Genomic DNA, 54885 nt, shown 5'->3' on the forward strand with positions numbered 1-54885 from the left:
ATGCCCTGGTCTCAGGGCGAGGCGATGCCCTGGTCTCAGGGCAAGGCGATGTCCCGGCCTCAGGGCAAGGCGATGCCCTGGTCTCAGGGCGAGGCGATGCCCTGGTCTCAGGGCAAGGCGATGTCCCGGCCTCAGGGCAAGGCGATGCCCTGGTCTCAGGGCGAGGCGATCGAGGCGATGACGCCGATGATCACGGTGATGGCGATCATCGTGCCGAAGATGAGCAGGAGCTTCTTCTGGCTGTTCGGGGGGTTCGGGTCGAGCACAGGCATGGGGTCAGTGTCGCATCCCGGCTTCGTCCTCGACCGTGCGGTCCCGCCCGGCCAGGATGCCGACCGCCATCTGCGGCAGCATCAGCCCGGCCATCAGCGCGAGCGGCAGTTCCCAGCCACCGCTGTGCTGGTAGAGCACGCCCACCAGCAGCGGCCCGGGGATGGAGATCAGATAGCCGGTGCTCTGCGCGAACGCGGAGAGCCGTACGACGCCGGCGCCGGTGCGGGAACGCATGCCGATCATGGTCAGCGCGAGCGGGAAGGCGCAGTTGGAGATGCCGAGCAGCAGCGCCCAGGCCCAGGCGCCGGCGGCCGGGGCCAGGAACAGGCCCGCGTAGCCCGTCAGTCCGCACAGGCCGAGGGCGACGACGATCGGGCCCTGCGTCTTCAGCCGGGTGGCCAGCCGGGGGATCACGAAGGCGAGCGGAACGCCCATGACCATGGTCACGGCGAGCAGCACACCTGCCGTGCCGGCCGGGACTCCGGCGTCGCGGAAGATCTTCGGCATCCAGCCCATGGTGATGTACGCGCCGGTGGCCTGGAGGCCGAAGAAGCAGGCGAGGGCCCAGGCGGTACGGCTGCGGGTGATGCGCGGGGCGGGTGCCTGCCCGGTCCGCCCGCCCGCGGACGCGCCGAGCCGCGCGGAGGCCGTGCCCGTACTCGTGCCCGTGCCTGTACCCGGACCTGCGCTCGTGCCCGTACCCCTGCCCCTGCCCCTGCCCCGGTCGCGGTCGCGGTCGCGCACCAGCAGGATCCACGGCAGGACGGCGACTGCGGCGAGCCCGGCCCAGACGACGAGACCGGTGCGCCAACTGCCGCCCAGCGCCTCCGTCATGGGCACGGTCGCGGCCGCTGCGAGCGCGGTGCCCAGCGACAGGGCCATCGAGTAGAGCCCGGTGACGCTGCCGACACGATCCGGGAAGTACCGCTTGACGATCACCGGCATCAGGACGTTGCTCACGGCGATGCCCACGAGGGCGAGCGCGCTGGCGGCGAGGAATCCGACGGTGCCGCCCGCGAAGGGACGTATCAGCAGTCCCGCGGTGATGGCGGTCATTCCGGCGCAGACGATGGCGGCGGGGCCGAAGCGACGGGCGAGCCGGGGCGCGGTGATGCCGAAGACCGCGAAGCAGAGCGGCGGTACGGACGTGAGGACTCCGGCGACGCTGCCGCTCATGTGGAGTCCGCTCTGCACCTCTGCGAGGAGGGCGCCGAGGCTGGTGATGGCGGGGCGGAGGTTGAGCGCGGCGAGGACGAGACCGACGACGACGAGCCGCGCGAGCCACGCCTGGGACTTCGGCGCGGGAGAATCGACCCGTGTACGGGGTGCCGTGGTCGCGGGGCTCAGGGTGCGGGTCTGGGTCTCGTCGGACATGGAGCCATCATAGAATCATGGGATGATTGGTTGTCCAATCCCGTACGACTCTGGCGTACGCCTGTGCGTACGGCTCCCCATCAACTTTCCGTACGGCTTTCATCCGACAGACTTCTGTATGACGTCGCTTACCGATCCCGCGGACAAGGAGCACCATGGCGCTGACCTCTCCCCGGCGTTCCGCCCTCTCGGACCAGGTGATCACCGAGCTGCGGAACCAGATCACCTCGGGTGAGTGGCCGGTGGGCTCGCGGATTCCGACCGAACCCGAACTGGTCGAGCAGCTGGGCGTGGCTCGCAACACCGTCCGCGAGGCGGTCCGCGCGCTCGCCCACAACGGGCTCCTGGACATCCGGCAGGGCTCGGGCACCTATGTCGTCGCGACGAGCGAGCTGGCCGGGGTCATGCACCGCCGGTTCGCCGACGCCGACCCGCGGCACATCGCCGAGCTGCGCTCCACCCTCGAGTCCTCCGCGGCCCGGCTGGCCGCCGAGCGCCGTACGGAGCGGGAGCTGAAGCAGCTGGACACGCTGTTGGCGCGCCGCGAAGAGGCATGGGAGTCGGGCGACGCCGAGGTGTTCGTCGCGGCCGACGCCACATTCCACCTGGCGGTCGTCGCAGCGTCCCACAACGACGTGCTGACCGCGCTCTACGCCGACCTGGGTGATCTGCTGCGCGACTGGCTGCGCGACGACGTGGGGCAGGAGCTGCGCCCGGAGAACCACATGGACCATGCGCGGCTGGTCGAGGCGATCCGCGCGTGCGACGGGGACACGGCGGCGTCGGAGGCCGCGAGCTACCCCTTCATGTGTCTGCGCAACGGCGTGTGAGCCGCACGGTCGCGATCGTCACGAACCGCACGGTCGCGATCGTCACGAGGGCCGGCGCAGATGGCTCACCCAGACGGTGCGTATCTCCTTCCAGCAGCGCTCGCTCAGTTCGGCGCGGCCGGTCGGGCCGAGGTCGACGGGCTTGCTGTCGGCGTCGACGTCCCACCACCGCTCGCACTCGACGTGGAGCTGGACCCGGTCGGTGTCCAGGTAGGGGTTGTGGCAGTACGCCGTGGCCCGGGAGCCTTCGACGTAGACGCTGCAGTCGGCCCCGAAGGGCCGGGGAGCGGACTCCCCGCGCGTCTGGGAAGCCGCTGGGGGTACCGGCCACAGAAGGGCCACCAGTACCCCCAGCGCGGACGCTGAACGCCAGGACGTACGCACAAGCAGACCTCCTCGGCCGTACTGCGGCGAACGCCGCTGCTGCACCACAAGGGAGGGATTGCCTCTCCAGGGTCACCCGGCCGGGGGGCTGTCCGCCCGTTCCATTGACCCGAACGGGCGATGCCCCGGCCCCCCGCACACAGCGGGTGACCGGGGCATCGCAGGCGTCCGGGCGACGCCCTGACATTCGTTACGCTGCGTTACGCACCCATCATGTGCACGCCACCGTCGACGTGGATGATCTCGCCCGTGGTCTTCGGGAACCAGTCGGACAGAAGCGCGACGACACCGCGGCCGGCCGGCTCCGGGTCGGCCATGTCCCACTCCAGCGGGGAACGGTGGTTCCACACGTCCGCGAGCTCCGTGAAGCCGGGGATGGACTTGGCAGCCATGGAGCCGATGGGGCCGGCCGAGATGAGGTTGCAGCGGACGTGCTGCTTGCCCAGGTCACGGGCGAGGTAGCGGGAGGTGGCCTCCAGCGCGGCCTTCGCCGGGCCCATCCAGTCGTACTGCGGCCAGGCGAACTGGGCGTCGAAGGTCAGGCCGACCACCGAGGCGCCCTCCTGCGGGATCAGCGGCAGGCAGGCCATGGTGAGCGACTTCAGCGAGAACGCGGAGACGTGCATCGCGGTCGCCACGGACTCGAACGGCGTGTTCAGGAAGTTGCCGCCGAGCGCGTCCTGCGGGGCGAAGCCGATGGAGTGGACGATGCCGTCCAGACCACCGAGCTCCTCGCGCACGGCGTCCTCGAGGCGGCCGAGGTGCTCGTCGTTGGTGACGTCGAGCTCGATGACCTTGGTGGGCTTGGGGAGCTTCCTGGCGATCCGCTCGGTCAGGGTGGGCCGCGGGAAGGCCGTCAGGATGATCTCCGCGCCCTGCTCCTGGGCCAGCTTGGCGGTGTGGAAGGCGATGGAGGACTCCATCAGCACACCGGTGATGAGGATGCGCTTGCCGGCGAGGATTCCACTCATGTGATCAGTGACCCATGCCCAATCCGCCGTCAACGGGGATGACGGCTCCAGTGATGTACGAGGCGTCGTCGGAGGCGAGGAACTTCACCGCGGCGGCGATCTCCTCCGGCTGCGCGTAACGGCCGAGCGGCACCTGCGAGACGATGCCCGCGCGCTGCTCGTCGCTGAGCACCTTGGTCATGTCGGTGTCGACAAAACCGGGCGCGACGACGTTGAACGTGATGTTCCGCGACCCGAGTTCGCGGGCGAGGGAACGGGCGAAGCCGACCAGGCCGGCCTTGGAGGCGGCGTAGTTGGCCTGACCCGCGGAGCCGAGCAGGCCGACCACGGAGGAGATCAGGACGACACGGCCCTTCTTGGCCCGCAGCATGCCGCGGTTGGCCCGCTTCACGACACGGAAGGTGCCGGTGAGGTTGGTGTCGAGAACGGAGACGAAGTCCTCCTCGGACATCCGCATCAGCAGCTGGTCCTTGGTGACGCCGGCGTTGGCGACGAGCACCTCCACGGGACCGTGCTTGTCCTCGATCTCCTTGTAGGCCTGCTCCACCTGTTCGGCGTCGGTGATGTCACACCTGACGGCCAGGCAGCCGAGCTGGGTCAGGGCCTCCGGCGGCTCCCCCGACCGGTATGTGATCGCGACCTTGTCACCGGCTTCGGCGAACGCGCGGGCGATGGCGAGGCCGATGCCCCGGTTTCCTCCGGTGACGAGAACCGAGCGGCTCAACGGATCACCCTTTCGATAGCGGTCTGGTACTGCGAAAACCTATCGGTACCGCCCCTTCTGCAAGGGATCGACCCCTGACAGTGGCGTACCGGATGCACTGTCGGGTCCCTACAGAAGGCCGCCCGGCGGGGCGGTCCCGAGCCCGGGCCCCTGGCCAGGACCGGTCCTGGCGTGTCGTTTCCCGACGTCGCCGGCTCGTTCCCCGGCATGCCCCGCCGTCGCAGACGGCAAAGCGATGGCCGTCGTGACTGTCGGCACTGCATGATTCACTGCGAGTCGTAATCGGTTGGGTCGAGAAGGGGAGGGCCGCTGTGCCCCATGACATCGATCAGTCTTTCCTGGCGCTGCCGCTGCGGGCGCTCGCCGACGCGGCGCTCGCGCGGGCCCGCGCGCTCGGCGCCGAGCATGCCGACTTCCGGCTGGAGCGGGTGCGCAGCGCGGCGTGGCGGCTGAGGGACGCGAAGCCCGCCGGTTCCTCCGACACCACCGATCTCGGGTACGCGGTGCGGGTCGTGCACGGCGGGGCATGGGGTTTCGCGTCCGGGGTCGATCTGACCATGGACGCGGCAGCGCGGGTCGCGAGCCAGGCCGTGGCAATGGCCAAGCTGTCCGCGCAGGTGATCGCGGCGGCCGGGTCCGACGAGCGGGTGGAGCTCGCGCAGGAGCCGGTGCACGCGGACCGTACGTGGGTCTCGTCGTACGAGATCGATCCGTTCACGGTCGCCGACGAGGAGAAGTCCGCGCTGCTGACGGACTGGAGCACGCGGCTGCTGCAGGCGGTTGGTGTGGCGCACGTGGACGCCTCGCTGCTCACCGTGCACGAGAACAAGTTCTACGCGGACACGGCGGGCACCGTCACCACGCAGCAGCGGGTGCGGCTGCATCCGCAGCTCACGGCGGTCGCTGTGGACGAGACGACCGGTGAGTTCGACTCGATGCGGACGATCGCGCCGCCGGTCGGCCGAGGCTGGGAGTATCTGACGGGGACGGGCTGGGACTGGGACTCCGAGCTGGAACAGATCCCGGAGCTGCTCGCCGAGAAGATGCGCGCGCCGAGCGTCGAGGCGGGGGCGTACGACCTGGTCGTGGACCCGTCCAACCTGTGGCTGACGATCCACGAGTCGATCGGCCACGCCACCGAGCTGGACCGGGCGCTCGGCTACGAGGCGGCGTACGCCGGCACGTCCTTCGCCACCTTCGACCAGCTGAACAAGCTGCGCTACGGCTCGTCGGTGATGAATGTGACCGGTGACAGGACGGCGGAGCACGGTCTCGCCACGGTCGGGTACGACGACGAGGGCGTCGAGGCGCAGAGCTGGGACCTCGTCAAGGACGGCACGCTCGTCGGCTACCAGCTGGACCGGCGCATCGCGCGACTGACGGGTCTCGGCCGCTCCAACGGCTGCGCGTTCGCGGACTCGCCCGGGCATGTTCCCGTGCAGCGGATGGCGAACGTGTCGTTGCAGCCGGAGCCGGGCGGTCTTTCGACGGAGGATCTGATCGGAGGCGTGGAGCGCGGCATCTACGTGGTCGGCGACCGGTCCTGGTCGATCGACATGCAGCGCTACAACTTCCAGTTCACCGGGCAGCGTTTCTACCGGATCGAGAACGGCCGGCTGGCCGGTCAGCTGCGGGACGTCGCCTACCAGGCGACGACGACGGACTTCTGGGGCTCGATGGAGAAGGTCGGCGGCCCGCAGACGTACGTCCTCGGCGGCGCCTTCAACTGCGGCAAGGCCCAGCCGGGCCAGGTCGCGGCGGTCTCCCACGGCTGCCCGTCCGCGCTGTTCCGCGGCGTCAACATCCTCAACACGACTCAGGAGGCCGGTCGATGAGCGGTCACCACGGAATCGGCCGGGGGTCCGGGGGACGACACCCGGGAAAGCACAGTCTCAACACGACTCAGGAGGCCGGTCGATGAGCCCTGTCAGCAAGCCGCACGAGATCGTCGAGCGTGCCCTCGAACTGTCCACCGCCGACGGGTGTGTGGTCATCGCAGACGAGCATTCGTCGGCCAATCTGCGCTGGGCGGGGAACGCGCTGACCACGAACGGGGTGACCCGGGGCCGTACCCTCACCGTGATCGCCACGGTCGACGGGACTCAGGGCACCGCGTCCGGTGTGGTGTCGCGGTCGGCGGTGACCGCTGACGACCTGGAGCCGCTGGTGCGGGCCGCCGAGGCCGCCGCCCGGGCCGCGGGTCCCGCGGAGGACGCGCAGCCGCTGGTGTCCGGCGTCCCGGTGGCCGGGGACTTCACGGACGCCCCGGCCGAGACGTCCTCGGCCGTCTTCGCGGACTTCGCGCCCGCGCTCGGCGAGGCCTTCGCCCGGGCCCGGTCCGGCGGACGTGAGCTGTACGGCTTCGCCAACCACGAGCTGACCTCGACGTATCTCGGTACGTCGGCGGGCGTACGGCTCCGCCACGACCAGCCGAACGGCACGCTGGAGCTGAACGCGAAGTCGCCCGACCGCAGCCGCTCGGCGTGGGCGGGCCGCTCGACGCGGGACTTCAAGGACGTGGACCCGGCGGCGCTCGACGGGGAGCTGGCGATCCGGCTGGGCTGGGCGGAGCGCCGTATCGAGCTGCCCGCGGGCCGGTACGAGACGCTGCTGCCGCCGACGGCGGTGGCGGATCTGCTGATCTACCAGCTGTGGTCGTCCTCGGGCCGGGACGCCGTGGAGGGCCGTACGGTCTTCTCGAAGCCCGGCGGCGGCACCCGCATCGGCGAGTCCCTCTCCGAGCTGCCGCTCACACTGCGCAGCGATCCGAACGAGCCGGGTCTTGAGTCCGCGCCGTTCGTGATCGCGCACTCCTCCGGTGACGACGCCTCGGTGTTCGACAACGGTCTGCCGCTGTCGGCGACGGAGTGGGTACGGGAGGGCACGCTGGACCGGCTTATCACCACCCGGCACAGCGCGGGCCTGACCGGGCTGCCGGTCGCTCCCGGCGCCGGCAATCTGATCCTGGAGGGCGGCGGCGAGCGGTCCCTGGAGGAGATGGTCGCCTCGACCGAGCGGGGGCTGCTGCTGACCTGCCTCTGGTACATCCGCGAGGTCGACCCGGCGACGCTGCTGCTGACCGGGCTGACCCGGGACGGCGTCTATCTCGTCGAGAACGGGGAGGTCACCGGCGAGGTGAACAACTTCCGGTTCAACGAGTCGCCGGTCGACCTGCTGTCGCGGGCCGCTGAGGCCGGGCGTACGGAGAAGACGCTGCCGCGTGAGTGGAGCGACTGGTTCACCCGGGCCGCGATGCCCGCGCTGCGCATCCCGGACTTCAACATGAGCTCGGTCAGCCAGGGCGTATGAGCCCGGCGGCGAGCCCATAGACTGCTGAAGCAGCAGACTGCGAAAGCAACCATCGCAGTCATCGCAGCCATCATCGTTTTCACCCTTGTTCGAGGAGATACAGGACCGTGACGGACATCGTCGACGAGCTGAAGTGGCGCGGGCTTTTCGCCCTGTCCACTGACGAGGACGCTTTGCGCAAGGCGCTCGCGGACGGTCCCGTCACGTTCTATTGCGGCTTCGACCCGACGGCGCCCAGCCTGCACGTGGGGCATCTGGTGCAGGCGCTCACCATGCGCCGGCTCCAGCGTGCGGGCCACCGCCCACTGGCGCTGGTGGGCGGGGCGACGGGTCAGATCGGTGACCCGAAGCCGACGGCGGAGCGCACGCTGAACGATCCGGAGACCGTCGCGGCCTGGGTGGAGCGGGTGCGTGCCCAGATCGAGCCGTTCCTGTCCTTCGAGGGCGAGAACGCCGCGGTGATGGTGAACAACCTGGACTGGACGGCGGGCATGTCCGCCATCGAGTTCCTGCGGGACATCGGCAAGCACTTCCGCGTCAACAAGATGCTGACCAAGGACTCGGTCGCCCGCCGGCTGGAGTCCGACCAGGGCATCAGCTACACCGAGTTCAGCTACCAGCTGCTGCAGGGCATGGACTTCCTGGAGCTGTACCGACGCTACGGCTGCGCGCTGCAGCAGGGCGGCAGCGACCAGTGGGGCAACCTGACCGCGGGCCTGGACCTGATCCACCGCCTGGAGCCGCACGCGAACGTGCACGCGCTCGCGACGCCGCTGATGACCAAGGCGGACGGCACCAAGTTCGGCAAGACCGAGGGCGGGGCGGTCTGGCTGGACCCGGAGATGACGACGCCGTACGCGTTCTACCAGTTCTGGCTGAACGTGGACGACCGGGACGTCTCCACGTACATGCGGATCCTCAGCTTCAAGAGCCGTGAGGAGCTCGAGGAGCTGGAGAAGCTCACCGAGGAGCGGCCGCAGGCGCGTGCCGCACAGCGTGCTCTCGCCGAGGAGCTGACGACGCTGGTGCACGGCGCCGACCAGTGCGCGGCCGTCATCGCCGCGTCGAAGGCGCTCTTCGGTCAGGGCGAGCTGAAGGAGCTGGACGAGAGGACGCTGAGCGCGGCGCTCTCCGAGCTGCCGCACGCGCGGGTGGCCGAGCCGGCCGCGGTGGCGGATCTCTTCGCCGAGGTCGGTCTGGTCGCGAGCAAGTCGGCGGCCCGCCGCACCATCAAGGAGGGCGGTGCCTACGTGAACAACGTGAAGGTGACCGCCGAGGACGCGGTGCCCGCCGCCGACGATCTGCTGCACGGACGCTGGCTCGTGCTGCGCCGCGGAAAGAAGAACCTGGCCGCGGTGGAGGTCACGGCCGGCTGATCCGGCACATGGCACACGACGGCGGCCGGGCGGGGCGATCAGGATCGAGCCCCACCCGGCCGCTGTCGTACACGGAGGCCCTCTGACCGCTGTCGTACGTGGGCGCCGCCAGGCCACAGTCGTACGCCCGGCGCCGTCAGGCCGCCTGCTTCTTGCCCCGCACCGACATGTAGAGCATGTCGCCGACACCGACGACGATCAGGGCGGCGACGATCTGCAGGGCGTGGCGGCCCCAGTCGATGCCCGGGGTCTCCGCGATCCCGAAGGCTCCCGCGAGGGCGTTGCCGGCGATCCCGCCGATGATGCCGAAGATCGTGATCAGCCAGAGCGGGCTGTGCTGCTTCCCCGGCAGGATCGCCTTGGCCAGCAGTCCCAGCACAAACCCGACAATGATCGCCCACAACCAGCCCATGGCTGCCTCCTGGTCGGATCGACGTGAGCAGTTACGGACAGTCTCAACGTATCGGCCATACGACGCATGTCGAACAGCTTCGTACACAGTACGCAGAGGTACCGTCCACCGAGGTGAAGCGGCCCCGGTCTCGAATGCGTCGGAGCGGCGGCGTACCGTTGAAGCAGGTCCGGACCTGGGGAGAGTCCGGCGTGGCAGCCGGGCGGTGGAACGACATGCGGAAGCACAGCACGACCGAGGTCTTCCGGATCACCGGAGCCCGTCAGGGACTGGCCGAAGATGTGCGCGGCCGGCAGCGCCGCTATGTGATCTCGATGTCGATCCGGACCCTGGCGGTGATCCTGGCCGCGACGCTCTGGAACGTCGAACGGCATGTGGCGATCGTGGCGCTGGTGCTGGGCGCGACGCTGCCGTACATCGCCGTGGTGATCGCCAACGCGGGCCGCGAGAGCGCTCCGAAGCTGCCCCCCACCTTCATCCCGGCCCCCACGCGTCCGGTGCTCGGCGCCGGACCTTCCGAACCGGAATCCGCCGCATCCGACCGGAAGGCCCAGGCGGAGGGGCAGGCGGAGGACGAGGCGGAACGGACGACCCGGCAGGGCTGACCGGCGACGCCGGGCATACCTGCCCGTGAAGCTCAAGAAAAGCTCAGATCAATCATGAAGTTCCTGTGCACCACAGCCCGTTCCGCGTGACATACTGCGTGTGCGCTCCGCATCCCCCGTCGGAGCGACGGACCGACGCCGGGCAGCTCCCCCCGTGGCTGCTCGGCGTCGCCACGTTGGGGACAATGATCCGGTGAGTGACGAGACCCCGATCTGTTCCGCGAAGGGCTGCCGGGCAGCCGCCGTCTGGGTACTGGCCTGGAACAACCCGAAGCTGCATACGCCCGAGCGCCGCAAGACCTGGCTCGCCTGCGACGAGCACCGCGAGCATCTGTCCCAGTTCCTCGGTGTCCGCGGTTTCCTGAAGGACGTCGTGACGCTCGACGCGTGGGAGCGGGATTCAGCCGCCGATGGCTGACATGGGGCGCTGGGGCTGGAGGAACGCCGGGTCGTCCAGACCGGATCCGGCCTTCTTCCCCCACATCGCGAGCTTCCAGATCCGGGCGATCTCCTCGTCCGGCGCGGCGGAGCGCAGAGCGCCTCGCAGATCGGTCTCCTCCTGCGCGAACAGGCAGGTGCGGACCTGTCCGTCGGCGGTCAGCCGGGTGCGGTCGCAGGCGCTGCAGAAGGGGCGGGTGACGGAGGCGATGACTCCGACCCGGTGCGGTCCGCCGTCCACGAGCCAGCGCTCGGCGGGCGCGGAGCCGCGTGCCTCGTCGCCCTCGGGCGTGAGACTGAAGCGCGTGCGCAACGACTGAAGGATGTCGCCCGCGGTGATCATCCCGTCACGCTTCCAGCCGTGCTGGGCGTCCAGCGGCATCTGCTCGATGAAACGCAGCTCGTAGTCGTGCTCGACGGCCCAGGCGAGGAGGTCGGGCGCCTCGTCGTCGTTGAGCCCCGGCATCAGGACCGTATTGACCTTGACCGGGGTCAGTCCGGCGTCGCGGGCGGCCTGGAGACCCTCCAGCACATCGTGGTGGCGGTCGCGGCGGGTGAGGGTCTTGAAGACGTCCGGGCGGAGCGTGTCGAGCGAGACATTGACCCGGTCCAGGCCGGCGGCCTTGAGGGCGGTCGCGGTGCGCTTGAGGCCGATACCGTTGGTCGTCAGCGACATCTTGGGGCGGGGCGCCAGCGCGGCGCAGCGCTCGACGATGCCGACGAGGCCGGGCCTCAGCAGCGGCTCGCCGCCGGTGAAGCGGACCTCGGTGATCCCCAGCTGGGTCACGGCGATACGGATGAGCCGGACGATCTCGTCGTCGGTGAGGAGGTCGGGCTTTGCGAGCCACTGCAGGCCTTCTTCGGGCATGCAGTAGGCACATCGCAGATTGCACCGGTCCGTGAGCGAAACCCGCAGGTCAGTGGCCACACGGCCGTAGGTGTCGATGAGCACTGTGGGCCCCCTCCCCATGTCCGGAAGTCGTACGGGAAAACATCAAGGTCGTACAAGAACTCGTATGGAAGCGAGCCTACGCGAGACCTCTGACAACGACAGGGGCCGTTTGCCACGAGGTGCGCCGCGGCCGCGTCGTAGAACCCTACGACGCGGCCGTGGTCATGCGTATGAAGGATTCCTCCTCAGTGGGCGCCGATGCCTGTGAGGGACTTGACCTCCAGCTCGGCGTACTTGCCCGCGTCCGGCTTCTCCTTGGAGAGCAGGGAGCCGATCCAGCCGAGCAGGAAGCCCAGCGGGATGGAGACGAGCCCGGGGTTCTCCAGCGGGAACCAGGCGAAGTCCGCCGAGGGGAACATCGACGTCGGCTTTCCGGAGACGACCGGGGAGAACAGCACCAGGACCACCGACGAGACCAGGCCGCCGTAGATCGACCACAGGGCGCCCTGCGTGGTGAACCTCTTCCAGAACAGGCTGTAGAGGATCGTCGGCAGGTTCGCGGAGGCGGCGACCGCGAAGGCGAGCGCGACCAGACCGGCCACGTTCAGATCGCGGGCCATCGCACCGAGGGCGATGGAGACGATGCCGATGAAGACGGTCGCCCAGCGGGCCGCGCGGACCTCCTCCTTCTCGCTGGCCTGTCCCCTGCGGATGACGTTGGCGTAGATGTCGTGCGCGAAGGACGACGAGGACGCCAGGGTGAGGCCGGCGACGACGGCGAGGATGGTGGCGAAGGCCACCGCGGAGATCACCGCGAGCAGGATCGCGCCGCCCGCCGAGTCGACGCCGCCGATGTGCAGGGCGAGCAGAGGCGCGGCGGTGTTGCCCGCCTTGTTGGAAGCCTTGATCTCCTCCGGGCCGACGAGCGCGGCCGCACCGAAGCCCAGCGCGATGGTCATCAGATAGAACCCGCCGATGATGCCGATGGCCCAGATGACCGACTTACGGGCGGCCTTGGCCGTGGGCACGGTGTAGAAGCGGATCAGGATGTGCGGCAGGCCCGCGGTCCCGAGCACCAGGGCGATACCGAGCGAGATGAAGTCCAGCTTGGAGGTGCCGGTCGCGCCGTACTTGAGGCCGGGCTCCAGGAAGGCCGCGCCCTTGCCGCTCTGCTCGGCGGCCTTGCCGAGCAGGTCGGAGACGTTGAAGTTGAACTTCCACAGCACCAGGAAGGTGATGAGCAGGGTGCCCGCGATGAGCAGGACGGCCTTGACCATCTGCACCCAGGTGGTGCCCTTCATGCCGCCGATGGTGACGTAGAGGATCATCAGAACGCCGACCAGGCAGACGATCGCGACCTTGCCCGCGTCGCTGGTGATGCCGAGCAGCAGTGAGACGAGGACGCCGGCACCCGCCATCTGCGCGAGCAGATAGAAGATCGAGACCACGATGGTGGAGGTTCCGGCGGCGGTACGGACCGGGCGCTGGCGCATGCGATAGGCGAGGACGTCGCCCATGGTGAAGCGGCCGGAGTTGCGCAGCGGTTCGGCCACGAGCAGCAGGGCGACCAGCCAGGCGACCAGGAAGCCGACGGAGTAGAGGAAGCCGTCGTACCCGAAGAGGGCGATCGCACCGGCGATACCGAGGAAGGACGCAGCGGACATGTAGTCGCCGGAGATGGCGAGGCCGTTCTGGAAACCGGTGAACTGGCGGCCGCCGGCGTAGAAGTCGGCGGCGTCCTTGGTCTGCCGGCCTGCCCAGACGGTGATGAACAGCGTCGCGACGACGAAGGCCGCGAAGAGCGTGATGATCAGCGGCCGGTGCTCGGTGGTGGCGCTCGATGCCGCGAGCTGCGCGTACTGGAGGGTGGTGCCGCTCATGCGCCGGCCTCCATCCCGGACTTGATCGCTTCCGCCTTGGGGTCGAGCTCGTCGGCCGCGTGCCGCGCGTAGAACCAGGCGATGAGGAACGTGGTGGCGAACTGGGCGAGCCCGAGGACAAGGGCCACGTTGATGTTGCCGAAGAGCTTGGTGCCCATGAAGCCGCCCGCGTAGTTGGACAGCAGGACGTAGAGCAGGTACCAGGTGATGAAGGCGATGGTCAGGGGGAAGGCGAAGGAGCGGTAGGTGCGGCGCAGTTCGCCGAATTCCGCACTCTCCTGCACCTCGACGAACGACTCTGTCGTGAGCTGGACGGGACTGGTGTCCGTGCCGCCGGGCGGCGGCGGTGCATCGGTAGCCACGGAATCTCCTCGCGACGCGGGTGCGGTAGGTGGACGGTTGGGACCTCTGCATGTGCCCGGGGGGGGAGCGGTGATGTCGCTCCTCCCCCTGACAACGGCACGGAAGGCGCCCCGAAGCGGTTCACCTTCGGCCTTTTCCTGTCGGGAGTTTCCGGCGAACTTCCGTCCGAAGCCTTGAAGTCGTTGATATGTGCCGATGATCGGCGATAGCTTCGCTCGTCATGTACCCGCCCAGTCACACGCCGTGGCTGGGCGGCTCGCCCGGATGATGTGGAGACCCCATGGCTCATCTGCCCGCCAGACGCAAGCGCGCAATAGCTCTGCCCGCCGGTCTGGCGCTCACGGCGTCGCTCGGATTCCTGCCCGCGGGCCCGGCGACGGCCGCACCCGCCGACGACACGCCCACTGCCGTCACGGCGAGCGGCCCGACTCTGTCGTACGTCGTCAACACCTCTGGCGGTCACTCCACCGCCACGTCGGTGAAGCGGGCGATCGAGAGGGCCGGCGGCACGGTGGTGATCGCCTACGACCGGATCGGCGTCATCGTCGTCCACTCGCAGAACCCCGACTTCGCGCGGCAGATCCGTACGGTGCGGGGTGTCGTCTCGGCGGGTGCCACCCGTACCAGCCCGCTGGCCGCGCAGAACGACCACGCCATCGACGCGGAGCAGCCGCTCACCTCCGCGGAGATGAAGGCGGCCGCGACGAACGCGACCGACGAACAGGATCCGCTGGAGCCGCTGCAGTGGGACCTGCCCGCCATCAAGGCGGACAAGGCGCACCAGCGGACGCTGGGCAGCAGCAACGTCACGGTCGCCGTCCTCGACTCGGGCGTCGACGACACCCACCCGGACATCGCGCCGAACTTCGACAGTGCGGGATCGGCCAACTGTGTGAGCGGCGTGCCGGTCACCAAGGACAAGGCATGGCGGCCGACGGCCACCGAGAGCGACCACGGCATGCATGTGGCGGGCACCATCGCCGCCGCCAAGAACGGCTTCGGCGTCACCGGTGTCGCTCCGGGCGTGAAGGTCTCCAGCCTCAAGGTGGCCAACCCGGACGGGTTCTACTACACCGAGGCGGTCCTCTGCGGCTTCATGTGGGCTGCCGACCACGGGGCCGATGTGACCAACAGCAGCTTCTACACCGACCCGTGGCTCTACAACTGCAAGACCGACGAGGACCAGAAGGCCCTGGTCGAGACGCTCACCCGGGCCACCCGGTACGCGGAGCGCAAGGGCGCGGTGAACGTCGCCTCGGCCGGCAACTCCCGTACGGACCTCGCCGCCGACGAGGTCACCGACACGACCAGCCCGAACGACACCACCCCGGTGTCTCGGGTCGTCGATCTGCGCGAGTGCCTGGACATCCCGGCCATGCTGCCGGATGTCGTCACGGTCTCGGCGACCGGCGCCAAGGGCCTGAAGTCGTCGTACTCGAACTACGGTCTCGGGGTCGTCGACATCGCGGCGCCGGGCGGTGACTCCACGGTGTACCAGCCGCCGGAGGCTCCGGCCACCAATGGCCGGATCCTTTCGACGACGTTCAAGGGCGGCCACACCTGGACCTACAAGGCCGGCACCTCCATGGCGTCCCCGCATGTCGCGGGTGTCGTCGCGCTCATCAAGTCGAAGCACCCGTACATCTCGGCGGCCGGGGTGAAGGCGCTGCTGTACGCGCAGGCCGACGACCACGACTGCGCCAACCCGTACGACATCGACGGCGACGGCAAGGTCGACGCGGTGTGCGAGGGCGGGAAGAGCGAGAACGGCTTCTACGGGGCCGGGATGACGGACGCACTGGACGCGGTGCGCTGGTAAGGCGGTTGGGGGAGGGCCCGGGCGTGAACGGTCACGCCCGGGCCCTTTCCATGTCCGGTCCTGGCACCGGGTGCCATAGTGCGGGGATGACTGACACTCCTTCACGCGGCGGGCGCGGTGGGCACGGTGGGCCCAGGGGGTCCGGCAGGTCCGGCAGGTCCCTGACTCCAGGCAGGTCCGGCGGCACGGAGCGGCTGTGGGCGGCGCTCGGCGGTGACCCCGCACTCACCGGGCGGGGCTCGTACGGCGGCCCGTCGGGGCTGCTCGCGGCCCGACTGCCGGTCATGGAGCTGGCCCGCGCCACGGTGGCGGTGTGCTCGCTCGCGGCGGCGGAGCACGCCGCGCGCCGCGCCGGCGGGAACTGGGGCTCCTGCCCCAGACCCCTGATTCGGGGGCTCTACCCCCGAACCCCCGCTCCTCGATCGCCGGAGCGGCTCCTATGGAGCCCGTCTGGGGTCTCCCCCAGCGAAGCTCCGGGGGAGATTGAGGACACGGCCGAAGGGCGTACGGGGGTCTGGGGGCCTGCGGCCACGCGGCGGAGCCGCACATCGAGCACAGCCGGGAAGGGGCGGGGAGGGGGGAGGCGGAAGCCGCACGCGCCCTACGGCTTGACGAGGACCTTCAGCGCGGTGCGCTCGTCCATGGCCCGGTAGCCGTCGGGGACACCGTCCAGGCCGACCGTCACGTCGAAGACCGGGGACGGGTCGACCGTGCCGTCCAGGACGTCCGGGAGCAGCTCGGGTATGTACGCACGGACCGGTGCGACGCCCCCGCGCAGTGCGATGTTGCGGTCGAACATGACGCCGAGGTCGAGACCGGTGCCGCTGCCGTGCGGGACGCCGACGTAGCCGATGGCGCCGCCGTCGCGGGTGATCCCGACCGCGGTGCGCATGGACTGCTCGGTGCCGACGGCCTCGATGACGGCGTGTGCGCCCTGGCCGCCGGTCAGTTCGCGCACGGCCGCGACGGCCTCGTCGCCGCGCGCCGCGACGACGTCCGTGGCGCCGAAGGTCCGCGCGATGTCGGTACGGACCTGATGCCGGCCGAGCGCGATGATCCGTTCGGCGCCGAGCCGCCTGGCGGCGAGCACCCCGCACAGGCCGACTGCTCCGTCACCGACGACGGCGACCGTGCTTCCCTTCGTGACGCCGGCACCGACGGCGGCGTGGTGGCCGGTACCCAGCACGTCTGAGAGCGCGAGGAGCGCGGTCAGCAGCCGGTCGTCGGAGGCGGCGGCCGCGGGGAGCTTGACGAGGGTGCCGTCGGCGAAGGGCACGCGCACGGCCTCGCCCTGGCCGCCGTCGCTGCCGGGCGAGCCCCAGAAGCCGCCCCGCGGGCAGGACGTGTGCAGCCCCTCCGCGCAGTACTCACAGGTGCCGTCGGACCACACGAACGGCGCGACGACGAGATCGCCGGGCACAAACCCGCTCACCCCGGCGCCCGCCTCCTCGACGACGCCCAGGAACTCGTGGCCGATCCGCTGCCCGGGCTGCCGTTCCGACTCGCCGCGGTACGCCCACAGGTCGCTGCCGCATATACAGGCCCGCAGGACCCGCACCACGACGTCGCCCGGCTCCTGCAGCCTCGGGTCGGGCACGTCCTCCACGCGCATGTCGAACGGGGCGTGGATCGTGGTGGCGCGCATGTCGGACGGGTCCTTGCTGTTCAGACGGCAGTACGCGCCTCACGGTACGCCCGGTCGGGTACGGGCGCGCACCCGAGTGTGCCCAGGGCACCCCGCGTCAGCAGATACTGCGCCCCCGCGTACGTGAGCGTGATCCAGAAGTCGGGCGCGGGAAGCTGCGGCCATTCGGCGATCCCGGTCGCCAGGAGCAGGTCGGAGAGCAGGAACAGCGCTCCGCCCGCCGCGGCGGTGCGCCCGAGGGCGCCAGACCGGTAGGCCATGGCGGTCAGCAGCAGCGAGTACCCGGCGACGGGGATCCGCAACTCCGCCGGCAGGTCGGCCCAGAGCAGCCCGATGGCACCGGCGAGGACCGCGCCGTACGCGATGCCCAGGGCCGGGCTCGTGCGCCTCCTGCCGAAGAGCACGAGGTAGCAGACGTGCCCTGCGGCGAAGAGCCCCATCCCGACAAGGAACGCCCAGTCGGCGTCGGCCATCAGGAACACGTCCCCGCCCCAGCCGCAGAGCAGCGCCGCGACGAGCAGCCGGGGCGCGCCCCGGGTCGCCGCGTATGCCGCGAGCAGCGCCATCAGCAGCGGCTTGGCGATCAGATGCCCGGTGTCCTGGCCGGCGAGCAGCGCGCTCAGGTCGGCGGCGAGTGCCATCCAGAACGCGCCCGGCAGCACGCGGGCCAGGCGCTCCCGGTTCATGAGGAACGCTCCTGCCCGGCGGCCGCGGCCACGCCCCCCTCGGCGGGCTGCCATCCCGGCCCCCGGAACAGCCGCCCGGCGCGCTCGTGCCAGTTGCCCGCCGCCCGTACGTCCCGGGCGATGGCGACGTACTCGTGCGTGGCGACGCGCAGCGGGTTGTACGTCGCGATGTTCTTGGTGAGCCCGTACACGGGCCGCTCGGTCTCGGCCGCGAACGACCGGAAGACCCGGTCCCAGATGATCAGGATCCCGCCGAAGTTCCGGTCCAGATAGCCGCCTTGGGAAGCGTGGTGCACCCGGTGGTGGGAGGGGGTGTTCAGTACGTACTCGAAGGGCCGCGGCAGTTTGTCGATCCGCTCGGTGTGGATCCAGAACTGGTACACGAGGTTCGCGGAGGAGCAGAACGCGAGGGCGGCCGGGTGGACGCCGCAGGCGATCACCGGCAGGTAGAACGGCCAGGAGGTGAACCCGGTCCACGGCTGGCGCAGCGCGGTGCTGAGGTTGAACTTCCGGCTGGAGTGGTGGACGACGTGGCAGGCCCACAGGATCCGGATGACGTGATGACCGCGGTGGGACCAGTAGTAGAAGAAGTCCTGCGCGAGCAGCATCAGCAGGACCGTCCACCAGAGGACGGGGACGCGGAGCGGGGTGAGCTCGTACACCGCGGTGTAGATCGCGACGACCGGGATCTTCCACAGGAGGTCGAAGCCGAGGCTGCCGAGACCCATGCTGATGCTGGTGGCGGCGTCCTTGGTCTCGTAGCCGGCGGCGTCCTCGTCGGGATGGAGCCGGTAGCTCACCATCTCCACGACGGTGAGCAGGACGAAGGCGGGTATCGACCACAGCACGGCGTCGGGCAGGTTGGGCGGCATGCGGGCACCGTAGAGGCGGGTCCGGTGGCTCGGCCAGATGGTGTTACCGACAAGTTTGTGAGACGACTTGTCAGCAGGTTTTGGTGACTTCTGCCAAGGCGGCGGCCGTAGTCTTCTGTGTCCGGGGGACGAGAGACGGGACACGTACGGGGGAACTGTCGTGCAGGGACTGGAAGTCGCGTTGGTCCGGCTCGCGGGGACGGTGCTCGGCGCCATGGCCAAGTCCCTCCTCGCGCCGCGGCCAGGGGCCGGCCTGGTGAAGGCGCCGGTGCGCCCCTTCCCGCGCCCGGCGGGCGCGGACCGGCTGGCGAAGGTGCTGGGCGGGCGGCTCACGGACGCGTACGCCGGGCTGCCGGAGCACGAGCGGCTGGCGGCGGTCGACGCGGTACGGGACACCTTCGCGACGGCTGGGGCCATCGACCCCGACCGGCTCTTCGCGGTGGACCTCGACCCCGCGCGGTTACGAGCCGAGCTACGGGCACCGGCCGGCGCTGGGCTGAGCTCTCGTGCGGCCGAGTTGTACGAGGAGCTGCTGGGCCTGTGTTGCGAGCATGTGGTGGAGCAGGCGACCGCCCATCCGTCGTTCGCGGCGCGGGCTGCCGTGGAGCACGTACGGATGGCGGGACGGACCCGGGACGCCGTGGAGACGCTGACCGGGCGCAGCCCGGACGCGGTGGCCCTGGAGTTCGAGCAGCGTTACGCGGACTACGTGGCGGCGACGCACGGGCGGCTGGAGCTGTTCGGGCTGACGCTGGGGCGATCGGCGCGGGAGTGGCCGTTGGACACGGCGTACATCAGCCTCACGGTCAGTGCGGACGCCGGGAAACGGGACGGCTTCGATCTCCCCCGCACGGGCCAGGTGGCCGTCAGGGCCGAGCAGATCCTGACCACCACCGACCGGCTGCTGCTGCGCGGGCCCGCGGGCTCCGGCAAGAGCACGCTGGTGCAGTGGCTGGCGCTGAACGCGGCCCGGCGCAGCTTCCGGGGCGAGCCGGGGGACTGGAACTTGTGCGTCCCTTTCGTGCTACGGCTGCGTGCCTTCACCTCGACAGCCGATCTGCCCACCCCCGAGGACTTCCTGCGGGCGACCGGGATCCCGATGAGCGCGCCCGCGGGATGGACCGAGCGCATGCTCACCGAGGGCCGGGCGCTGATTCTCGTCGACGGCGTGGACGAGGTCCCGATGCGCCTGCGGACCCGTACCGAGGCATGGCTGAAGTCCCTGATCGCGGCCTATCCGGACGCCCGCTACGTGGTGACGACCCGCCCGTCGGCGGTGCCGGAGGACTGGCTCGCGCGGCTCGGCTTCACGGCGCACTCGCTGCTTCCCATGGACCGCGACGACATCCGCTCGTTCATCGGCCACTGGCACGACGCGGCCCGCCTGGAAGGCCTCTCCGACAGTGAGCACGGTGAACTGGAGGCATACGAGGCGTCTTTGCGCCAAGCCGTCGCCACCCGCCGGGATCTGGGCCGGCTCGCCACCAATCCACTGATGTGCGCACTGCTGTGTGCGCTGAACCGCGACCGCCGGATGCAGTTGCCCCGGGCCCGCAAGGAGCTGTACGACGCGGCCTTGGACATGCTGCTCGTACGCCGTGACACGGAGCGGGAGATCACCGGCGTCGAGGGCGTCGACCTCACGCGGGAGGAGCAGACGGCACTGCTGCAGCGGCTCGCGTACTGGCTCATCCGCAACGGGCAGGTGGAGGCCGACCGGCCCGAGGTCGTGGAGATGCTGGCCGAGTGGCTGGCCGCGATGCCACAGGTGCGGGGCACGGACGAGCAGGTGCTCGCGCACCTGCTCATCCGCAGCGGGCTGCTTCGCGAACCCGCGCCGGGCGCCGTGGACTTCGTGCACCGGACCTTCCAGGACTATCTGGGGGCCAAGGCGGCGGTGGAGTCCCGGGACATCGGGATGCTGGTGCGCAACGCGCACGACGACCAGTGGGACGACGTCGTGCAGATGGCGGTCGGGCACGCACGGCCGGCGGAACGAGCCCGGCTGCTGAAGCAGTTGTTGCGACGGGCCGACCGGGCACCGAAGATGCGACACCGGCTGGTGCTGCTGGCGGCGGCGTGCCTGGAGCATGCGCCGGAGCTGGACCCGTCCGTTCGGGCCGACGTCCAGGCCCGTACTGAGGAGCTGCTGCCGCCGCGGAGCCTGGAGAAGGCAGAGGAGCTCGCGAAGGTCGGCGAGCTGGTGCTGGAGCTGCTGCCGGGGCCGGAGGGGCTGGACGAGGATGCGGCGGCGGCCGTGGTGCGGACGGCGGCGCTGGTGGGGGGTGACGCGGGGATGGGGGTGATCGCGCGGTTCGCCGAGGATGTTCGCTTCCCGGTCGCCTACCAGGTTTCGTACAGCTGGGGCGCCTTCGACGCTGCGGAGTATGCCGAGACGGTGCTGGCGCACGCCACGCTGCCCGACACGTATCTCAAGGTCCGCACGGCGGAACAGGTCGCGGCGCTCGCACGGCTGCGCCACCTCACGTGGATCCGCCTCGAAGGCGACCACGGAATCCCGTCGGAGATCACGCAGCACACAAGGGTGGAGTCGCTGTTCCTCAATCAGGACCAGGGCCTGAACGATCTGTCCCCATTGGCCGCGCTGCCCCGGCTGAATCTGCTCGGCATCGACGCCTGTCCCGCGCTCACGGATCTCGGCTCCCTGCGCGGACTGCCTCTTCGGAAGCTGTGGCTCTACAACCTCACGGACGGCCTTTCCCTCGCGCCGGTCGATGACCTGACCGCACTCCAGCTGTTGGCGCTCGATTTCGCAGCGGGCGTGTCCAGCGTCGGGGAGATTCCCGCCCCGCGCGGGCTCACGCGTCTCGGTCTTTTCGATGAGGCCCGAGGCATCAGCCTCGACGGGCTCGAGCGCTGGCCCGGCCTGGAGTGGCTGACGGTCTCGGGTGACGCACAGGCCGGAGAACTGGCCCGCCATCCACACGACTTTCCGCTCCACACCCTGCAGATCATCGACCAGTCGTCGCTCGATCTCGCCACCGTTTTGCGTCATCGAGGACTGATCGAACTGTACGTGGGTCGCAGCCGACTCGCCTCCGGCCTCGGACCGTTGCGGGAGCTGCCCAGGCTGACCCGCCTGTCACTCGGCGACTGCGGCCCCGTCGACATCTCGCCGCTGGCCGGCAAGGAGCAGCTCACGATCGTCGCCCACAACGGGACGCAGCTCATCGGTGCAGAGCTGTTCCCGCCCGAGCGCATCAACCGCACGCGCTAAACCCCCGCCGCCCCCAGCAACGACCCCGCCGCGTACGTCACCCCCATCGCCAGCGCTCCCCCGCCCACGTTCCGCACCACCGCCCGCCCCACCGGCGCCGCTCCCAGCCGCGCACTCCACCAGCCGGTGAAGCTCAGCGCGACGAGCACCGACACCACGGTCACCCACAGCCGCACGGTCGCGGGCGGGAGCACGATGGCCAGCAGCGGCAGCAGCGCGCCCACCGTGAACGCGAGGAAGCTCGCGCCCGCTGCGTGCCAGGGGTTGGCCAGCTCGTCGGGGTTGATGCCCAGCTCGACCCGCGCATGCGCGCGCAGGGCGTCGCGTTCGGTGAGCTGGACCGCGGCCTCGCGGGCCACCTCGCGCGAGAGGCCGCGGTCCTCCAACAGGTCCGTGAGCTCGTCGAGTTCGGCCTCCGGCTGCTCCCGCAGTTCTCGCTTCTCGACGGCCAGCGCCGCCTTCTCGGAGTCGCGCTGGGTGGAGACCGAGACGTACTCGCCGGCCGCCATGGACATGGAGCCGGCGAGCAGTCCGGCGAGGCCGGCGGTGAGCAGGGCCGCTCGGTCGCTGGTCGCGCCCGCGACGCCGACGACGAGGCCGGCCGTGGAGACGATGCCGTCGTTGGCGCCGAGTACCGCGGCGCGGAGCCAGTTGAGGCGGGTGCCAAGGGGTTCGCCGTGGGGCTCGTGGTGCGCTGGTTCGGTCACCCGGGGAGGGTCTCATCCCGGGCGGTCACCAGACGCGTACCGACCCGCCCGGGGCGAAGGCGGGACTGGTGGCGTCGGCCGGGACCTCCTTCAGGGGTTCGGCGATTTCCGAGACCGTGGGGCCGGCTTGCGCCGCGATGCCGTCCAGCAGATCGAGGTCGAAGCCGTACACCCGGGCCGCGTTCCCGCCCGCCATCGCCGCGACCTCCTCGCGCGGCAGGCCCGCGTAGGCGATGCGGAGGCCTTCGCGGGAGTACGGGGTCGTGCCCTCGTCGTGCGGGTAGTCGCTCCCCCACATGATCTTGTCGAGGCCGATCCGGTCGCGCAGCGGCACCTCGTGGGGGCGCATGAAGCTCGCGCCGACGAAGCAGTTGTCGCGCCAGACCTCGCTCGGGCCCTTGCCCATGGAGGCGGCGAGACCGGCACCGAACTTGGACTCCGCGGTGGAGGCCCGGGAGGCCGCGGCGACGAGCCGCCCGTGGTAGTAGTCGAGCATCTCGACGACCGCCGGGATCCAGCCCGAGCCCTGTTCGGTCAGCACCAGTTTCAGCCCGGGGTGGCGGCGGAAGGCACCGCCGAAGATCAGGTGCCAGAGCGCCCGGTGGGAGAACCACGTCGTCTCCACCATGAAGACGGCCCGCGCGGCCGGTTCGTCGCCGAGCGGCGGGGAGGCGGACCCGCCGTGGTGATTGACCGGTACGTCGAGCTCATCGCAGACCGCCCACAGCGGGTCGTACGTCGCCGAGTACAGCTCCGGGACGCCGGACCCGGGCGGGGCGCCGGGCAGCAGGATCCCCCCGGTGAGACCTGCCTCCTTGCTGCGGCGGACCTCGGCGACCGCCTCGTCCACGTCGTTCAGCAGGATCTGCGCGACACCCGCCCGGCGGCCGGGGACGAGGGAGCAGAAGTCGGCGAGCCAGCGGTTGTGGGCGCGCAGCCCGGCCCAGCGCTGCTCGTACTCCTCGCGTGTCGGCGCCGGAGCCATCAGCGATGCGGAGGGGAAGAACGGCGGGATGGTGTTGGGGAAGACGACTTCGGCGACGATGCCGTCGGCCTCCAGTTCGGCGACCCTGCGGTCCGAGTTCCAGTTGCGGTCGGCGGTGTCGGCGAGGAGGTCCTCGTACGGATTGACGTATGTCGCCGCCCATGCGTCGAAGTCGTCGTGGTGGCGCTTCTCCAGATACGGCTTGTAGTCGAGGAGATCGGCGCCCGCGTGACAGTCGGCGGAGATGACCGTGTAGCGGTCCTCACTCATGACGACACCCCCAGGGACGGGAAGTCGTGGTCGGTCAGCCAGTGGCGGCCGACCTCGCGCGACCTGGCCCATGACGCCTCGACGGCCGGCTGGTCGTCGGACTGGCCGAGATCGGCCGGGGTCGGGCCGATACGGCGGGCGATCGGGGCCAGCTTGTCGGTGTCGAAGCCGAAGACCTCGGCGGCCGCGAGGCCCAGGATGCGACGGGTCTCCGCGACGGGGATGTCGTGGAAGGTGTTCTTCAGCCAGGCACGGGTGTTGGGCCAGGTGCCCTCCGGGTGGGGGAAGTCGGAGCCCCAGAGGATGTTGTCGATGCCGATCTCGTACCGCTGGGCGAGTTCGCGCCGTTTCGTGTTGGTGGCGCAGATGAAGATCTGCCGGTCCAGATACTCGCTGGGCGGCCGCTTCAGCTCGGCGAAGGGCGAGAGCTTCTTGCCGCCGTGCGCGCCGAGGTAGAGCCGGTCCATGAACCACAACAGGTTGGGCAGCCACCAGCAGCCCGACTCGGCGACGCCGAACTTCAGTCCGGGGTGGCGCTCGAAGACCCCGGACCAGAGCAGGAACCAGAGCGGTCTGGCCGGCCACCAGGTGACCTCGGAGACGTAGATGCCCAGGTGGTCTCCGTACTCGTGGCGGGGCGCGGCGCCGGAGTGGGTGACCAGCGGCATGGCGGTCTCGGCGGCGGCCGCCCAGACGGGGTCGTAACGCCGGTCGTGGTACGGGGCCTTGTCCACCCACATGGAAGGGATCATGAGCGCGCCGAGACCGGATTCCCTGGCCCGGTGGATCTCGGCGACGACACGGTCGACGTCACCGGTGACGGGGAGGAGGGCGACCCCGCAGTGCCGCTCGGGACTCTCGGAGACGAACTCGGCGAGCCAGCGGTTGTGCGCCTGCGCACCCGCCATGCCGAGCTCGGGGTCCTGGTCGCCGGAGAGACCGAGTCCGACGCCGAAGGGGGCGGCGGTCTGGCTGTCGACGGCGTCCGCGTCGGGGAAGACCACCTCGGCGGCCACCCCGTCGCCGTCGAGTTCCTTGAGCCGCTGCGCGGTGTCCCAGCCGCCGCGCAGGCCTTCCTCGTTGTCGCTGAACCACTTGCTCGCGAAGGCCTCGTTGCGTACGCCGAGGCGGGTCATCTCCTCGCGGCGGCGGTCGCGCCCGGCGAGGAACTCGTCGAAGTCAGGGTGGAAGCGGGAGTCGAGGTAGGGCCGGTACTGCTCGGTGGGCAGGCCGGCGTGGCAGTCGGAGGAAATGATCAGATACGGGTCGTTCGGCTCTGTCAACGCGCTCACCTCGATCGGGATCGCTGCGGGATGGCTGCGAAATGGCCGCGGTCTCGCCGCGGATCGCCGCGGATCGCTGCGGATCGCTGCGAAATCACCGCCGGTTCGCGGGCGGATTCGCCGCGGATTCGCCGCGGACGTGCTCGACGCTCAGTCGAGAATGAAGCTCTCCAAGTAGTCAGGCGCGGAGCGGCTCAGCATCGACTGCGAGCGCGCCCGGATCTGCCGGTCGCTGTGCTCGCTCGCCGGGAGCATCCAGAAGCGGTCGGCCCTGATCCCGTCCACGACATGCGCGGCGACCTCGTCCACCGGTGTGAATGTCACCTCGTGCCCGGCGGCCCTCATCGCCGCCTCCCACTGGTCGAGGCTGCGGTACGGGGTCTTCCGCGGCCGCTCCTTGGCGTAGCGCGACGGCCGGTTGCGGTGCGATTCCCACAGGCCGGTGCGGAGCATGTGCGGGCCGGGAAAGAGGACCGACGCCCCCACCCGCGCGCCCTCCGCCTTCAGATGCGCGTACAGCGACTCGGTCATCGTCACGACCGCCGCCTTGGTGACGGCGTACACGGACGCGGTGGGCAGCGGGGCGATACCGCCGTCCCCCGATGAGGTGTTCACCACGTGGCCGGGCTCACCGCCGGCGATCATCCGGGGGACGAAGGCCTGGATGCCGTGGAAGACACCCCACACGTTCACGGCGAACGCCCACTTCCAGTCGTTCGGCTCGTGCTCCCACATCCGGCCCTCGGCGCCGGAGCCGACGCCCGCGTTGTTGCACAGCACATGCACGGCGCCGAAGGACTCGTAGGCCGCGTCGGCGAGGCGCTGTACGGAGTCCCGGTCCGAGACGTCCACGACCTGTGCGAGGACGTCCGCGCCGCCCGCGACGAGATCGTCCACGGCCTTGCGCAGCCCGCCTTCCTCGACGTCCGCGAGAACGACCCTCAGGCCCTCCTCCGCGAACCTCCGCGCCATCGCCAGTCCGATGCCGCTCGCCGCGCCGGTGACGACGGCGACCTGTCCGCGTGCCAGCCTCATCGGACGCTCCCCTCCGGCGGTCCGTCGAGGATCTGCTGCGGGTCGTCGTAGCGCTGGTGGATGTACGGCAGGAGCGCCTGTGCGCTGACCCGTTCCGCCACGCGCCCCTTCTGGTCGGTGGTCTTCTCGCCGATGGTGAGCTCCACCAGCTTCCGTACAGGCAGGTCGGCGACCGGGTCGTACATCGACTCGCGCAGCACGACGTCGCCGGTGAGCTGCTCCAGCTTGCGGATCTTCTCGTTGCGCACGCAGTGGACGAGGACCGGCTCGGCGTCGAAGCCGGAGCCGGCCCCGTCCACGGCCGGAAGGAACTTGAAGTAGAAGTCCACCTTCTCGGTGGGCTCGGGCAGTGGCAGCGGGCCGCTCACCGCGCCCCGCACCTCCACGAAAGCGATCCCGTGCCGGGCAAGGGCCGCCCGGACGAGCAGGCCTTCGCGGTCGACGGTCACCTCGCCCAGCTTCTTCGGCTCGCCGAAGACCTCACGGCCGCCGATGAGGGCCCGCTCATGGGTCATCGGCATGACGAGCGGATACCAGCCCTGCTGGTCGCCGTGGGCGGCGGCGACGGCGACCGAGCCCGCGCCTGGGGGTACCTCCCGTGCCGAAGGCCTCGGGGGAGGATAGCCGGGCAGATCGACCTTGCTGATGTTGGCTCGTACGAGGGGGCGTTCGGCGGGTTTGAGCGGCGGCGGCAGAACGGCCGCGACCACGTCCGGGTCGGTCTCCCACACCGCCACGACGCCCGTGGACCAGATGTCGGGGAGTTCGGCGCCGGCTGCGCGGGCGGCCGCGATCTCGACCTCGGTGCGCGCGCCGTACCGTACGCGTGCCATGTCGTACCACCCTTCGTCGGGGGCGCGTTCCCTGATGCGGGCTGCACAGTTACATGCGCTGGGCAAAGGGTCCAGAGACGTGCGCATCCGATTTCGGCACGCCTCGTTCGGGTGAACGCATGGGAGAATCGGTCGGCTTGAGGCAAGAAGCTCGTACTGTTGTACATGCGCATCGCAGTTCACCCGCGGCGTCGAGTGGCACCGCCCCCGTACCACCGGAGGATGGTGCGGGGCATCGGACCAGTCAGGCCCGGCCGGACTCGTTGCGCAACAGGGACTCCGCCCGCCGCGAACTGGATCACACGCAGGACGTGTGCCGCCGCCGCGGTGCGTACGCGGGGAACCAGGTCACCCAAGACCGTTCGGGGTGACCCGCTGCACAAGAGCCGGCCCCGCCTCGCAGCGCCCAGGAACGGTAAAGAGCCGTGCACGCCCCGGAGCAGGGGGCGCCGACCTCGAATCTGGTCGGGCCTGTGAAGGGCCGTGCCGAGCCACACGGTTCCAGATCGTCGGCTTCGTCCTGGTGGAGCGGAACCGGGAGCGCGCGCCCCTGCAGTCACCCGGCGAGGAGGAGCTGTGGGGCACCGAGAGCGCGGAGGACGACCCCGCCCTGGCCCGCGCGCTGGCCCGTCCGACCGACCCGGAGAAGCTGTTCGCCACGTCCGTGAAGGCGCTGGTGAAGGCGCTGGTGAAGGCGCTGCTCGCATGACTCGCCGGAGCTCGCCGTAAGTTCCGCTCCTGTCGCATCACCCGATGCGGTGGCAGCGCGCGCCCGAGATCCCTCACCCGTACGGGCAGGGTCAGGGCAGCCCCCAGGGCCGCCCCCAGGTGGCTCAGGGGCCGTCATGTGCCGTGCGAACGGAAGCTGTTCTTCTGACCGGCTGCCGCCGGGTTCCCGGACGGGCCGGGACAGCGCTGTCAGTGGGGGCCCGTAAGCTCTGTGACCATGCTCGACGACCGTACGACAGCAGCAGCGTGGCCGACCGCGTACCCACAGGGGTATGCGGTCGTCGACGTGGAGACCACCGGACTCGCCCGCGACGACCGGATAGTGTCGGCTGCCGTCTATCGACTGGACGCCCTGGGCAATGTCGAGGACCACTGGTACACGCTGGTGAATCCCGAGCGGGATCCGGGTCCGGTGTGGATCCACGGCCTGACGAGCGATGTGCTGGAGGGCGCACCCCTCTTCAGTGATATCGCCCGTGAGTTCGCGGACCGGCTGGACGGCCGGGTGCTCGTCGCGCACAACGCGATCTTCGACTGGTCGATGATCGCCAGGGAGTACGCACGGGCGGAGCGCGTCGCGCCCGTACGGCAGCGCCTGTGCACCATCGCGCTCTCCAAGGAGCTGGCGCTCCCGCTGCCCAACCACAAGCTGGAGTCGCTCGCGGCGCACTTCGGCGTCGTGCAGCGGCGCGCGCACAACGCGCTGGACGACGCGCGGGTGCTGGCCGAGGCGTTCCGGCCGAGTCTGCACACGGCGGCGGAGCGCAATGCGCGGCTGCCGCTGCTGGAGTGCCGGCCCCTGACCGAGTGGTCCTCGGCCCCTCCCGCGCCGCGCATCGGCCACCAGACGTCGTACCGGCAGAACAGCTGGCGTCCCGCACGTAGGCGGCCCGCGTGCCCGTACCCCAACCCCGGGCGTTACGAAACAGATAAACCACTCAAGCAGGGCATGAGGGTGGCGTTCTCCGGAGATACGTCCATCGAGCGGGAGCTGCTGGAGGACCGCGCGATCGAGGCGGGCCTCCATGTCGCGACGAGCGTCTCCCGGCTGACGAGTCTGCTCGTCACGAACGATCCGGACGCGGCGACGTCGAAGACGGTGCGGGCCAGGTCGTTCGGCACGCCGATCGTCGACGAGGCCGCGTTCACGCAGTTGCTGAGGGACGTCGCTCCCGCGGAGGCCTGACGGCGCGATGCCGCCGAAGGTCCGCTGCGCCGGTCGGGTGCAGCCTCGCCGACCCGCCCGTCCGGATCTTGCTCCGGTCTCCCGCGCTCCGGAGCATGCGGCGCATGGCACGTTGCGAGGTCTGCGGAAACGACTACAGCATGTCCTTCGAGGTGCACGCGCAGGGCGCGGTGCACGTCTTCGACTGCTTCTCCTGCGCCATCCACCGGATGGCGCCCATCTGTGAGCACTGCCGGGTCCAGATCATCGGCCAGGGCGTCGAGGTGGAGGGCCACTGGTACTGCGGCGGTCACTGCGCCCGCGCGGAGGGAAAGGCGGGCATCGTCGACAAAGTGTGAGCCCGCCCCCCGGCAGGCCGCCGCCCCGGGCCACTCCCCGGAACGCGTCCCCGACCAGTCCCCCGGACCGGGTCCGGGGCTGCCCCGCCCCGTCCCCGGACCCTCCCTCCGAGCACCCCACGACCGAGTTGTACGGTCGTGGGGTGTACCGCTTCCTGTTGTCCCGGCAGTGGGTGATCCTCACCCTCGTCTTCCTCGTCCTCATTCCCGTGATGGTCGAGCTGGGCTTCTGGCAGCTGCACCGGCACGAACACCGGGTCGCCCAGAACAAGCTGATCTCGGACAACCTCACCGCGCGGCCGGTCCCCGTCACCGAACTGACCGCCCCCGGTCACACCGTGCCGCGCGCCGACTACTGGCGGCGGGTCACCGCGAAGGGGACGTACGACACCGCGCACGAGGTCGTCGTACGCCGACGCACCAACAGCGACGAACGGGTCGGCGTCCATGTGCTGACCCCGCTGGTCCTCGCCGACGGCCGCGCCGTCCTGGTCAACCGTGGCTGGGTGCCCGCCGCGGCCGACCAGACGGCGTTCCCCGTCGTGCCGCCCGCGCCCAAGGGCGAGGTCACCGTCACCGGCCGGCTGATGGCCGACGAGACGACGGATGCCAGCGGCATCAAGGACCTGCGCGGACTGCCGCCCCGTCAGATCATGCTGATCAACAGTGAGCAGCAGGCGAAGGGCCTCGGCAGGCCCGTGCTCGGCGGCTATCTGCAGCAGACCGCGCCCGAGCCGCCCGGAAGCACGCCCGAGCTGATCCCCGCCCCGGACCACGACTCCATCGGCCCCCACATGGCGTACGCCGTCCAGTGGTGGCTGTTCGCGGCCGGTGTGCCCGTCGGCTGGGTCGTCCTCGTACGCCGCGAGAGGCGGGACCGGGCGGCTGCGGCCGCGCAGCCCGCAACCGGACCCACGTCCGCAACCGATCCCGCGTCCGCGTCCGGGCCGGCGGCCCCGGCCGCGCCGGCGTCGGCGTCCACTTCTGCGCAGGGCCCTTCCTAGGGAAGCGCGCCGCGGGAACACTCGGGGCGCGTCGGCAGACGGGTTGCCGGACAGACGGGCTGCCTGGCTGCCGGGTTGCCGGGCTCTGACGGAACGTCCTCGGCCATATCGGACTGTTGGGATCCGGCCTCGCCCAGGCCGCGTACGAGACGGCAGGATAGGGCCATGGATCTTGGACTGAAGGACCGTGTCTACGTCGTCACCGGAGCCACCCGGGGCCTGGGGAACGCCGCGGCCCGGGCGCTGGCCGCCGACGGCGCGAAGGTGATCGTCACCGGGCGGGACGAGAAGGCAGCCGCGGACGCGGCGGCCGCGATCGGCCCGGACGCCGTGGGCATCGGAGCGGACAACGCCGACCCGGCGGCCGCCGGGAACCTGATCGCCGCGGCGCGCGAGCACTTCGGCCGCTTCGACGGCGTTCTGATCAGTGTCGGCGGACCGGCGCCCGGGTTCGTCGCGGACAACACGGACGAGCAGTGGCAGTCGGCGTTCGAATCGGTCTTCCTGGGCGCGGTGCGGCTGGCACGCGAGGCCGCGGCGGCGCTGAGCGACGGAGGGGTCATCGCCTTCGTCCTGTCCGCCTCGGTCCACGAACCGATCCCGGGGCTGACGATCTCGAACGGCCTCCGCCCCGGCCTGGCCGGCTTCGCCAAGTCCCTCGCCGACGAGCTGGGCCCGCGCGGCATCCGCGTCGTGGGCCTCCTCCCGTCCCGCATCGACACGGACCGCGTCCGCGAACTCGACGCCCTCTCGGGCGACGCGGACGCGGCTCGCACCGCCAACGAATCCCGCATCCCGCTGCGGCGCTACGGCACCCCGGAGGAGTTCGGGCGTACGGCGGCGTTCCTTCTGTCCCCCGCGGCGTCGTACCTCACGGGCGTGATGCTTCCGGTCGACGGCGGCGCCCGGCGCGGCTTCTGACGGGCCGGCTGCTCGGGCAGCCGCTGCTCGGCTCGTTTCGTGCGTACGGCGCCGTCGGCTGCGTGAGGGGAATCCGCGCCCCGTACGACGCCCGGCCGGTGCCGCTCGCGTCCGGATCGTCGCGAGCGGCACCGGCCGATGACTGACTGGGGCTGGGGTCACTCCATGGGGTAAATGTCCCCCGAACCCATGGCACTCTCCTGCTCGCTCTGCTCCTTCAGCTTGCGGGCCTTGTCCTTGAGCCGCTGACGCTCCTCAGGGTCGCTCACCCTCTCCGCGGCCTGGTCCAGTTCCTCCGCCTTCTGACGCATCTGCCGGATGCGTCCGCGGGATTCGTCTGAAGCGCTCATGGTCACTCCTCGGGCGTCTGTATGAGCGGGCACCATCAGCGAACCAGCGCCTTCACGGCCTCGCATCCCGAGCGCTCGCCGACCTCGATCTCCGCAGGTCGAAGCGGTCCGCAGGGACCACGACACGACGCGACCACGCCACGAAGAACCGGCCCCGCCGGCCCCGAACCCGACCGCCCCCATGGTCGGGAGATGCCCGTACGCGGTGCACGCAGCCGGCGCCCCAGGCCCCCGTCACGTCACGCCGCCGCTCCAGGCCTCCGTCACGTCACGCGTTGCGCACGGTGTTTCTCGGCGCGGAGGCGGACCTCCGAGGGAAGCGTCGCCAGGCCCGCCGACTCGCGGGCGTGGGTCAGCGCCTCCGACGAGAGCCGTTCCAGGGTTTCGCACGGGGAGGCGTGGGGCTCCAGGAGGAGACGTACCCGGGCCTCCGGGGCCGTGCGGCGGCCGTGGAGGGCGACCTGGGCGCGGGCCACGCCTTCCAGATGCTCCGCTTCACCGGCGAGGACGGACTCCAGGGCTCGGCCCCGCAGCAGCGCGCCTTCTCCGTCACCGCTCTCGACCAGGACTTCGGCCAGCCGGGAGCGGCGGAACTGTGCGAAGAGCCACCAGAGCGCGAGTACCACGACGATCACGAGCGCCGCGACGACCGCGGGCCACCACCAGACCTCGTCCCGCCACCGCCCCCGGTCGCTGCCGCTGAGCAGGACGTCGTCGGGCCCGTTCCAGGGCCACCAGGACGGCACCCCCAGGCCGAGGCCGGCGGCCAGCGCCGCACCCCCGGCCGCCACCAGCACCAGCCCGGCGAGCCCCAGCAGTACGCGGTTGACCACCCCGAGCATCCTGCTCACCCCTTCTTCGGAGGCCGTCGCACATGCACGGACAGAGCCGGCGCGTGCACCAGCCCCAGCTCGCGGATCCCGACGGCGAGCACGGTGTCCAAGTCGCCGCGCACGTCGTCGAGTTCACGGAAATGGGACACCGCACGGACCGTGACCCGGGAGCGCCGCATCCGTACCCGCACCGTCTGCACGCCGGACACGTCCATCGCCCGGTCGCGCAGTACCAGCGCCGCCGCCTCCCGGTACAGCCCGGCCCGGACACCCGAGCCGGCCGCGTCGCGGCGCATCGTCAGCAGCCGCCGCAGCCCTGGCGTCGTGGCGAGCACGATCAGCCACACCCCCAGCGCCACGGCGACGCCCGCGCCCACCAGCACCCAGATGTCGTCCAACGGGCGCTGCTCCAACTGACCGGCGAGGGAACGCCGCCACTCCATCCCGGGCCGGTCGGCCCGTACCGAAGCCACGTCGAACAGCAGCAGCCCCGCGCCGCCTGTCAGCACCACCGCGAGCAGCGCGGCCGGGATCCGCCGTTTGGACCAGAACCGTCCGGGACGGCCGCCGTCGTCCTGTCCGGCCACCGGCACCGACCGGTACGCGGCGGCGGAGGCCGACTGGTCCAGTTCCCTTTCCTTGACCGGTCCGCTCTCCTCGACCCGTCCGCTCTCCTTGACCGGTTCGCTCATCGGAGCCTCCCCTGGGCCGCCCGACGCGTATGGACGGAGTGCAGCCGCTCGACCTCCACCGCGACTTCGGGCACCTCCATCCCCGCCAACGCCTCTACCCGCTGCGCGACGTGCCGACGCACGGCTCCGCACTGCCCGCCGATGTCGGAGGGATAGTCGAGTTCGAGGCTGATCCGTACCCGGGCACGGTCATGGTGCACCGTGACCGTGGCGTGCGGGGCCGAACCACCCTCCGGTACGCGGCCGAGGGCCTCGCGCGCCGCCTGCGCGGCGATCTTCGCGACGACGCGGTCGGCGATGGTGGTCGCTCCCCGCTCGGCGGCCGCGATTCCCGTCGTCGCCGGGAGCCAGGTGGAGTCCGCGGCCACGGCGTGTCACCTCCGCCGGTCACCGTGCGCGCGGCCCCGGAAGAACTCACCGGGGTCGAGGTCGCCGTCCAGGAAGCGCCCGGCCACGAACCCGACCGCCCCCAGCGCGGCCACCAGCAGAAAGGCCCCGAAGCCGCCGAAGTATCCGGCGAAGCCCAGTGCCATGCCGGCCAGCAGGCCGGCTACCGCCATGCTCATCGTGAGCTCCTCTCACGAGCTCCGTTCACTGGATCCGCGGCTCGGTCTCTTCGTCTTCCTCTTCCGGCAGCTTCACATCGCCGACCGCGATATTGACCTCGACGACTTCGAGACCGGCCATCCGCTCGACCGCGGAGATGACGTTCTCCCGGACGGCGCGGGCGACATCCCCGATCGAGACGCCGTAGTCGACGACGATTTCGAGGTCGAGCGCGGTCTGCTTCTCGCCGACCTCGGCGCTCACCCCACGGGTGACGGACGGTTTGCCGCCGGGCACCCGGTCGCGCACCGCGCCGAAGGTACGGGAGGCTCCGCTGCCCATGGCGTGGACGCCGACGACATCCCGGGCCGCGAGTGCGGCGATCTTCTCGACGACTCCGTCGGCGATGGTGGTGCGGCCCCGGGTGGCCGGATCGCCGCCGCCGCGCCTGACGGGGCCCGACCCCGACGGCTCCTTGGTGACATTGACGTCAGTTTCGGTCATCGCCAATCGTCCCTTCCGGGCGGTGGTGAACTCCGGACCTCGTTGACCACACTAAGTGTGCTTGCCCGGTATCGCGCCGGGGATGCGGCAGGCTGGAGCAGTGGCGAGGCGGCAGCGATGACGACGGCGCATGGATGGGCCGGGGCGGTACGGGCCCGGCTGGGCCTGGGCAGGCTGCTTCCCCTCGGCGGCGCGGCGGACGGCGCCTGGCTGGCGGAACGAGCCGCGGACACGGTGCTCCATGCGGCGGCCCAGGAGGTGCGCGAAGTGCAGCTGGGGAGCCTGCGGATCGCGCTCGCCGACCCTGCGGCGGCCGGGACGCCTGCCGTCCCGCCCCCGCCGGGCGCGCTACCGCCCGGCCCTCTCCGTATCGAGGCGGAGTTCGCGGCGGCCGGTGACGAACCCCTTCCGGCGCTCGCGGAACGGCTCCGCGCCGCCCTCTTCACCGCCTCCGTGGAGCGGCTGGATCTCGCGGTCACGGAGATCGATCTGCGGGTGACGGAGCTGCTGGACACCGCACCGGAGCCGAGCGCGGTGCCTCGCCCGTCCGGGGTGGGTGCCGTATCGCCGCAGGGCGAGGTGGGCAGCACGGCAGCCGCGGTGCGGGGCGTCGCTCACCTCACGGACACGCTGGGCGTGCCGGTCCTGATCGAGGAGTCCTACGTCCGTGTCGAATGTGCGACAGCGCCGGGCCACCGCCCCTTGGTGGTGGCTCTGGCCGTTCGGGAGGCGGTTGCCCCGGTGCTTACGGCACCCGTCCCGGTGGCAGTGCTGATCACGGACGTCGCCGGCTGGGGAGTGTCTTCGAAGTAGCGTCGCGGGGCAGACGGGACTCTGAGGACGCGACCCAGGCCCCCAGGGCGTTCGCGGACGGCGACACCTCTGCAACACGCCTCGGGCCGACCCTAGGGCGTGTTTGAGAACTAGCGCCGTCCGCCCGTAGGGCGGGGCTCGCGGCGTCTGGTGCGTGCAATCGCAAGGCGGTGGGGGCACCTCCCAGCGGTAGCTGGGGGAGATCATCCTCGTACTGGACGTACTTGGATGACTCCGACAACGCAGCGAGGGGGCACCTCCCGTGCCCGAAGGGCTACGGGGGAGTGCGTGCCAGGCGTCGCGAGCCAGGCGGGAGTTCTCAAACACGGCCTAGTCCGCGAGACCCGCGAGATCGCGAAGACGCCGGGCCTGGGCTGCCCGCTCGGCCGTCCGCTGGTCCTCGTACGTACGGGACTGCGCACCCCGCAGCAGTGCCTTCGTCTCGATCACGGCGTCACGCGGCGCCGCAAGCAGCGCGGCGGCCAAGTCCCGTACGGACACGTCGAGTTCCTCGCCGGGCACGGCGAGGTTGGCGAGGCCGATACGCTGCGCCTCGTCGGCGTGGACGAACCGGCCCGTGGCGCAGATCTCCAGCGCACGGGCGTAGCCGACGAGCGAGACGAGCGGGTGGGTCCCCGTGAGATCGGGGACCAGGCCCAGGCTGGTCTCGCGCATGGCGAACTGCACGTCCTGCGCCACGACCCGCAGATCGCAGGCGAGGGCAAGCTGGAAACCGGCACCGATCGCATGCCCCTGAACCGCCGCGATCGACACGATGTCGTTGCGGCGCCACCAGGTGAACGCGTCCTGGTACTCGGCGATGACGGCGTCGAGCTCCTCGTCGGAGCCACGCGCGAGATCGAGGAACGACGGCTCGCCGTCAAAGCCCTCGGGCGTGAACGCCTGCCGGTCGAGCCCCGCGGAGAAGGACTTGCCCTCGCCACGCAGCACGACGACCCGCACACTGCCCGGCAGCGACCGCCCGGCTTCCGCCAACGCCCGCCAGAGAGCGGGAGATTGGGCATTGCGCTTGGCCGGATTGGTGAGGGTCACCGTGGCCACCGCGTCATCGACGGTGAGCCGTACGCCGTCCTTGTCGAGCACAGAGTCGAGCGAAGTCATGAGGGCCTCCGGTTCCGGTGCGGTCAGTGCAGCACAGATTAAGCGACTGCACAGTAACCACCCAGTCGACCACACGATCGGCCGGGTGGCCGACACCGGAAACCGGCCGGCCTCGGACGCCGCTGAGGATTGTCAGGCGTCAGGCCGTGGCGGCCTTCTTGCCTCGTGTCGCTCCGCCGCGTCCACGCAGCGTGACTCCGGACTCGCTGAGCATCCGGTGGACGAATCCATAGGAGCGGCCGGTCTCTTCGGCCAACGCCCGGATGCTCGCACCGGAGTCGTACTTCTTCTTCAGGTCTGCCGCGAGCTTGTCGCGCGCGGCGCCGGTCACCCGGCTGCCCTTCTTCAGAGTCTCGGCCACCCGTGCCTCCTCATGGGAAGTGCGCTCTGGACTCTCATGATCACCCCTCAAGGGCTTCATGGCCACCCATTCGACAAGGTCTGTGCGACCAGCTTTTGCGGCCACAAGACCTCCGGCATGCCCGGAATCAGATATTCCGAGTAAGGGCGCCGTGACGTTTCGTCGCCCCAGAGGACGAAATTCCAGGTCAGGGCCACAGTCGTCCGGACCGGACGGTTCCGCATGCCTGCCGGGCGTGGCGGACCGTTTCAGCGGACCGCCACGCCGGGGTACGAGACGCACTCACTCAGATGAAGGATCACGCGTGAGCCGAATGATCCATACGGAGTGGATCAATCCGGATGGATCACTCGCAGACGGCCCGGTCGGGCGAGCGCGACGGGGCCGGGCCGGCGAGCGCGACGGGGCCGGGCCGGCGAGCGCGGAGGGGCCGGGCGGGAACGACGGGGCCGGGCGGGAACGACGGGGCCGGGGCGGGAGCGACGAGGTCAGGCGAGAGCGACGAGATCCGCGTAGTCCGCGCCCCACAGGTCCTCCACGCCGTCCGGCAGCAGAATGATCCGCTCCGGCTGCAGCGCCTCGACCGCGCCCTCGTCGTGGGTGACCAGGACGACGGCGCCCTTGTACGTGCGCAGCGCGCCGAGGATCTCCTCGCGGCTGGCCGGGTCCAGGTTGTTCGTCGGCTCGTCGAGCAGCAGCACGTTCGCCGAGGAGACCACCAGCGTGGCCAGGGCGAGCCGGGTCTTCTCACCGCCGGAGAGCACCCCGGCCGGCTTGTCGACGTCGTCACCGGAGAACAGGAAGGAGCCCAGTGTCTTGCGGATCTCGACCAGGTCGAGATCCGGCGCGGAAGAGCGCATGTTCTCCAGGACCGTGCGGTCCGGGTCGAGGGTCTCGTGCTCCTGGGCGTAGTAGCCGAGCTTGAGGCCGTGGCCCTCGACGACCTGGCCGCTGTCGGGGTTCTCCACACCGCCGAGCAGGCGCAGCAGCGTGGTCTTGCCCGCGCCGTTGAGGCCGAGGATGACGACGCGGGAGCCCTTGTCGATGGCGAGGTCCACATCGGTGAAGATTTCGAGGGAGCCGTACGACTTGGACAGGCCCTCGGCCATCAAAGGCGTCCTGCCGCAGGGCGCGGGCTCGGGGAAGCGCAGCTTGGCGACCTTGTCGGCGACCCGGGCCTCCTCGAGGCCGGAGAGCAGCCGCTCGGCGCGCCGCGCCATGTTCTGCGCGGCGACGGTCTTGGTGGCCTTGGCACGCATCTTGTCGGCCTGGGCGTTGAGCGCGGCGGCCTTCTTCTCCGCGTTCTGACGCTCGCGCTTGCGGCGCTTCTCGTCGGCCTCGCGCTGCTGCTGGTAGAGCTTCCAGCCCATGTTGTAGACGTCGATCGTCGAGCGGTTCGCGTCGAGGTAGAACACCTTGTTGACGACGGTCTCGACGAGGTCCACGTCGTGGGAGATGACGATGAAGCCGCCCCGGTACGTCTTCAGATAGTCGCGCAGCCAGACGATCGAGTCGGCGTCGAGGTGGTTGGTCGGCTCGTCGAGCAGGAGCGTGTCGGCGTCCGAGAAGAGGATCCGGGCGAGCTCGACACGGCGGCGCTGACCGCCGGAGAGCGTGTGCAGAGGCTGGCCGAGCACGCGGTCGGGCAGGTTGAGCGCGGCGGCGATGGTGGCCGCCTCGGCCTCGGCCGCGTAACCGCCCTTCGTCAGGAACTCGGTCTCCTGGCGCTCGTACTGCTTCATCGCCTTGTCGCGCGTGGCGCCCTTGCCGCTGGCGATGCGCTGCTCGTTCTCGCGCATCTTGCGGATCAGGACGTCGAGGCCGCGCGCGGAAAGGATGCGGTCGCGGGCGAGTACGTCGAGGTCGCCCGTTCGCGGGTCCTGCGGGAGATAGCCGACTTCGCCGGAGCGGGCGATCTGGCCGGCGGCCGGGATGCCCTCACCGGCGAGGCACTTGGTGAGGGTGGTCTTGCCCGCTCCGTTACGGCCGACCAGGCCGATGCGGTCGCCCTTGGCGATACGGAAGGTGGCGGACTCGATGAGGACGCGGGCGCCGGCACGCAGCTCGACGCCGGAAGCGGTGATCACGGAAAGACTCCAGAACGGATGGACGACGGAAGGACGACGGGGCGTGCGGAAGCTTCGACGCCGTCTAATCCATGAGGAGAATTGCCATACGGCCAGTCTACCGGGACTGTGCAACTGGTTTTCTGTGGTGCTGCCCACGGTCGCGGCCGTGGGCGGGCTCCCCCGGGGCCGGGGCGAACAGGGCGGCAAGCCGGGGCGAGCGGGACGACAGAACGGGCGGGACATACCGCACTGATCGATACTCGGGACATGCAGTTCGACGACGACGCCGACCTGGACACTTCAGAGGTCCAGGATGTGCGCCGCAACCGTGTCCCGGGTGGGAGGGCCACTGTCGGGGGCGGCATCGTCGGCGTCATCGCGGTGATCCTGGGCCTGCTCTTCGGGGTGGGCCCCGCCGAGCTGGGGCTGACGGACGGTGGCACGGCCCCGGAGCCGTACGCGTCGTCCGCCGGGCAGGTCGACCGGACCTGCAGGAAGGGCAGCGACGCGAACACTCGGGAGGACTGCCGGATCGTCGCGGTGGTCAACAACGTGCAGGACTTCTGGCGCGAGGAGTTCGCGCGGCACGGCGAGAACTACATGAACGCGACGACCGTCATGTTCACGGGCCGGGTGGCCACCGCGTGCGGCACGGCCACCGCGGAGGTCGGACCGTTCTACTGCCCCGCGGACCAGAAGGTCTATCTGGACCTCGACTTCTTCAACGATCTGCGGGACAAGTTCGGGGCGACCGGCGGCCCGTTCGCTCAGGCGTACGTCGTCGCTCACGAGTACGGCCACCACATCCAGAACATGACGGGCACGCTGGCCCGGGTTCAGGACAGGCAGCAGGGTGCGGGCAGCAACGCGGTGCGCGTGGAGCTGCAGGCGGACTGCTACGCCGGGGTGTGGGCGCGCCACGCGACGACCTCTCCGGACGAGAAGACGGGGCGTCTGCTGCTGACGCGGCTGACGGACGCCGACATCCAGGACGGCCTGAACGCCGCCGCCTCGGTCGGCGACGACCGGATCCAGGAGAAGCTGCAGGGCCGGGTCACTCCCGAGTCATGGACGCACGGTTCGGCGGCGCAGCGCCAGCAGTGGTTCTACAACGGCTACCGCACGGGCGACATGGCCCGGTGCAACACCTTCCGCTGACTGTCAGTGGGCGCTGCCAGACTGAGACTCGGATCACATTCCTGTCGTCGAGCGAGGAGAAGGAGTGGTCGAGATGGCGGAGGCACCGGGCATCTGTCCGACGCTGCTGTACGCGGACGCCACGGCCGCGATCAAGCAGCTCACCGAGGCCTTCGGCTTCACCGAGAACGCGGTGTACGAGGGCGAGGACGGCAAGGTCGTCCACGCCGAGCTGTCGTACGGGAACGGGATGGTGATGCTGGGCAGCAAGGGCACGGGCAGCGAGTTCGACAAGCTGATGGAGGGTGCAGGACCGGCCGGTGTGTTCGTCCATGTCGACGATGTGGACGCGCATCACAACAGGGCTGTCGAGCACGGCGTGGAGATCCTGCTGCCGCCCACCGACCAGGACTACGGCTCCCGGGACTACATGAGCCGTGATCTGGAGGGGAACGTGTGGAGCTTCGGGACGTACAGGCCGGGGGCGGCGGAGTCGTAGACCGCTCGCCGTTCCTCGTCCTCGTTCCTCTCTTCGTTCGCGTTCTGGTTCTCGTTCTGGTTCTCGTTCTGGTTCGCGCTCTCGTTCGCGTTCTCGAGCGTCCGCCCGCTGGGCGGGCCCGCGGTCAGGCTCCTCCGGTGTGCACCTGGAAGGCCGCGCGGCGGACGGCCTTGGCCAGCGCAGGGTCGGGATGGGCGGCCGCGAGAGCCACGAGGACCTGCACGGTGCGGGGGTGGCCGACGGCTCTGACCTCGTCGAGCAGTGCGGGGACGGTGCCCTGGACCGCCGAGTCGAGATGGCGGACCAACAGGGCGCTCTCGCCGTGGTCGGCCACAGCCGCCGCGGTGTCCACCCAGAGCCAGGTCGTCTCTTCGCGGGTGAGGACCTCGGCGGCGTCCTCCGGGTCCGCTCCCTCGTACTCGGCGAGCCAGAGCAGGGCGTACGGCCGCAGGGAGGGCTCTTCGGCGGCGGCGCGCACTCCCGCCTCCGCGGGAGCGCCGACGACGCGGAGCGCCTCGAAGGCGAGCCCGCGCAGGAGGGCGTCCTCACCGCGGGCGGCGGCGAGCAGTTCCGTGACGGCGCTGGAGACGGTGCGGGCAGCGAGCCACGCGCGGTACTCGGCGCGGGCGGGACCCGGTGTGAGCCGGGCGCAGCCGCGGAGCATGTCCTCGGCGGACTGCTCGATATGGCCTGCGGGGCTCTGGGCGGCGACGCAGATCTGTTCGAGCTTGACCCAGACCGCCCAGTCGCCGAGAGGGGTGAGGGTGGCGCAGCCCTCGCCCAGAGTCAGCGCGCCCACCGCGGCCAGGCCCTCCAGGGCCCAGTCGAGCAGGGCGGAGAGGGGGACGTCGGCGGGCGGGCCGTCGGGCGCGGCCGCGGCCGGGCCGGACTGCGGACCGTAAGGCACTTCGCAGCGCTCCTCACGGAGTTCCGCGACGCGCTGCTGGAGCAGATCGAGCAGGGCCGGCACGAGCACGGGCCCCGCGGAGAGCTGGAGGAGGGAGAGCACCTGGGGGAATGCCTCGACGACCTCCGCGACAGCGGCGGGGGCGACGGCGGCAGGGGCGGGATGGACGAGGGACCAGGCGTCGAAGAGGGCGACCCAGCCGCGCAGCACGGCGGTGTCGTCGCGGTCCCATGCGTTCAGTCGCCAGCCGGGGCGCGCGGTCCCGCCGTGCAGTTCGACGAGTCCGGCGAGCCGGGCGCGGTCCCAGCCCGCGTGTGTCTGGTCCGGCGTCAGTTCCAGGTCCGCGGCGGCCCGTTCCCGCTCGGCGGGTCCGCCCGCCGCACGGTGTGCGGCCGCCCAGCGGGCGACACGTACCGCGTCGGCGAGGACTTCGCGCGCCTGGCGGGCCAGTTCCGCGGGGGGCGGGGTGCCCTCGGGCGGGCGCGGAGCAGGTCGGGTACGCCGGTTCGTCACGGCGTGGCGCGCCGTGGCGGTGGGTCGTGGGCGGACAAGACGGAGCCTGGAGTCGCGCAGGTTACGGGACGTCACGGGGAGCAGTCTTCCCGCTGTCGGCCCGAAAGCCCAATCGGAATGCGGGATCCCCTGGGAGAGGCTCGCTGCGGGCAGCTGGATCAGCCGTGCAGCACCGCTGGATCAAACGTGCTCATCGCCCCCGCACCGCTAGATCAAGGGGGTGAGGAAGCGGCGGAGGGCCTCCTCGTAGCGCGCCGGGCCGGCGTTCCACATGGCGGAGTGCGGGGCGTGGGGCACGGTCTGGAGGGTGACCAGGTCGGGACGGCGGGCCGCGAAGTCACGGGAGGGCTGCCACGGGGCGAGGGTGTCGTCGGGGCCGTGGAAGACGATGGTGGGCACGCGCAGCGCGTCCGGGTCCGCGGCCGCCCTCAGCCGGTCGGCGTGCAGTCCGGTGCGGCCTTCGGCGGCGCGCACGGCGAGCGGCAGCAAAGGGCCCGGGAGGCGCCGGGCGGCGGCGAGGGCGCGCAGCGTCGCCTCCCAGTCGAGCACCGGGGAGTCCAGGACGAGCCCGGCGATCCGGTCCCGGAGCGCGGAGTTGGCGGCCGCGTGGAGAGCCATCGAGGCGCCGGTGGACCAGCCGTGCAGGATCACGCGCTCGGCGCCCTCGCGGACGGCGAAGCGGATGGCCGCGTCGAGGTCGCGCCATTCGGAGTCGCCGAGGTGGCCGAGGCCGTCCGGGGAGCCTGGTGCGCCGGGGTCGCCGCGGTAGGCCAGGGCCAGCACGGGGAAGCGCCGCTCGGTGAGGAACGGCATGAGGTTCATGGCGTGTTCCCGGGTGGCGCCGAGGCCGTGCACCGCGATGATCCAGGTGGAGCGGGGCCCGGGTACGAGCCAGGCGGGCAGGGAGCCCAGTTCGCCAGCGATCTCCACGTCCTCGTGGTCGATCCCCAGGGCATCGGCCGGGTTGCCAGTGTGGACCTGCGGGGTGAACCGCACCTTGGTGCCGGTGTCGAGGCTGCCGTGCTCGACCCGCTCCAGCCGGCGGACGACGGTGTCCGCGGCGTGCGGCACATTGTCGAGGACGGGGCCCACGACCGCGTGCAGATCGGGGGCGGTGAGTCCGTAGGTACCGGGCCGCAGGGAGACGAGGCTGCGGGTGAGGGTTATCCGGCCGGGTCCGGTGGCGTGCACCGTGAGCCGGGGCTCACCGGGCAGGGGCCGTCCCGGGGACGCCTTGAGCGCGGCGTCGCTGGCGTACCGGCCGGCCGCGAAGGCGGCCGCGCCGAGACCGATCAGGGTGGTGACGGCCGCTGCCGTCGCTGTAGCCGGGCGCACCGTTCCAGTGTCGGTACGTCTTCGCCGGGCTGCCAGTGGGCGGGTACGGCACGGGTGATGCCGCAGGGGGCCGACGTCAGCGCGACTGGCCGTAGCCGCGGAGCTTCTCCGCCACGTCCTGGAGCTGGGAGCGGGAGAGCAGGGAGGGTTCCCGGCCGGGCAGCGAGCCGGCGGCGAGCCAGAGCCGGCACATCCACTCCAGCTGGGCGGTCCGGTCGTAGGCCTGGTCGAGTGAGTTTCCGTAAGTGATGGTCCCGTGGTTCTGGAGGAGACATCCCGTGCGGTCCTCGAGCGCCCGGAGCACGTTCTCGGCCAACTCTTCCGTTCCGTACAGGGCGTACGGAGCGACTCGGACGGGGCCGCCGAGGGTCGCGGCCATGTAGTGGATCAGCGGCACCTCGCCGACCAGGGTGGAGACGGCGGTGGCGTGCACGGCGTGGGTGTGCACGACGGCGACAGCGTCCGTGCCGCGGTAGACCGCGAGGTGCAGCGGCAGCTCACTGGTGGGCGTGAGGTCCCCGAGGATCTGCCGCCCGTCGAGTCCGACCCCGACGGCGTCCTCGGCGGCGAGCCGGTCGTACGGCACTCCGCTCGGCGTGACCAGGACGATGTCGCCCGCGTCGGTCGCGACCCGTACGGAGACGTTGCCCGAGGTCCCGACGACGAGTCCGTCGGCGGCGGTTCTGCGGGCGGTGGCCACGAGCTCCGCCCACGCCTGCGAGATCGCTTCCTGCCCCTGCTGTGTCATGGGGTGATCCTGTCAGGCCGCCCTGCCGGACCGGTCCTCGGGCGAGGCGGCCCGCTGCCGGCGGGCTGGTCGTACTGGACGATCCGGCAGTACGACAACGGCGGCGGAAGCCTGCCGGGTGACCAGGATCTCTTCAACGGATCCGCCGCACACCGAGGGGGCTTCGCCGCGCGGCAGCAAAATGTCCCCCGCGGCCGTACTGGCACCGGTTCTGCCGGGTTTCCCGCTGCCCGCCCCGCTTCGCTCCCGTCGCTCCACTTCACAAGCGGAGTGGCAGAAACTCGCCTCGGACACTGCGAAGCCCGCCTCAGTTAACCTTCCGTTCATCCAGGTTGCCTACGTTCAGCGCGCCACTGACGTCCAATAGAAGCCTGGGTAAATGGAAAACATCACGCTTCTCCTCGGGATCGTGATCATCACCGCTCTCGTGTTCGATTTCACGAACGGTTTCCACGACACAGCCAACGCGATGGCGACGACCATCTCGACCGGTGCACTCAGACCAAAGACGGCGGTGGCCATGTCCGCCGTACTCAATCTCGTCGGCGCCTTCCTGTCCGTCGAGGTCGCGAAGACGATCTCCGGCGGGATCATCAACGAGAGCGGCATCCGCACGGAGGTGATCTTCGCGGCGCTCGTGGGCGCGATCCTGTGGAACCTCTTCACCTGGCTGCTCGGCCTGCCGTCGAGCTCCTCCCACGCGCTGTTCGGCGGTCTCATCGGCGCCGCCGTGATGTCCGCCGGCTTCTCGGCGGTGAACGGCGGCACCATCGTCACCAAGGTGCTGATCCCGGCCGTCGCCGCGCCGATCGTCGCCGGTCTCGCCGCGCTGCTCGCGACGAAGCTGACGTACAAGATCGGCAGCAGGGCCGACGACAAGGCCACCTCCAAGGGCTACCGCGCCGGCCAGATCGCCTCCGCCGGCCTGGTCTCCCTCGCCCACGGCACCAATGACGCGCAGAAGACCATGGGTGTCATCACGCTGGCGCTGGTCACCGGCGGCGTCCTCGCCCCCGGCTCGAACCCCCCGATGTGGGTCATCGTCTCCGCCGGCATGGCGATCGCGCTCGGTACGTACCTGGGCGGCTGGCGCATCATCCGCACCATGGGCAAGGGCCTGACCGACCTCCGGCCGCAGCAGGGCTTCGCCGCCCAGACCAGCGCCGCGACGGTCATCCTGGCCTCCTCGAACCTCGGCTTCTCGCTCTCCACCACCCAGTCCTGCTCCGGGGCCGTGATGGGCGCGGGCCTCGGCCGCAAGGGCGGCGTGGTCCGCTGGTCCACCGCCACCCGGATGTTCGTCGCCTGGGGCCTGACCCTGCCGGCCGCTGGTCTGGTCGGTGCCGCGGCCGAGTTCCTGACCAGTCAGGGCACCTGGGGCGTCATCGCCGTCGGCGTGCTGCTGGTTGCGAGCTCCGCTGTGATCTGGTCGCTCTCGCGCCGCAAGCCGGTCGACCACACGAACGTCACCGACGACGAGGCCGCCGACGCCGAGCAGGCAGGCGCCACGGCGCTGGACGACCTGAAGGTCACCATCCCCGCCCCGGCCGCCCCCGCCGGTGAGCCCGCCCCCGCCCCCACCGCCGCGGCGTAAGGAGGAAACGAAAGCATGAAGATCGACTGGGCAGCTCTCGGCTCCGTCTTCGGCGTGAGCCTCGTCGTCACCGTCGCCCTGGTGGGCTTGTTCACCCTGGGCGTCGTGGGTCTCTCCAAGCAGGAAGCCGCCTCCGCGCAGGGAGGCTCCGCGGTCCTGGCCCGCACGGGTGCCTACGCCTGCTTCGCGCTGTGCGCGGCGGCGGTCGCGTACGGGATCTTTCTGATCGTCGCCTGATCCGGCAGACCACTTCGTCCGGTCCGTGCCCCATCACCGGGGCAGAGGACCGGACGAAGGTTTTTGCGGCGCGGAAGGTCAGGCCCCACGGCCACTGCCGCGACGCAGGTCAGTGCTGATAACTGGAGTAGTCGAGGTAGCCGGTGTCGCCGCCCCGGTACCACGTCTCCTGGTCGCTCTCGCGCAGCGGGAGTCCGAGACGGAGCCGCTCCACCAGGTCCGGGTTGGCGAGGTAGGCGCGGCCGTAGCTGATCAGGTCCGCTCCGAGGGCGAGCCAGCGCTCGCCGAGCGCCCTGTCGGTCGGCTTCGGGCCGATCTGCCCGCCCGGGTTGACGATGAACGCGCCGGGCCACGCCTTGCGCAGCCCGACGAGCACGTCGTCCTCGGCTGCGACCAGGGTATGGACGTAGGCGAGACCGATCGGGGCGAGCGCCTCCAACAGGGCCCCGTACAGCTGCGGCACGTCGTCCTCGACCATGTCCCAGACCTGGCCCCCCGGGGAGAGACGGATGCCCACACGGTCGGCGCCGATGGCGTCGGCCGCCGCCTCCGCCGCCTCGACGGCGAAGCGGATGCGTCCGGTGATGGAGCCGCCGTAGGCGTCGGTGCGGCGGTTGGCGTTGGAGGACAGGAACTGCTGGATCAGATAGCCGTTCGCCCCGTGCAGCTCGACGCCGTCGAAACCGGCGTCGATCGCCCGGCGCGCCGCGTCGGCGAACACCTGCACCTCGCGCTTGACCTCGCCGGTCGACAGGGCCCGAGGGACGGGGGCGGGCAGAAGTCCCTTGGGGCCGGTGAACAGTTCGCCCTTCAGCGCGATCGCGGAGGGTGCGACGGGGTGGTGGCCGACGGTCTCGGGATGCGCGACCCGGCCGGAGTGCATGAGCTGGGCGAAGATCCTTCCGCCATTGGCGTGCACCGCGTCGGTCACCGGCCGCCACGCCGCGACCTGCTCATCACTGTGCAACCCGGGGGTGTTGGGGTTCGACTGCCCCTGCAGGCTCGGCTGCACCCCTTCACTGACGATCAGGCCGGCGGTGGCGCGCTGGGCGTAGTAGGTCGCCGACGACGCGGCGGGTATGCCGTTCTGTGAGGCGCGAGCCCGGGTCATCGGGGCCATCACGACGCGGTTGGGCAGCCGGAGGTTTCCTAGCTGGTAGCTCTCGAACAGGCTGGTCACAGTCATTCCCTTTGCTCTGCAGGACGTGCTGGTCGGTCGTGAGCTACGCTAAAACCTGACGTTGACGTCAGAGGCAAGTCCTGTGGTCCGGATCACCGATGGGGTCCGGACCACCGGTGAGGCATCGGGAGGCAATGTGCGTATCGGCGAGCTCGCCACCAGGACGGCCGTGAGCGTGCGCGCCCTGCGCTACTACGAGGAGCAGCAACTGCTCGCGTCGGAACGCAGCCCCAGTGGACAGCGCCGGTACCCGGAGACCGCGATCGAGCGCGTCATCCTGATCCAGCAGCTGTATGCCGCGGGGCTGTCCAGCAGGACGATCCGGGGGCTCCTTCCCTGTATCAACACGGGAGTCAGCACACCGGAGTCCCTTGCCCTGCTGAAGGCCGAACGCGACCGGATCGGCGACCGGATCGGCGAACTGGTCAGCACCCGGGACCGGCTCGACGCCGTGATCGCCGCGGCCGAGGGGACGGACCACTAGGTCGTGCGCCGGCGTGTGGGACTCCGCGCGCCCGCGAGCGGGACTCCGTGCGGCTCCGTGTGGGACTCCGCACACTGTCCCGTCGCAGGTCAAGGGCGAGTTGACGGGTGTTCTCGGCCCGTGGTGGACTTCCGGAGCCATTTACGGCGGCAGAAGAGGAAGCCGGTGCGAATCCGGCGCGGTCCCGCCACTGTCACGGGTGCGTCCCCGTTCAACGGGACGCTGCCCGAAGCCAGGAACTCTCTCCCGCCGGTCACGTCGAGCCAGGGCGCGGACCCTGAGTGAGGACGAACATGCGTGCAGAGCGGACCTTTGCATGCGGTGTCGCTGCCGGACTCGCCGGCGACCTGCTCCTCGGCGATCCGCGCCGTGGGCATCCGGTCGCCGCGTTCGGCCGGGCCGCCGCTGCCGTCGAGCGGGCGCTGTGGCGCGACCACCGAGGGTGGGGCGCGGTGCACACCGCTGTCTGCGCCGGGGGCGCCGTCGTCGCGGGCGCGCTGGCCGCTGCTTCCGTGCGCCGTTCCCGTACGGCATCGATCGCGCTGACCGCGGCCGCCACCTGGGCCGTGGTCGGCGGCACGTCGCTGGGGCGGGAGGCCCGGGCGATCGGCGGGGCGCTGGCGGCCGGGGACATCGAGGTCGCCCGGGAGCGGCTGCCCCATCTGTGCGGGCGTGACCCGCAGTCGCTGGACGGACCGGGGATCGCCCGGGCGGTCGTCGAGTCCGTCGCCGAGAACACCTCCGACGCGGTCGTCGGCGCCCTGGTGTGGGGGGCGCTCGGCGGGGTGCCGGGGCTCGTGGGCTTCCGTGCCGTGAACACCCTGGACGCGATGGTGGGCCACAAGTCGTCCCGCTACCGGCGGTACGGCTGGGCGTCGGCGCGGCTCGACGACGTCGCGGGCTGGCCGGGCGCCCGGCTGACGGCGGCAATGGCGACGGTCGCCGGCGGGAATCCCCGGGGTGCGGTACGGGCCTGGCGCGAGGATGCCGCGAAGCATCCGAGCCCCAACGCCGGCCCGGTGGAGGCGTCGTTCGCGGGGGCGCTCGGAGTGAGGCTCGGCGGGACGCTGTCCTACGGGGGGCGGGTCGAGCACCGGCCCGTGCTCAACGGGGACGGCCGGGCCGTCGAAGTCGCGGACATCGAACGTGCGGTGCGGCTGTCGCGTCGCGTGGGGGTGCTGGCACTCGCGGCGTGCGCGGGCGCGCGGCTCGTATACGGGGCTGTCAGGGGGAGGCGTAGATGAGTGGCGGTGGACTGCTGGTCGCCGGGACGACGTCGGACGCGGGCAAGAGCGTCGTCACGGCGGGGATCTGCCGGTGGCTGGTGCGCCAGGGCGTGAAGGTCGCGCCCTTCAAGGGACAGAACATGTCCCTCAATTCGTTCGTGACGCGCGAGGGCGCGGAGATCGGCCGTGCGCAGGCCATGCAGGCGCAGGCGGCTCGGGTGGAGCCCTCCGCGCTGATGAACCCCGTGCTGCTCAAGCCGGGCAGCGACCGGTCCAGCCAGGTCGTGCTGATGGGCAAGCCGGTGGGCGAGATGAGTGCGCGCGGGTTCTTCGGGGGGTCCGGGCCCGCGGCGCAGCCGCGATCAGGTGCTGTGTCTCCCGGGAAAATGCTGCACGGCGGGCGGCAGCAGGCGCTGTTCGGGCCCGTCATGGAGTGCCTGGAGGAGCTGCGGGGCACGTATGACGCCGTGATCTGCGAGGGGGCCGGCAGCCCGGCCGAGATCAATCTGCGGCGCACGGACATCGTGAACATGGGCATCGCCCGGGCTGCGGGCTTCCCCGTGGTGGTGGTCGGGGACATCGACCGGGGCGGGGTGTTCGCGCAGTTCTTCGGTACGACGGCGCTGCTCGCTCCTGAGGACCAGGAGCTGATCGCCGGCTATCTGGTGAACAAGTTCCGCGGTGACGTCACGCTCCTGGAGCCGGGTCTGGAGATGCTGCACGGGCTCACCGGGCGGCGGACGTACGGTGTGCTGCCCTACGCGCACGGGCTCGGCATCGACGAGGAGGACGGCCTGCACGTTTCTCATAAGCACAGTTCCCTGCGGGGTGCGGTACGCGAGTCCGTCGTCGCCCCGCCGGTCGGCGAGGACGTGCTGCGCGTCGCGGTCTGCGCCGTACCGCTGATGTCCAACTTCACCGATGTGGACGCACTGGCTGCCGAGCCGGGCGTGGTCGTGCGCTTCGTGGACCGCGCCGAGGAACTCGCCGACGCCGACCTGGTCGTCGTGCCCGGCACGCGCGGCACCGTGCGCGCCCTGGAGTGGCTGCGCGAACGGGGCCTCGCGGACGCGATCGCCCGCCGCGCGGCGCAGGGCCGTCCGGTGCTCGGTATCTGCGGTGGCTTCCAGGTGCTGGGCGAGCGGATCGAGGACGAGGTCGAGTCACGGGCCGGGTCCGTGGCGGGGCTCGGGCTGCTGCCGGTGCGGGTGCGGTTCGCGCCCGAGAAGACCCTCGCGCGGCCGGTGGGTGAGGCGCTCGGAGAGCCGGTCGAGGGGTACGAGATCCACCACGGTGTCGCCGAAGTCCTCGGCGGAGAGGCCTTCTTGGACGGCTGCCGGGTCGGATCGGTGTGGGGCACCCACTGGCACGGCTCGCTGGAGAGCGACGGCTTCCGGCGGGCGTTCCTGCGCGAGGTGGCCGCGGCCGCCGGGCGCCGTTTCGTGCCGGCCCCCGACACGAGCTTCGGCGCGCTGCGCGAGGAACAGCTGGACCGGCTCGGCGACCTGATCGAGGAGCACGCCGACACCGACGCGCTGCTCGGCCTGATCGAGGGCGGCGCGCCCGCCGGGCTGCCGTTCATCGCGCCGGGCGCGCCGTGAGCGCCTGTGGCGGGGCTCCTTCGGAGCGCATCCGGGGGTACCCCCACGCCGCAGGGCGTAGGGGGAGTTCGAGGACGGCCACCCCGGCCAACCCGGCGCTGCCGGTTCCGGATGGAGCGCAACGGCCTCGGCAGGTTACGAACGAGCCGCGCATCCGGCGTGGCTCCAGCGAAGGAGTGATCACCCGATGAGCACCCCCTACCCGTTCACCGCGATCGTCGGAATGGACGATCTGCGGCTCGGGCTCCTGTTGAACGCGGTCTCGCCCGCGGTCGGCGGTGTGCTCGTACGCGGTGAGAAGGGCACCGCCAAGTCGACCGCCGTGCGGGCGCTCGCGGCGCTCATGCCGGATGTCGACGTCGTCGCCGGGTGCCGGTTCTCCTGCGCGCCCGGGGCGCCCGACCCGACGTGTCCGGACGGACCGCACGAGGCGGCTCCCGGTACGGCGCGGCCCGCCCGGATGGTCGAACTCCCCGTCGGTGCTTCGGAGGACCGGCTCGTCGGCGCGCTCGACATCGAACGGGCGCTCGCGGACGGCGTGAAGGCCTTCGAGCCGGGGCTCCTCGCGGACGCGCACCGCGGGGTGCTGTACGTCGACGAGGTCAACCTGCTCCACGACCACCTGGTGGATCTGCTGCTGGACGCCGCCGCGATGGGCGCGTCGTACGTCGAGCGCGAAGGCGTCTCCGTACGCCATGCCGCGCGCTTCCTGCTGGTCGGGACGATGAACCCCGAAGAGGGCGAGCTGCGGCCGCAGTTGCTCGACCGGTTCGGTCTGACCGTGGAGGTCGCGGCGTCGCGGGAGCCGGAGCAGCGGGTGGAGGTCGTGCGGCGGAGACTGGCGTACGACGAGGACCCGGCCGCCTTCGCGACGCGCTGGGCGGACGAGGAGGAGGCGCTGCGCGAGCGAATCGTGGCGGCGCGGACGCTGCTGCCTTCCGTGGTGCTCGGTGACGCCGCGCTGCGGCAGATCGCGGCGACGTGCGCGGCGTTCGAGGTGGACGGCATGCGCGCCGACATCGTGATGGCCAGGACGGCGACGGCACTGGCCGCGTGGGCGGGGCGTACGGACGTCCTCGAGGAGGACGTCCGGCAGGCCGCGCTGCTGGCGCTCCCCCACCGGCGGCGCCGCAACCCGTTCGACGCGCCGGGCCTCGACGAGGACAAACTGGACGAGACGCTGGAGCAGTTCGGCGGGGACGACGAGCCGGAGCCCGATCCGGACCCGGATGGCCCGGGCGGCGGGCCCGGCGGCGGCATTCCGCCGCAGGGGCACGGGCCCGATGCCGCGCCGCCCGCCGAGCAGCCGGGGCAACCGGAGCCGTCCGCCTCCCGGACCCCCTCCGGCGCGGGCGAGCAGGCCGCCGTACGGGCCGCCGAGCCGTTCCGTACGAAGATGCTGAGCGTGCCCGGCCTCGGCGAAGGGGCCGCGGGACGTCGCTCCCGGGCGCGTACCGAGCACGGCCGGACCACCGGCGCCCGCCGCCCCCAGGGAACGCTCACCAAGCTGCACTTGGCGGCGACCGTGCAGGCCGCGGCACCGCACCAGCGGGCGCGCGGGCGTTCGGGACCGGGGCTCGTGGTCCGGCGCGACGATCTGCGCCAGGCGACCCGCGAGGGCCGCGAGGGCAATCTCGTGCTGTTCGTCGTGGACGCGTCCGGCTCGATGGCGGCCCGGCAGCGCATGAGCTCCGTGAAGGGCGCGGTGCTGTCGCTGCTGCTCGACGCCTACCAGCGGCGCGACAAGGTCGGTCTGGTCACCTTCCGCGGCACGGGCGCGGACGTGGCGCTGCCGCCGACGTCGTCCGTGGACGCGGCCGCCGCACGCCTGGAGCAGCTGCCGACGGGCGGGCGGACCCCGCTGGCCGCAGGCCTGCTCAAGGCGCACGACGTGTTGCGCGTGGAGCGCCTGCGCGATCCGTCGCGCCGGCCGCTGCTGGTGGTGGTGACGGACGGCCGGGCGACCGGCGCACGCGGCGGTGACGCCCTCGCGCTCGCGGCACGCGCCGCACGGCTGCACGCCGACGGGAACACCGCGGCCGTGGTCGTGGACTGCGAGGCGGGGCCGGTACGGCTCGGTCTCGCCGGGAATCTCGCCCGCGAACTCGGCGGCACCGCCGTCACCCTCGACGAGCTGCGCGCCGACAGCATCGCGGGGCTGGTCAGAGACGTACAGGCAGCAACCACGGGAAGCAACAGGAGGGCCGCGTAGTGCCGCAGGGACAGCCGACCGTCGTTCCGGACGACGGACTCACCACCCGCCAGCGCCGTAACCGCCCGCTGGTCATGGTGCACACCGGCATCGGCAAGGGGAAGTCGACGGCCGCCTTCGGAATGGCGTTGCGCGCCTGGAACCAGGGGTGGCCGGTCGGGGTGTTCCAGTTCGTCAAGTCGGCGAAGTGGAAGGTCGGCGAGGAGAACGCGCTGAAGGTCCTCGGCGCGAGCGGCGAGGGCGGCGCCGTCGACTGGCACAAGATGGGCGAGGGCTGGTCCTGGATCCAGCGGGCCCCGGCGGACGGCGAGCAGTCCCACGAGGACAAGGCGCGCGAGGGCTGGGAGCAGGTCAAGCGGGATCTGGCGGCGGAGAAGTACACGTTCTACGTCCTCGACGAGTTCGCGTATCTGCTGCACTGGGGCTGGATCGACACGGCCGAGGTGATCCAGGTGCTGCGCGACCGTCCCGGCACCCAGCACGTCGTCATCACCGGCCGCAACGCGCCGCAGGAGCTGGTCGACTTCGCCGATCTCGTCACCGACATGTCCAAGGTCAAGCATCCGATGGACGCGGGCCAGAAGGGCCAGCGGGGCATCGAATGGTAGGCACCCAGTGGTAGGCATCAAGTGGTAGCACGTCTCGTCATCGCCGCACCGGCCTCCGGCAGCGGCAAGACCACCGTCGCGACGGGCCTGATGGCGGCCTTCGCGGCGGCCGGTCTTGCCGTCTCGCCGCACAAGGTGGGCCCCGACTACATCGACCCGGGCTATCACGCACTGGCCACGGGCCGGCCGGGCCGCAACCTCGACGCGTACATGTGCGGTACGGACCTGATCGCACCGCTCTTCGCGCACGGCGCGCGCGGCTGCGACCTGGCCGTCATCGAGGGCGTGATGGGGCTGTACGACGGCGCGGCAGGAGCCGGTGAACTGGCGTCGACGGCTCAGGTCGCGAAGCTGCTGCGGGCGCCGGTGGTGCTGGTCGTGGACGCGTCGTCGCAGTCGCGGTCGGTGGCGGCGCTGGTGCACGGCTTCGCGTCCTGGGACCCGGAGGTCCGGCTCGGCGGGGTGATCCTCAACAAGGTCGCCACGGACCGCCATGAGGCGCTGCTGCGGGAGGCGCTGGAGGAGTCGGGCGTACCGGTGCTGGGCGTGCTGCGGCGCGCCCCCGCGGTCGCGACGCCCTCCCGGCACCTGGGGCTGGTGCCGGTGGCGGAGCGGCACGCGGATGCGGTGGACGCGGTGGCCGCGCAGGCGGAGCAGGTGCGGTCGGGGTGCGATCTGGAGGGGTTGCTGGCGCTGGCGCGGAGTGCGCCGCCGGTGGGCGCAGAGACGTGGGAGCCCGAGGTCGCTGTCCGGATGCACGCCGGTGACGGGGTCGTGCCCACCGGTCCGGGCCTGCGGAACGACTGCCCACGACGGCCCGTGATCGCCGTGGCCGGAGGGGCCGCGTTCACGTTCTCGTACGCCGAGCACGCGGAGTTGCTGAAGGCCGCCGGCGCGGAGGTCGTCCCGTTCGATCCCCTCCGCGACGAGGAACTGCCCGACGGCACCCGCGGCATCGTCATCGGGGGCGGGTTCCCCGAGATGTACGCCCCCGAGCTGTCCGCCAACTCCCGGCTCCGCAAGGCGGTCGCCGAGCTGGCCAAGGCGGGCGCGCCGGTCGCCGCCGAGTGCGCCGGGCTGCTGTATCTGGCGCGTTCACTGGACGGGAAGCCCATGTGCGGGGTACTGGACGCCGACGCGCGGATGTCGCAGCGGCTCACCCTCGGCTACCGGGACGCGGTCGCCGTGAGCGACAGCGTGCTGGCCGCGGCGGGGACCCGGATGCGCGGGCACGAGTTCCACCGCACGGTACTGGAGCCGGGTGCGGGCCCGAGCCCGGCCTGGGGGCTGCGGCAGCCGGAGCGACGTGTGGAGGGCTTCGTACAGCAGGGTGTGCACGCGAGTTATGTGCACACGCACTGGGCGGCCGTGCCCGACACGGCGAGTCGCCTCGTGCGGCGGTGCGCGGAATGGTCCGGGCAGGCATGAGGCACGGCCGGGGGCGGGCATGAGGCACGGGCGGCCGTCACTCCGCCAGGCCCGTCACCAGCCAGATGAACGCCACACCCGCGATCGTGCACAGCAGGGTGGAACGGGCGGGATGCTCATGGTGCGCCTCGGGCAGGATCTCGGCGGCGGCGAGGTAGAGCAACGCGCCGCCGAAGAAACCGAGGTAGCTGCCGAGCAGCTCCTGCGGCATCGTGAACAGCAGGGTGGAGGCGGCACCGACCACCGGGGCGAGGGCTCCGGCGAAGAGCATCGCGAGGGCCTTGCGGCGTTCGTTCCCGTAGAGGCTGGCGATCGTGTACGTGTTGAAGCCGTCCGCGAAGTCATGGGTGATGACGGCGAGCGCGACGGTGAGGCCCATGCCGCCGCCCACTTGGAACGCCGCGCCGATGGCGATGCCGTCCATGAGGCTGTGGAGCACCATGGCCGCGGCGGCGGTCATCCCGACCTGCGGTACCCGCTCGTGCCCGCCGTGGCTGTGATGTC

General features: G+C 71.1%; 55 protein-coding genes, 2 pseudogenes and 1 riboswitch (1 of these 58 cut by a window edge). Of the genes and pseudogenes, 26 read left to right on the forward strand and 31 right to left on the reverse strand.

Annotated features, from left to right (window positions below):
- Positions 1-155: 155 nt before the first annotated feature.
- On the reverse strand, positions 156-272 hold the full coding sequence (locus ACZ6ZQ_RS21655; RefSeq protein WP_469770135.1) for an SGM_5486 family transporter-associated protein: 117 nt from the start codon (positions 270-272) through the stop codon (positions 156-158).
- Between the two features lie 4 nt (positions 273-276).
- Positions 277-1647, reverse strand: coding sequence for a CynX/NimT family MFS transporter (locus ACZ6ZQ_RS21660; RefSeq protein ID WP_469770136.1), 1371 nt, complete (start codon positions 1645-1647; stop codon positions 277-279).
- 155 nt (positions 1648-1802) lie between these two features.
- Between ACZ6ZQ_RS21660 and ACZ6ZQ_RS21665 the strand changes: the two genes are divergently transcribed.
- Positions 1803-2477 carry a FadR/GntR family transcriptional regulator gene (locus ACZ6ZQ_RS21665; RefSeq protein WP_469770137.1) on the forward strand — a complete coding sequence of 225 codons (675 nt, stop codon included), beginning with the start codon at positions 1803-1805 and terminating at the stop codon, positions 2475-2477.
- Positions 2478-2519: 42 nt separating this feature from the next.
- Here the strand turns inward: ACZ6ZQ_RS21665 and ACZ6ZQ_RS21670 are convergent, their stop codons facing one another.
- The 3 genes from ACZ6ZQ_RS21670 to fabG all read right to left on the reverse strand — a co-directional run bounded on the left by ACZ6ZQ_RS21670 (position 2520) and on the right by fabG (position 4556).
- Positions 2520-2861: a hypothetical protein gene (locus ACZ6ZQ_RS21670; RefSeq protein WP_469770138.1), complete on the reverse strand. Its 342-nt coding sequence runs from the start codon at positions 2859-2861 to the stop codon at positions 2520-2522.
- A gap of 200 nt (positions 2862-3061) precedes the next feature.
- Positions 3062-3832: an enoyl-ACP reductase FabI gene (fabI, locus tag ACZ6ZQ_RS21675; protein WP_453668649.1), complete on the reverse strand. Its 771-nt coding sequence runs from the start codon at positions 3830-3832 to the stop codon at positions 3062-3064.
- 4 nt (positions 3833-3836) lie between these two features.
- Positions 3837-4556: a 3-oxoacyl-[acyl-carrier-protein] reductase gene (gene fabG / locus ACZ6ZQ_RS21680; RefSeq protein WP_453668648.1), complete on the reverse strand. Its 720-nt coding sequence runs from the start codon at positions 4554-4556 to the stop codon at positions 3837-3839.
- Positions 4557-4867: 311 nt separating this feature from the next.
- Here fabG and ACZ6ZQ_RS21685 point away from each other — a divergent pair, with 311 nt between their 5' ends.
- From ACZ6ZQ_RS21685 to tyrS, 3 genes are all read left to right on the forward strand, one after another.
- A complete protein-coding gene (locus tag ACZ6ZQ_RS21685; RefSeq protein ID WP_469770139.1) occupies positions 4868-6391 on the forward strand; it encodes a TldD/PmbA family protein in 1524 nt (507 codons plus the stop codon).
- Positions 6392-6473: 82 nt separating this feature from the next.
- The gene (locus ACZ6ZQ_RS21690) at positions 6474-7865 is read left to right on the forward strand and encodes a metallopeptidase TldD-related protein (protein ID WP_469770140.1); all 1392 of its coding nucleotides are present in this window, start codon (positions 6474-6476) and stop codon (positions 7863-7865) included.
- A gap of 107 nt (positions 7866-7972) precedes the next feature.
- The gene (gene tyrS / locus ACZ6ZQ_RS21695; protein WP_469770141.1) at positions 7973-9241 is read left to right on the forward strand and encodes a tyrosine--tRNA ligase; all 1269 of its coding nucleotides are present in this window, start codon (positions 7973-7975) and stop codon (positions 9239-9241) included.
- Between the two features lie 136 nt (positions 9242-9377).
- On the opposite strand, the gene ACZ6ZQ_RS21700 is transcribed toward tyrS, so the two are convergent.
- Entirely contained in the window at positions 9378-9653 is a 276-nt protein-coding gene (locus ACZ6ZQ_RS21700) for a GlsB/YeaQ/YmgE family stress response membrane protein (RefSeq protein ID WP_469770142.1), read from the reverse strand.
- 215 nt (positions 9654-9868) lie between these two features.
- On the opposite strand from ACZ6ZQ_RS21700, the gene ACZ6ZQ_RS21705 reads away from it, so the two are divergent.
- Both ACZ6ZQ_RS21705 and ACZ6ZQ_RS21710 read left to right on the forward strand, forming a co-directional pair.
- Positions 9869-10258 (forward strand): DUF3099 domain-containing protein, encoded by a 390-nt coding sequence (locus tag ACZ6ZQ_RS21705; protein WP_469770269.1) that lies wholly within the window; start codon positions 9869-9871, stop codon positions 10256-10258.
- A gap of 193 nt (positions 10259-10451) precedes the next feature.
- Complete coding sequence (locus ACZ6ZQ_RS21710; RefSeq protein ID WP_469770143.1) at positions 10452-10676, forward strand: hypothetical protein; 225 nt, start codon at positions 10452-10454, stop codon at positions 10674-10676.
- On the opposite strand, the gene moaA is transcribed toward ACZ6ZQ_RS21710, so the two are convergent.
- From moaA to ACZ6ZQ_RS21725, 3 genes are all read right to left on the reverse strand, one after another.
- Positions 10659-11648 (reverse strand): GTP 3',8-cyclase MoaA, encoded by a 990-nt coding sequence (gene moaA / locus ACZ6ZQ_RS21715; protein ID WP_469770144.1) that lies wholly within the window; start codon positions 11646-11648, stop codon positions 10659-10661. The genes ACZ6ZQ_RS21710 and moaA overlap by 18 nt on opposite strands.
- Positions 11649-11833: 185 nt before the next feature.
- Positions 11834-13468: a solute symporter family protein gene (locus ACZ6ZQ_RS21720; RefSeq protein ID WP_469770145.1), complete on the reverse strand. Its 1635-nt coding sequence runs from the start codon at positions 13466-13468 to the stop codon at positions 11834-11836.
- Positions 13465-13830, reverse strand: a complete 366-nt coding sequence (locus ACZ6ZQ_RS21725) for a DUF485 domain-containing protein (protein WP_469770146.1) — start codon at positions 13828-13830, stop codon at positions 13465-13467. The genes ACZ6ZQ_RS21720 and ACZ6ZQ_RS21725 overlap by 4 nt, the downstream gene beginning before the upstream one ends.
- A gap of 281 nt (positions 13831-14111) precedes the next feature.
- On the opposite strand from ACZ6ZQ_RS21725, the gene ACZ6ZQ_RS21730 reads away from it, so the two are divergent.
- Both ACZ6ZQ_RS21730 and ACZ6ZQ_RS21735 read left to right on the forward strand, forming a co-directional pair.
- Complete coding sequence (locus ACZ6ZQ_RS21730) at positions 14112-15650, forward strand: S8 family peptidase (protein ID WP_469770147.1); 1539 nt, start codon at positions 14112-14114, stop codon at positions 15648-15650.
- Between the two features lie 86 nt (positions 15651-15736).
- Positions 15737-16042 (forward strand): annotated as a pseudogene (locus ACZ6ZQ_RS21735) (hypothetical protein); the annotation flags it as partial.
- Between the two features lie 209 nt (positions 16043-16251).
- Here the strand turns inward: ACZ6ZQ_RS21735 and ACZ6ZQ_RS21740 are convergent.
- From ACZ6ZQ_RS21740 to ACZ6ZQ_RS21750, 3 genes are read right to left on the reverse strand one after another with little or no spacing between them, the layout of a single operon-like run.
- The gene (locus tag ACZ6ZQ_RS21740; protein WP_469770148.1) at positions 16252-17295 is read right to left on the reverse strand and encodes a zinc-dependent alcohol dehydrogenase family protein; all 1044 of its coding nucleotides are present in this window, start codon (positions 17293-17295) and stop codon (positions 16252-16254) included.
- Between the two features lie 20 nt (positions 17296-17315).
- A complete protein-coding gene (locus tag ACZ6ZQ_RS21745; RefSeq protein WP_469770149.1) occupies positions 17316-17981 on the reverse strand; it encodes a lysoplasmalogenase family protein in 666 nt (221 codons plus the stop codon).
- Positions 17978-18853 (reverse strand): sterol desaturase family protein, encoded by an 876-nt coding sequence (locus ACZ6ZQ_RS21750; RefSeq protein WP_469770150.1) that lies wholly within the window; start codon positions 18851-18853, stop codon positions 17978-17980. Before ACZ6ZQ_RS21750 ends, ACZ6ZQ_RS21745 begins: the two co-directional genes overlap by 4 nt.
- A gap of 160 nt (positions 18854-19013) precedes the next feature.
- Here ACZ6ZQ_RS21750 and ACZ6ZQ_RS21755 point away from each other — a divergent pair, with 160 nt between their 5' ends.
- Complete coding sequence (locus ACZ6ZQ_RS21755; RefSeq protein ID WP_469770151.1) at positions 19014-22091, forward strand: NACHT domain-containing protein; 3078 nt, start codon at positions 19014-19016, stop codon at positions 22089-22091.
- On the opposite strand, the gene ACZ6ZQ_RS21760 is transcribed toward ACZ6ZQ_RS21755, so the two are convergent.
- From ACZ6ZQ_RS21760 to ACZ6ZQ_RS21780, 5 genes are all read right to left on the reverse strand, one after another.
- Positions 22088-22798 (reverse strand): VIT1/CCC1 transporter family protein, encoded by a 711-nt coding sequence (locus ACZ6ZQ_RS21760; protein ID WP_469770152.1) that lies wholly within the window; start codon positions 22796-22798, stop codon positions 22088-22090. The two genes, ACZ6ZQ_RS21755 and ACZ6ZQ_RS21760, sit on opposite strands and share 4 nt — an antisense overlap.
- 25 nt (positions 22799-22823) lie before the next feature.
- Complete coding sequence (locus ACZ6ZQ_RS21765; protein WP_469770153.1) at positions 22824-24053, reverse strand: amidohydrolase family protein; 1230 nt, start codon at positions 24051-24053, stop codon at positions 22824-22826.
- Positions 24050-25336: an amidohydrolase family protein gene (locus ACZ6ZQ_RS21770; RefSeq protein WP_469770154.1), complete on the reverse strand. Its 1287-nt coding sequence runs from the start codon at positions 25334-25336 to the stop codon at positions 24050-24052. Before ACZ6ZQ_RS21770 ends, ACZ6ZQ_RS21765 begins: the two co-directional genes overlap by 4 nt.
- 150 nt (positions 25337-25486) lie before the next feature.
- Positions 25487-26371: an SDR family NAD(P)-dependent oxidoreductase gene (locus tag ACZ6ZQ_RS21775; RefSeq protein ID WP_469770155.1), complete on the reverse strand. Its 885-nt coding sequence runs from the start codon at positions 26369-26371 to the stop codon at positions 25487-25489.
- Positions 26368-27204, reverse strand: coding sequence for an acetoacetate decarboxylase family protein (locus ACZ6ZQ_RS21780; RefSeq protein WP_469770156.1), 837 nt, complete (start codon positions 27202-27204; stop codon positions 26368-26370). The genes ACZ6ZQ_RS21775 and ACZ6ZQ_RS21780 overlap by 4 nt, the downstream gene beginning before the upstream one ends.
- A gap of 523 nt (positions 27205-27727) precedes the next feature.
- On the opposite strand from ACZ6ZQ_RS21780, the gene ACZ6ZQ_RS21785 reads away from it, so the two are divergent.
- The 5 genes from ACZ6ZQ_RS21785 (at position 27728) to ACZ6ZQ_RS21805 (ending at position 31382) form a co-directional block, all read left to right on the forward strand.
- Positions 27728-27913, forward strand: coding sequence for a hypothetical protein (locus ACZ6ZQ_RS21785; RefSeq protein ID WP_469770157.1), 186 nt, complete (start codon positions 27728-27730; stop codon positions 27911-27913).
- Positions 27914-28144: 231 nt separating this feature from the next.
- Positions 28145-29119, forward strand: a complete 975-nt coding sequence (locus ACZ6ZQ_RS21790) for a DEDDh family exonuclease (RefSeq protein WP_469770158.1) — start codon at positions 28145-28147, stop codon at positions 29117-29119.
- Positions 29120-29223: 104 nt separating this feature from the next.
- A complete protein-coding gene (locus ACZ6ZQ_RS21795; RefSeq protein ID WP_453662537.1) occupies positions 29224-29457 on the forward strand; it encodes a hypothetical protein in 234 nt (77 codons plus the stop codon).
- 143 nt (positions 29458-29600) lie between these two features.
- Positions 29601-30461: an SURF1 family cytochrome oxidase biogenesis protein gene (locus ACZ6ZQ_RS21800; protein ID WP_469770159.1), complete on the forward strand. Its 861-nt coding sequence runs from the start codon at positions 29601-29603 to the stop codon at positions 30459-30461.
- A gap of 165 nt (positions 30462-30626) precedes the next feature.
- A complete protein-coding gene (locus tag ACZ6ZQ_RS21805; protein ID WP_469770160.1) occupies positions 30627-31382 on the forward strand; it encodes an SDR family oxidoreductase in 756 nt (251 codons plus the stop codon).
- A gap of 158 nt (positions 31383-31540) precedes the next feature.
- Here the strand turns inward: ACZ6ZQ_RS21805 and ACZ6ZQ_RS21810 are convergent, their stop codons facing one another.
- From ACZ6ZQ_RS21810 to ACZ6ZQ_RS21835, 6 genes are all read right to left on the reverse strand, one after another.
- The gene (locus ACZ6ZQ_RS21810; protein ID WP_469770161.1) at positions 31541-31732 is read right to left on the reverse strand and encodes a DUF6381 family protein; all 192 of its coding nucleotides are present in this window, start codon (positions 31730-31732) and stop codon (positions 31541-31543) included.
- 263 nt (positions 31733-31995) lie between these two features.
- Positions 31996-32574 (reverse strand): alkaline shock response membrane anchor protein AmaP, encoded by a 579-nt coding sequence (gene amaP / locus ACZ6ZQ_RS21815; protein ID WP_469770270.1) that lies wholly within the window; start codon positions 32572-32574, stop codon positions 31996-31998.
- Positions 32575-32579: 5 nt separating this feature from the next.
- A complete protein-coding gene (locus ACZ6ZQ_RS21820; RefSeq protein ID WP_469770162.1) occupies positions 32580-33257 on the reverse strand; it encodes a DUF6286 domain-containing protein in 678 nt (225 codons plus the stop codon).
- Entirely contained in the window at positions 33254-33625 is a 372-nt protein-coding gene (locus ACZ6ZQ_RS21825) for an Asp23/Gls24 family envelope stress response protein (protein ID WP_469770163.1), read from the reverse strand. The genes ACZ6ZQ_RS21820 and ACZ6ZQ_RS21825 overlap by 4 nt, the downstream gene beginning before the upstream one ends.
- 6 nt (positions 33626-33631) lie before the next feature.
- Positions 33632-33823, reverse strand: a complete 192-nt coding sequence (locus ACZ6ZQ_RS21830; RefSeq protein WP_469770164.1) for a hypothetical protein — start codon at positions 33821-33823, stop codon at positions 33632-33634.
- Between the two features lie 25 nt (positions 33824-33848).
- Entirely contained in the window at positions 33849-34307 is a 459-nt protein-coding gene (locus tag ACZ6ZQ_RS21835) for an Asp23/Gls24 family envelope stress response protein (protein WP_469770165.1), read from the reverse strand.
- A 117-nt stretch (positions 34308-34424) separates the two neighbouring features.
- Here ACZ6ZQ_RS21835 and ACZ6ZQ_RS21840 point away from each other — a divergent pair, with 117 nt between their 5' ends.
- The gene (locus ACZ6ZQ_RS21840; protein WP_469770166.1) at positions 34425-35120 is read left to right on the forward strand and encodes a hypothetical protein; all 696 of its coding nucleotides are present in this window, start codon (positions 34425-34427) and stop codon (positions 35118-35120) included.
- A 330-nt stretch (positions 35121-35450) separates the two neighbouring features.
- Here ACZ6ZQ_RS21840 and ACZ6ZQ_RS21845 read toward each other — a convergent pair whose 3' ends face one another.
- The 3 genes from ACZ6ZQ_RS21845 to ACZ6ZQ_RS21855 form a co-directional block, all read right to left on the reverse strand.
- Entirely contained in the window at positions 35451-36242 is a 792-nt protein-coding gene (locus tag ACZ6ZQ_RS21845) for an enoyl-CoA hydratase/isomerase family protein (protein ID WP_469770167.1), read from the reverse strand.
- A 139-nt stretch (positions 36243-36381) separates the two neighbouring features.
- Positions 36382-36603: a helix-turn-helix domain-containing protein gene (locus tag ACZ6ZQ_RS21850; protein ID WP_018518904.1), complete on the reverse strand. Its 222-nt coding sequence runs from the start codon at positions 36601-36603 to the stop codon at positions 36382-36384.
- A 488-nt stretch (positions 36604-37091) separates the two neighbouring features.
- On the reverse strand, positions 37092-38690 hold the full coding sequence (locus tag ACZ6ZQ_RS21855; protein WP_469770168.1) for an ABC-F family ATP-binding cassette domain-containing protein: 1599 nt from the start codon (positions 38688-38690) through the stop codon (positions 37092-37094).
- Positions 38691-38939: 249 nt separating this feature from the next.
- Between ACZ6ZQ_RS21855 and ypfJ the strand changes: the two genes are divergently transcribed.
- Entirely contained in the window at positions 38940-39830 is an 891-nt protein-coding gene (gene ypfJ / locus ACZ6ZQ_RS21860) for a KPN_02809 family neutral zinc metallopeptidase (protein ID WP_469770169.1), read from the forward strand.
- 73 nt (positions 39831-39903) lie between these two features.
- Positions 39904-40308, forward strand: coding sequence for a VOC family protein (locus ACZ6ZQ_RS21865; protein WP_469770170.1), 405 nt, complete (start codon positions 39904-39906; stop codon positions 40306-40308).
- Positions 40309-40432: 124 nt separating this feature from the next.
- On the opposite strand, the gene ACZ6ZQ_RS21870 is transcribed toward ACZ6ZQ_RS21865, so the two are convergent.
- The 3 genes from ACZ6ZQ_RS21870 to ACZ6ZQ_RS21880 all read right to left on the reverse strand — a co-directional run bounded on the left by ACZ6ZQ_RS21870 (position 40433) and on the right by ACZ6ZQ_RS21880 (position 43811).
- A complete protein-coding gene (locus tag ACZ6ZQ_RS21870; protein ID WP_469770171.1) occupies positions 40433-41803 on the reverse strand; it encodes a hypothetical protein in 1371 nt (456 codons plus the stop codon).
- 132 nt (positions 41804-41935) lie between these two features.
- On the reverse strand, positions 41936-43063 hold the full coding sequence (locus ACZ6ZQ_RS21875; protein WP_469770172.1) for an alpha/beta hydrolase: 1128 nt from the start codon (positions 43061-43063) through the stop codon (positions 41936-41938).
- A 76-nt stretch (positions 43064-43139) separates the two neighbouring features.
- Positions 43140-43811 (reverse strand): class II aldolase/adducin family protein, encoded by a 672-nt coding sequence (locus ACZ6ZQ_RS21880; RefSeq protein ID WP_469770173.1) that lies wholly within the window; start codon positions 43809-43811, stop codon positions 43140-43142.
- A 48-nt stretch (positions 43812-43859) separates the two neighbouring features.
- On the opposite strand from ACZ6ZQ_RS21880, the pseudogene ACZ6ZQ_RS21885 reads away from it, so the two are divergent.
- The 3 genes and pseudogenes from ACZ6ZQ_RS21885 to ACZ6ZQ_RS21895 all read left to right on the forward strand — a co-directional run.
- Positions 43860-43979, forward strand: a pseudogene (locus ACZ6ZQ_RS21885) (hydrolase); the annotation flags it as partial.
- A gap of 211 nt (positions 43980-44190) precedes the next feature.
- Positions 44191-45405: an inorganic phosphate transporter gene (locus ACZ6ZQ_RS21890; RefSeq protein ID WP_469770174.1), complete on the forward strand. Its 1215-nt coding sequence runs from the start codon at positions 44191-44193 to the stop codon at positions 45403-45405.
- 15 nt (positions 45406-45420) lie between these two features.
- Positions 45421-45642: a hypothetical protein gene (locus tag ACZ6ZQ_RS21895; RefSeq protein WP_469770175.1), complete on the forward strand. Its 222-nt coding sequence runs from the start codon at positions 45421-45423 to the stop codon at positions 45640-45642.
- Positions 45643-45751: 109 nt separating this feature from the next.
- On the opposite strand, the gene ACZ6ZQ_RS21900 is transcribed toward ACZ6ZQ_RS21895, so the two are convergent.
- Positions 45752-46822 carry an alkene reductase gene (locus ACZ6ZQ_RS21900; RefSeq protein WP_469770271.1) on the reverse strand — a complete coding sequence of 357 codons (1071 nt, stop codon included), beginning with the start codon at positions 46820-46822 and terminating at the stop codon, positions 45752-45754.
- Positions 46823-46958: 136 nt separating this feature from the next.
- Here ACZ6ZQ_RS21900 and ACZ6ZQ_RS21905 point away from each other — a divergent pair, with 136 nt between their 5' ends.
- The 6 genes from ACZ6ZQ_RS21905 (at position 46959) to ACZ6ZQ_RS21930 (ending at position 54381) form a co-directional block, all read left to right on the forward strand.
- Positions 46959-47306 carry a MerR family transcriptional regulator gene (locus ACZ6ZQ_RS21905; protein WP_469770176.1) on the forward strand — a complete coding sequence of 116 codons (348 nt, stop codon included), beginning with the start codon at positions 46959-46961 and terminating at the stop codon, positions 47304-47306.
- A gap of 107 nt (positions 47307-47413) precedes the next feature.
- Positions 47414-47568, forward strand: a riboswitch (cobalamin riboswitch).
- Between the two features lie 31 nt (positions 47569-47599).
- Complete coding sequence (locus ACZ6ZQ_RS21910) at positions 47600-48550, forward strand: cobalamin biosynthesis protein (protein ID WP_469770177.1); 951 nt, start codon at positions 47600-47602, stop codon at positions 48548-48550.
- Positions 48547-50133 (forward strand): cobyric acid synthase, encoded by a 1587-nt coding sequence (locus ACZ6ZQ_RS21915; protein ID WP_469770178.1) that lies wholly within the window; start codon positions 48547-48549, stop codon positions 50131-50133. Before ACZ6ZQ_RS21910 ends, ACZ6ZQ_RS21915 begins: the two co-directional genes overlap by 4 nt.
- A gap of 187 nt (positions 50134-50320) precedes the next feature.
- Entirely contained in the window at positions 50321-52345 is a 2025-nt protein-coding gene (locus ACZ6ZQ_RS21920) for a putative cobaltochelatase (protein WP_469770179.1), read from the forward strand.
- Positions 52345-52953, forward strand: coding sequence for a cob(I)yrinic acid a,c-diamide adenosyltransferase (cobO, locus tag ACZ6ZQ_RS21925; protein WP_453661338.1), 609 nt, complete (start codon positions 52345-52347; stop codon positions 52951-52953). Before ACZ6ZQ_RS21920 ends, cobO begins: the two co-directional genes overlap by 1 nt.
- Positions 52954-52974: 21 nt before the next feature.
- The gene (locus tag ACZ6ZQ_RS21930) at positions 52975-54381 is read left to right on the forward strand and encodes a cobyrinate a,c-diamide synthase (RefSeq protein ID WP_469770180.1); all 1407 of its coding nucleotides are present in this window, start codon (positions 52975-52977) and stop codon (positions 54379-54381) included.
- Positions 54382-54418: 37 nt separating this feature from the next.
- Here ACZ6ZQ_RS21930 and ACZ6ZQ_RS21935 read toward each other — a convergent pair whose 3' ends face one another.
- Positions 54419-54885 carry the 3' portion of a ZIP family metal transporter gene (locus ACZ6ZQ_RS21935; protein ID WP_469770181.1) on the reverse strand. It continues 283 nt past the right edge of the window, so the window shows 467 of its 750 coding nt (coding positions 284-750); its start codon lies off the right edge, out of view; its stop codon occupies positions 54419-54421.

This window comes from Streptomyces sp. NPDC053673, from assembly GCF_055585225.1.

What these genes read in the sequence shown, in the direction of transcription:
- ACZ6ZQ_RS21655 (WP_469770135.1), bottom strand. Translation starts at nt 272, where the DNA reads ATGCCTGTGCTCGACCCGAACCCCCCGAACAGCCAGAAGAAGCTCCTG.
- ACZ6ZQ_RS21660 (WP_469770136.1), bottom strand. Translation starts at nt 1,647, where the DNA reads ATGTCCGACGAGACCCAGACCCGCACCCTGAGCCCCGCGACCACGGCA.
- ACZ6ZQ_RS21665 (WP_469770137.1), top strand. Translation starts at nt 1,803, where the DNA reads ATGGCGCTGACCTCTCCCCGGCGTTCCGCCCTCTCGGACCAGGTGATC.
- fabI (WP_453668649.1), bottom strand. Translation starts at nt 3,832, where the DNA reads ATGAGTGGAATCCTCGCCGGCAAGCGCATCCTCATCACCGGTGTGCTG.
- ACZ6ZQ_RS21690 (WP_469770140.1), top strand. Translation starts at nt 6,474, where the DNA reads ATGAGCCCTGTCAGCAAGCCGCACGAGATCGTCGAGCGTGCCCTCGAA.
- ACZ6ZQ_RS21700 (WP_469770142.1), bottom strand. Translation starts at nt 9,653, where the DNA reads ATGGGCTGGTTGTGGGCGATCATTGTCGGGTTTGTGCTGGGACTGCTG.
- ACZ6ZQ_RS21705 (WP_469770269.1), top strand. Translation starts at nt 9,869, where the DNA reads ATGCGGAAGCACAGCACGACCGAGGTCTTCCGGATCACCGGAGCCCGT.
- ACZ6ZQ_RS21720 (WP_469770145.1), bottom strand. Translation starts at nt 13,468, where the DNA reads ATGAGCGGCACCACCCTCCAGTACGCGCAGCTCGCGGCATCGAGCGCC.
- ACZ6ZQ_RS21730 (WP_469770147.1), top strand. Translation starts at nt 14,112, where the DNA reads ATGGCTCATCTGCCCGCCAGACGCAAGCGCGCAATAGCTCTGCCCGCC.
- ACZ6ZQ_RS21740 (WP_469770148.1), bottom strand. Translation starts at nt 17,295, where the DNA reads ATGCGCGCCACCACGATCCACGCCCCGTTCGACATGCGCGTGGAGGAC.
- ACZ6ZQ_RS21745 (WP_469770149.1), bottom strand. Translation starts at nt 17,981, where the DNA reads ATGAACCGGGAGCGCCTGGCCCGCGTGCTGCCGGGCGCGTTCTGGATG.
- ACZ6ZQ_RS21750 (WP_469770150.1), bottom strand. Translation starts at nt 18,853, where the DNA reads ATGCCGCCCAACCTGCCCGACGCCGTGCTGTGGTCGATACCCGCCTTC.
- ACZ6ZQ_RS21765 (WP_469770153.1), bottom strand. Translation starts at nt 24,053, where the DNA reads ATGAGTGAGGACCGCTACACGGTCATCTCCGCCGACTGTCACGCGGGC.
- ACZ6ZQ_RS21775 (WP_469770155.1), bottom strand. Translation starts at nt 26,371, where the DNA reads ATGAGGCTGGCACGCGGACAGGTCGCCGTCGTCACCGGCGCGGCGAGC.
- ACZ6ZQ_RS21780 (WP_469770156.1), bottom strand. Translation starts at nt 27,204, where the DNA reads ATGGCACGCGTACGGTACGGCGCGCGCACCGAGGTCGAGATCGCGGCC.
- ACZ6ZQ_RS21795 (WP_453662537.1), top strand. Translation starts at nt 29,224, where the DNA reads ATGGCACGTTGCGAGGTCTGCGGAAACGACTACAGCATGTCCTTCGAG.
- ACZ6ZQ_RS21805 (WP_469770160.1), top strand. Translation starts at nt 30,627, where the DNA reads ATGGATCTTGGACTGAAGGACCGTGTCTACGTCGTCACCGGAGCCACC.
- ACZ6ZQ_RS21810 (WP_469770161.1), bottom strand. Translation starts at nt 31,732, where the DNA reads ATGAGCGCTTCAGACGAATCCCGCGGACGCATCCGGCAGATGCGTCAG.
- amaP (WP_469770270.1), bottom strand. Translation starts at nt 32,574, where the DNA reads ATGCTCGGGGTGGTCAACCGCGTACTGCTGGGGCTCGCCGGGCTGGTG.
- ACZ6ZQ_RS21820 (WP_469770162.1), bottom strand. Translation starts at nt 33,257, where the DNA reads ATGAGCGAACCGGTCAAGGAGAGCGGACGGGTCGAGGAGAGCGGACCG.
- ACZ6ZQ_RS21830 (WP_469770164.1), bottom strand. Translation starts at nt 33,823, where the DNA reads ATGAGCATGGCGGTAGCCGGCCTGCTGGCCGGCATGGCACTGGGCTTC.
- ACZ6ZQ_RS21835 (WP_469770165.1), bottom strand. Translation starts at nt 34,307, where the DNA reads ATGACCGAAACTGACGTCAATGTCACCAAGGAGCCGTCGGGGTCGGGC.
- ACZ6ZQ_RS21840 (WP_469770166.1), top strand. Translation starts at nt 34,425, where the DNA reads ATGACGACGGCGCATGGATGGGCCGGGGCGGTACGGGCCCGGCTGGGC.
- ACZ6ZQ_RS21845 (WP_469770167.1), bottom strand. Translation starts at nt 36,242, where the DNA reads ATGACTTCGCTCGACTCTGTGCTCGACAAGGACGGCGTACGGCTCACC.
- ypfJ (WP_469770169.1), top strand. Translation starts at nt 38,940, where the DNA reads ATGCAGTTCGACGACGACGCCGACCTGGACACTTCAGAGGTCCAGGAT.
- ACZ6ZQ_RS21865 (WP_469770170.1), top strand. Translation starts at nt 39,904, where the DNA reads ATGGCGGAGGCACCGGGCATCTGTCCGACGCTGCTGTACGCGGACGCC.
- ACZ6ZQ_RS21880 (WP_469770173.1), bottom strand. Translation starts at nt 43,811, where the DNA reads ATGACACAGCAGGGGCAGGAAGCGATCTCGCAGGCGTGGGCGGAGCTC.
- ACZ6ZQ_RS21890 (WP_469770174.1), top strand. Translation starts at nt 44,191, where the DNA reads ATGGAAAACATCACGCTTCTCCTCGGGATCGTGATCATCACCGCTCTC.
- ACZ6ZQ_RS21895 (WP_469770175.1), top strand. Translation starts at nt 45,421, where the DNA reads ATGAAGATCGACTGGGCAGCTCTCGGCTCCGTCTTCGGCGTGAGCCTC.
- ACZ6ZQ_RS21910 (WP_469770177.1), top strand. Translation starts at nt 47,600, where the DNA reads ATGCGTGCAGAGCGGACCTTTGCATGCGGTGTCGCTGCCGGACTCGCC.
- ACZ6ZQ_RS21915 (WP_469770178.1), top strand. Translation starts at nt 48,547, where the DNA reads ATGAGTGGCGGTGGACTGCTGGTCGCCGGGACGACGTCGGACGCGGGC.
- ACZ6ZQ_RS21920 (WP_469770179.1), top strand. Translation starts at nt 50,321, where the DNA reads ATGAGCACCCCCTACCCGTTCACCGCGATCGTCGGAATGGACGATCTG.